The sequence below is a fragment of the Qipengyuania marisflavi genome, from assembly GCF_005884405.1.
Lineage (GTDB): Bacteria > Pseudomonadota > Alphaproteobacteria > Sphingomonadales > Sphingomonadaceae > Qipengyuania > Qipengyuania marisflavi.
In genome coordinates this window covers 57009-114679 of the sequence record NZ_VCAO01000001.1, presented here as the reverse complement: position 1 = coordinate 114679, position 57671 = coordinate 57009, and the positions used below count along the sequence as shown (strand labels likewise).

Annotated in this window: 52 protein-coding genes and 3 tRNA genes (2 of these 55 cut by a window edge); 16 read left to right on the top strand and 39 right to left on the bottom strand. The window is 61.0% G+C overall.

All coding sequences use genetic code 11. The features are described from left to right. On the top strand, positions 1–3288 hold the 3' portion of the coding sequence (gene mfd, locus FEV51_RS00555; protein WP_138615294.1) for a transcription-repair coupling factor. 204 nt of this gene lie to the left of the window's left edge; 3288 of the gene's 3492 nt are visible here — the last part of the coding sequence; the start codon falls outside the window, past its left edge; the stop codon is at positions 3286–3288. Here the strand turns inward: mfd and FEV51_RS00550 are convergent. After that, complete coding sequence (locus FEV51_RS00550) at positions 3285–4604, bottom strand: bifunctional diguanylate cyclase/phosphodiesterase (protein WP_138615293.1); 1320 nt, start codon at positions 4602–4604, stop codon at positions 3285–3287. The two genes, mfd and FEV51_RS00550, sit on opposite strands and share 4 nt — an antisense overlap. Positions 4605–4730: 126 nt before the next feature. On the opposite strand from FEV51_RS00550, the gene FEV51_RS00545 reads away from it, so the two are divergent. Both FEV51_RS00545 and FEV51_RS00540 read left to right on the top strand, forming a co-directional pair. Then, complete coding sequence (locus tag FEV51_RS00545) at positions 4731–5510, top strand: NAD kinase (RefSeq protein WP_138615292.1); 780 nt, start codon at positions 4731–4733, stop codon at positions 5508–5510. Between the two features lie 97 nt (positions 5511–5607). After that, a tRNA-Asn gene (locus FEV51_RS00540) sits at positions 5608–5682 on the top strand. A gap of 14 nt (positions 5683–5696) precedes the next feature. Here FEV51_RS00540 and FEV51_RS00535 read toward each other — a convergent pair. The 4 genes from FEV51_RS00535 to FEV51_RS00520 form a co-directional block, all read right to left on the bottom strand. Next, on the bottom strand, positions 5697–6431 hold the full coding sequence (locus FEV51_RS00535; RefSeq protein ID WP_138615291.1) for a sulfite exporter TauE/SafE family protein: 735 nt from the start codon (positions 6429–6431) through the stop codon (positions 5697–5699). A gap of 37 nt (positions 6432–6468) precedes the next feature. Continuing rightward, positions 6469–9228: a preprotein translocase subunit SecA gene (gene secA, locus FEV51_RS00530; RefSeq protein ID WP_138615290.1), complete on the bottom strand. Its 2760-nt coding sequence runs from the start codon at positions 9226–9228 to the stop codon at positions 6469–6471. Positions 9229–9320: 92 nt separating this feature from the next. Further along, on the bottom strand, positions 9321–9593 hold the full coding sequence (locus FEV51_RS00525) for a hypothetical protein (RefSeq protein WP_138615289.1): 273 nt from the start codon (positions 9591–9593) through the stop codon (positions 9321–9323). A 56-nt stretch (positions 9594–9649) separates the two neighbouring features. Next, positions 9650–10102 carry an energy transducer TonB gene (locus FEV51_RS00520; RefSeq protein ID WP_138615288.1) on the bottom strand — a complete coding sequence of 151 codons (453 nt, stop codon included), beginning with the start codon at positions 10100–10102 and terminating at the stop codon, positions 9650–9652. A 74-nt stretch (positions 10103–10176) separates the two neighbouring features. Here FEV51_RS00520 and argJ point away from each other — a divergent pair, with 74 nt between their 5' ends. Together argJ and FEV51_RS00510 are read left to right on the top strand one after the other, a co-directional pair. Beyond that, on the top strand, positions 10177–11403 hold the full coding sequence (argJ, locus tag FEV51_RS00515) for a bifunctional glutamate N-acetyltransferase/amino-acid acetyltransferase ArgJ (RefSeq protein WP_138616275.1): 1227 nt from the start codon (positions 10177–10179) through the stop codon (positions 11401–11403). A 23-nt stretch (positions 11404–11426) separates the two neighbouring features. Beyond that, positions 11427–12206: an inositol monophosphatase family protein gene (locus FEV51_RS00510; RefSeq protein WP_138616277.1), complete on the top strand. Its 780-nt coding sequence runs from the start codon at positions 11427–11429 to the stop codon at positions 12204–12206. On the opposite strand, the gene trxA is transcribed toward FEV51_RS00510, so the two are convergent. The 8 genes from trxA to ahcY form a co-directional block, all read right to left on the bottom strand. Beyond that, the gene (gene trxA / locus FEV51_RS00505) at positions 12203–12523 is read right to left on the bottom strand and encodes a thioredoxin (RefSeq protein WP_138615287.1); all 321 of its coding nucleotides are present in this window, start codon (positions 12521–12523) and stop codon (positions 12203–12205) included. The two genes, FEV51_RS00510 and trxA, sit on opposite strands and share 4 nt — an antisense overlap. Before the next feature lie 49 nt (positions 12524–12572). Next, entirely contained in the window at positions 12573–16052 is a 3480-nt protein-coding gene (gene addA, locus FEV51_RS00500) for a double-strand break repair helicase AddA (RefSeq protein ID WP_138615286.1), read from the bottom strand. Next, on the bottom strand, positions 16049–19063 hold the full coding sequence (gene addB, locus FEV51_RS00495; protein ID WP_138615285.1) for a double-strand break repair protein AddB: 3015 nt from the start codon (positions 19061–19063) through the stop codon (positions 16049–16051). The genes addA and addB overlap by 4 nt, the downstream gene beginning before the upstream one ends. Next, entirely contained in the window at positions 19056–19778 is a 723-nt protein-coding gene (locus FEV51_RS00490) for a nucleotidyltransferase family protein (protein WP_171032993.1), read from the bottom strand. Before FEV51_RS00490 ends, addB begins: the two co-directional genes overlap by 8 nt. Next, positions 19775–20764 carry an aminoglycoside phosphotransferase family protein gene (locus FEV51_RS00485; RefSeq protein WP_138615284.1) on the bottom strand — a complete coding sequence of 330 codons (990 nt, stop codon included), beginning with the start codon at positions 20762–20764 and terminating at the stop codon, positions 19775–19777. The genes FEV51_RS00490 and FEV51_RS00485 overlap by 4 nt, the downstream gene beginning before the upstream one ends. Continuing rightward, entirely contained in the window at positions 20764–21198 is a 435-nt protein-coding gene (gene tsaE / locus FEV51_RS00480; protein ID WP_138615283.1) for a tRNA (adenosine(37)-N6)-threonylcarbamoyltransferase complex ATPase subunit type 1 TsaE, read from the bottom strand. The genes FEV51_RS00485 and tsaE overlap by 1 nt, the downstream gene beginning before the upstream one ends. Beyond that, a complete protein-coding gene (locus tag FEV51_RS00475) occupies positions 21195–23537 on the bottom strand; it encodes a sensor histidine kinase (RefSeq protein WP_138615282.1) in 2343 nt (780 codons plus the stop codon). The genes tsaE and FEV51_RS00475 overlap by 4 nt, the downstream gene beginning before the upstream one ends. A gap of 94 nt (positions 23538–23631) precedes the next feature. Beyond that, the gene (ahcY, locus tag FEV51_RS00470) at positions 23632–25041 is read right to left on the bottom strand and encodes an adenosylhomocysteinase (protein ID WP_138615281.1); all 1410 of its coding nucleotides are present in this window, start codon (positions 25039–25041) and stop codon (positions 23632–23634) included. Between the two features lie 222 nt (positions 25042–25263). On the opposite strand from ahcY, the gene FEV51_RS00465 reads away from it, so the two are divergent. Beyond that, positions 25264–25743 carry a peroxiredoxin gene (locus FEV51_RS00465; RefSeq protein ID WP_138615280.1) on the top strand — a complete coding sequence of 160 codons (480 nt, stop codon included), beginning with the start codon at positions 25264–25266 and terminating at the stop codon, positions 25741–25743. Positions 25744–25814: 71 nt separating this feature from the next. Further along, a complete protein-coding gene (locus FEV51_RS00460; protein WP_138615279.1) occupies positions 25815–26090 on the top strand; it encodes a hypothetical protein in 276 nt (91 codons plus the stop codon). Positions 26091–26107: 17 nt separating this feature from the next. Here FEV51_RS00460 and folE read toward each other — a convergent pair whose 3' ends face one another. Genes folE through FEV51_RS00445 form a run of 3 tightly spaced genes read right to left on the bottom strand, consistent with a single transcriptional unit; the run spans position 26108 to position 28765 of the window. Continuing rightward, complete coding sequence (folE, locus tag FEV51_RS00455) at positions 26108–26716, bottom strand: GTP cyclohydrolase I FolE (protein WP_138615278.1); 609 nt, start codon at positions 26714–26716, stop codon at positions 26108–26110. Then, the gene (locus FEV51_RS00450) at positions 26713–28221 is read right to left on the bottom strand and encodes a phospholipase D-like domain-containing protein (RefSeq protein ID WP_246034379.1); all 1509 of its coding nucleotides are present in this window, start codon (positions 28219–28221) and stop codon (positions 26713–26715) included. The genes folE and FEV51_RS00450 overlap by 4 nt, the downstream gene beginning before the upstream one ends. 52 nt (positions 28222–28273) lie before the next feature. Continuing rightward, positions 28274–28765 (bottom strand): hemerythrin domain-containing protein, encoded by a 492-nt coding sequence (locus FEV51_RS00445; RefSeq protein ID WP_138615276.1) that lies wholly within the window; start codon positions 28763–28765, stop codon positions 28274–28276. Between the two features lie 133 nt (positions 28766–28898). Between FEV51_RS00445 and FEV51_RS00440 the strand changes: the two genes are divergently transcribed. Next, positions 28899–29252, top strand: coding sequence for a metallopeptidase family protein (locus FEV51_RS00440; protein ID WP_246034378.1), 354 nt, complete (start codon positions 28899–28901; stop codon positions 29250–29252). 92 nt (positions 29253–29344) lie between these two features. On the opposite strand, the gene FEV51_RS00435 is transcribed toward FEV51_RS00440, so the two are convergent. Next, positions 29345–29421 (bottom strand) — tRNA-Arg (locus tag FEV51_RS00435). Positions 29422–29466: 45 nt separating this feature from the next. Further along, on the bottom strand, positions 29467–29889 hold the full coding sequence (locus FEV51_RS00430; protein ID WP_138615274.1) for a (deoxy)nucleoside triphosphate pyrophosphohydrolase: 423 nt from the start codon (positions 29887–29889) through the stop codon (positions 29467–29469). Between the two features lie 85 nt (positions 29890–29974). Between FEV51_RS00430 and FEV51_RS00425 the strand changes: the two genes are divergently transcribed. Next, positions 29975–30157: a Flp family type IVb pilin gene (locus FEV51_RS00425; protein WP_342773715.1), complete on the top strand. Its 183-nt coding sequence runs from the start codon at positions 29975–29977 to the stop codon at positions 30155–30157. Positions 30158–30278: 121 nt separating this feature from the next. Continuing rightward, positions 30279–30458 (top strand): Flp family type IVb pilin, encoded by a 180-nt coding sequence (locus FEV51_RS00420; protein WP_138615273.1) that lies wholly within the window; start codon positions 30279–30281, stop codon positions 30456–30458. Between the two features lie 77 nt (positions 30459–30535). Here FEV51_RS00420 and FEV51_RS00415 read toward each other — a convergent pair whose 3' ends face one another. From FEV51_RS00415 to FEV51_RS13085, 5 genes are all read right to left on the bottom strand, one after another. Beyond that, positions 30536–32011: a M48 family metalloprotease gene (locus FEV51_RS00415; RefSeq protein WP_138615272.1), complete on the bottom strand. Its 1476-nt coding sequence runs from the start codon at positions 32009–32011 to the stop codon at positions 30536–30538. 116 nt (positions 32012–32127) lie between these two features. Then, a complete protein-coding gene (locus FEV51_RS00410) occupies positions 32128–33072 on the bottom strand; it encodes an acetyl-CoA carboxylase carboxyltransferase subunit alpha (protein ID WP_138615271.1) in 945 nt (314 codons plus the stop codon). Between the two features lie 10 nt (positions 33073–33082). Beyond that, a complete protein-coding gene (locus tag FEV51_RS00405) occupies positions 33083–33964 on the bottom strand; it encodes a tyrosine recombinase (protein ID WP_138615270.1) in 882 nt (293 codons plus the stop codon). Then, entirely contained in the window at positions 33961–35853 is a 1893-nt protein-coding gene (locus FEV51_RS00400) for a hypothetical protein (protein ID WP_138615269.1), read from the bottom strand. Before FEV51_RS00400 ends, FEV51_RS00405 begins: the two co-directional genes overlap by 4 nt. Beyond that, positions 35850–35999 carry a hypothetical protein gene (locus tag FEV51_RS13085; protein ID WP_171032992.1) on the bottom strand — a complete coding sequence of 50 codons (150 nt, stop codon included), beginning with the start codon at positions 35997–35999 and terminating at the stop codon, positions 35850–35852. The genes FEV51_RS00400 and FEV51_RS13085 overlap by 4 nt, the downstream gene beginning before the upstream one ends. A 60-nt stretch (positions 36000–36059) precedes the next feature. On the opposite strand from FEV51_RS13085, the gene FEV51_RS00395 reads away from it, so the two are divergent. Then, the gene (locus FEV51_RS00395; protein ID WP_138615268.1) at positions 36060–36629 is read left to right on the top strand and encodes a shikimate kinase; all 570 of its coding nucleotides are present in this window, start codon (positions 36060–36062) and stop codon (positions 36627–36629) included. Beyond that, the gene (gene aroB / locus FEV51_RS00390; RefSeq protein ID WP_138615267.1) at positions 36620–37729 is read left to right on the top strand and encodes a 3-dehydroquinate synthase; all 1110 of its coding nucleotides are present in this window, start codon (positions 36620–36622) and stop codon (positions 37727–37729) included. Before FEV51_RS00395 ends, aroB begins: the two co-directional genes overlap by 10 nt. Positions 37730–37787: 58 nt before the next feature. Here aroB and FEV51_RS00385 read toward each other — a convergent pair whose 3' ends face one another. The 13 genes from FEV51_RS00385 to FEV51_RS00325 form a co-directional block, all read right to left on the bottom strand. After that, positions 37788–38840, bottom strand: coding sequence for a hypothetical protein (locus FEV51_RS00385; protein ID WP_138615266.1), 1053 nt, complete (start codon positions 38838–38840; stop codon positions 37788–37790). Further along, a complete protein-coding gene (locus FEV51_RS00380) occupies positions 38806–40239 on the bottom strand; it encodes an MBOAT family O-acyltransferase (protein WP_138615265.1) in 1434 nt (477 codons plus the stop codon). Before FEV51_RS00380 ends, FEV51_RS00385 begins: the two co-directional genes overlap by 35 nt. A 52-nt stretch (positions 40240–40291) precedes the next feature. Continuing rightward, positions 40292–42313, bottom strand: coding sequence for an acetyl-CoA carboxylase biotin carboxylase subunit (locus tag FEV51_RS00375; RefSeq protein WP_138615264.1), 2022 nt, complete (start codon positions 42311–42313; stop codon positions 40292–40294). Beyond that, positions 42313–42813, bottom strand: coding sequence for a DUF6998 domain-containing protein (locus FEV51_RS00370; protein WP_138615263.1), 501 nt, complete (start codon positions 42811–42813; stop codon positions 42313–42315). Before FEV51_RS00370 ends, FEV51_RS00375 begins: the two co-directional genes overlap by 1 nt. Beyond that, entirely contained in the window at positions 42807–43823 is a 1017-nt protein-coding gene (bioB, locus tag FEV51_RS00365; RefSeq protein ID WP_138615262.1) for a biotin synthase BioB, read from the bottom strand. The genes FEV51_RS00370 and bioB overlap by 7 nt, the downstream gene beginning before the upstream one ends. Position 43824: 1 nt before the next feature. After that, positions 43825–44277: a hypothetical protein gene (locus tag FEV51_RS00360; protein ID WP_138615261.1), complete on the bottom strand. Its 453-nt coding sequence runs from the start codon at positions 44275–44277 to the stop codon at positions 43825–43827. Positions 44278–44372: 95 nt separating this feature from the next. Then, positions 44373–46517, bottom strand: a complete 2145-nt coding sequence (gene scpA / locus FEV51_RS00355) for a methylmalonyl-CoA mutase (protein ID WP_138616269.1) — start codon at positions 46515–46517, stop codon at positions 44373–44375. A 10-nt stretch (positions 46518–46527) separates the two neighbouring features. Further along, complete coding sequence (locus FEV51_RS00350; RefSeq protein WP_138615260.1) at positions 46528–47139, bottom strand: glutathione S-transferase family protein; 612 nt, start codon at positions 47137–47139, stop codon at positions 46528–46530. Continuing rightward, a complete protein-coding gene (locus FEV51_RS00345; RefSeq protein ID WP_138615259.1) occupies positions 47139–47921 on the bottom strand; it encodes an enoyl-CoA hydratase-related protein in 783 nt (260 codons plus the stop codon). The genes FEV51_RS00350 and FEV51_RS00345 overlap by 1 nt, the downstream gene beginning before the upstream one ends. Before the next feature lie 46 nt (positions 47922–47967). Further along, positions 47968–48429, bottom strand: coding sequence for a methylmalonyl-CoA epimerase (mce, locus tag FEV51_RS00340; RefSeq protein ID WP_138615258.1), 462 nt, complete (start codon positions 48427–48429; stop codon positions 47968–47970). Beyond that, complete coding sequence (locus tag FEV51_RS00335) at positions 48429–48686, bottom strand: hypothetical protein (RefSeq protein ID WP_138615257.1); 258 nt, start codon at positions 48684–48686, stop codon at positions 48429–48431. The genes mce and FEV51_RS00335 overlap by 1 nt, the downstream gene beginning before the upstream one ends. After that, positions 48683–50215, bottom strand: a complete 1533-nt coding sequence (locus FEV51_RS00330) for an acyl-CoA carboxylase subunit beta (protein WP_138615256.1) — start codon at positions 50213–50215, stop codon at positions 48683–48685. Before FEV51_RS00330 ends, FEV51_RS00335 begins: the two co-directional genes overlap by 4 nt. A 69-nt stretch (positions 50216–50284) precedes the next feature. Continuing rightward, the gene (locus FEV51_RS00325; RefSeq protein WP_138615255.1) at positions 50285–51022 is read right to left on the bottom strand and encodes a TlyA family RNA methyltransferase; all 738 of its coding nucleotides are present in this window, start codon (positions 51020–51022) and stop codon (positions 50285–50287) included. Positions 51023–51056: 34 nt separating this feature from the next. On the opposite strand from FEV51_RS00325, the gene FEV51_RS00320 reads away from it, so the two are divergent. Both FEV51_RS00320 and FEV51_RS00315 read left to right on the top strand, forming a co-directional pair. Next, a complete protein-coding gene (locus tag FEV51_RS00320) occupies positions 51057–51608 on the top strand; it encodes a hypothetical protein (protein WP_138615254.1) in 552 nt (183 codons plus the stop codon). A 432-nt stretch (positions 51609–52040) separates the two neighbouring features. Next, on the top strand, positions 52041–53138 hold the full coding sequence (locus tag FEV51_RS00315) for a branched-chain amino acid aminotransferase (protein WP_138615253.1): 1098 nt from the start codon (positions 52041–52043) through the stop codon (positions 53136–53138). Here FEV51_RS00315 and FEV51_RS00310 read toward each other — a convergent pair. Beyond that, a complete protein-coding gene (locus tag FEV51_RS00310; protein WP_138615252.1) occupies positions 53135–55195 on the bottom strand; it encodes an NAD(+) synthase in 2061 nt (686 codons plus the stop codon). The two genes, FEV51_RS00315 and FEV51_RS00310, sit on opposite strands and share 4 nt — an antisense overlap. A 272-nt stretch (positions 55196–55467) precedes the next feature. Then, positions 55468–56469 carry a DNA topoisomerase IB gene (locus FEV51_RS00305; RefSeq protein WP_138615251.1) on the bottom strand — a complete coding sequence of 334 codons (1002 nt, stop codon included), beginning with the start codon at positions 56467–56469 and terminating at the stop codon, positions 55468–55470. A gap of 103 nt (positions 56470–56572) precedes the next feature. Between FEV51_RS00305 and yghU the strand changes: the two genes are divergently transcribed. Both yghU and FEV51_RS00295 read left to right on the top strand, forming a co-directional pair. Beyond that, complete coding sequence (gene yghU / locus FEV51_RS00300; protein WP_138615250.1) at positions 56573–57418, top strand: glutathione-dependent disulfide-bond oxidoreductase; 846 nt, start codon at positions 56573–56575, stop codon at positions 57416–57418. A 49-nt stretch (positions 57419–57467) separates the two neighbouring features. Beyond that, positions 57468–57542: transfer RNA gene (locus FEV51_RS00295), tRNA-Gln, on the top strand. 60 nt (positions 57543–57602) lie between these two features. Here FEV51_RS00295 and FEV51_RS00290 read toward each other — a convergent pair. Continuing rightward, positions 57603–57671, bottom strand: partial view of a DUF411 domain-containing protein gene (locus tag FEV51_RS00290; protein ID WP_342773714.1) — the final stretch only. 267 nt of this gene lie beyond the right edge of the window; 69 of the gene's 336 nt are visible here — the last part of the coding sequence; its start codon lies beyond the right edge, outside the window; it ends in the stop codon at positions 57603–57605.

Sequence of the window (57671 nt, the reverse complement as noted above, 5' to 3'; positions counted from 1 at the left end):
CCCGCTTGGGATTCGCTGCCATATGACCGGGCCAGCCCCGCCCTGACGATCAGCGCCCGGCGGCTGGCTGCACTACACCGCCTGCAAACCGGAAAGGCTGGCGCGCAGCTGGTTGTCACCACCGCCAACGCCATTCTCCAGCGCGTGCTGACCCCGTTCCGCATTCGTGAAAGCGTGCGCGAGTTTAAGGTCGGCGCCGAGATTGGGCGCGACAGTCTGGCGGCACTGCTGCAACGGCAGGGCTATGGCCGCACCGATACGGTCATCGATAAGGGCGAGTTTGCGATTCGCGGCTCGATAGTCGATGTCTTTCCCAGCGGGATGGACGAAGCGCTGCGGCTCGATTTCTTTGGTGACGAGCTGGAAAGCCTGCGCAGTTTCGATCCCAATACGCAGATGAGCACGGGGCGGCTGGACAGCCATCTGCTGCTTCCCGCCTCCGAAGCGCTGCTGGACGAAGACAGCATCAAGCGCTTCCGCAGCCGCTACCGCGAAATGTTCGCGGCGCACGCCACGCAGGACCCGCTGTACGAGGCGGTCAGCGAGGGGCGCCGAATGGCGGGCATGGAGCATTGGCTGCCACTGTTCGAAGACAAGATGGCGACTTTCTTCGACCATCTGGGCACCAGTGATCTGGTAGTCATGGACACCGCCGCACTCGCCTCGATTGACGAGCGGATCAAGGATATTGTCGATTATTACGATCAGCGCACTCAGGCGTCGGGTCAGAAAAAGGGCAGTTACCGCCCGCTTGCGCCCGATGCGCTTTATCTCACGGCAAATGAGGTCAAAGCAGCGCTCGCCGCGCTCCCCGCGCACCGCGCCAGCGCCTTTGCCGAGCCCGAGAGTGACAAGGTTGTCGATTTCGGGTTCCGCTCGGGACGCGATTTCGCGCCCGAACGCGCGCGCGGCGACAGTATTTACCCGGTCCTAGCCGAGCATCTGAAAGCGCTGGGCAAAGCAGGCAAGCGACCGCTGGTGGCGACGTACTCAATTGGTAGCCGCTCGCGCATAGCGTCGATCCTCAACGAAGCGAAAATGCCGGTGGCGCTTGCCGACACCTGGCAGGAAGCCCTGGGACTGTCCGCCAAAGGCACGCCGGTTGCGATGGTGCTGCCGCTGGAAGCCAGCTTCGCCAATGACGAGATCGAACTGCTGACCGAGCAGGACATTCTTGGCGACCGGCTGGTCCGCCGCAAGAAAAAGCGCAAGGACGCCGACGCCTTCATGGCCGAACTGTCCGCGCTCTCGCCCGGCGATCTGGTGGTCCACACCGAACACGGCATCGGCAAATATCTCGGCCTTGAACCCATCGCCGTGGGCAAGAGCAAACACGACTGCGTGATGTTGCAATATCATGGCGGCGACAAGCTGTTCATTCCGGTCGAGAATATCGACGTGCTCAGCCGCTATGGTTCGTCTGAACATGCGGTCCAGCTTGACCGGCTGGGCGGCGAAGCATGGCAAAAACGCCGCGCGCGCCTGAAAGAACGCATTCGCGAGATTGCAGGTGAATTGCTCAAGACCGCAGCCGCCCGCGCCTTACGCACTGCGCCCAGGTACGAAGTCGAATCCGGCACCTACAACCAATTCCTCGACCGCTTCCCATGGCAGGAAACTGATGATCAGGAACGCGCGATCGAAGATGTGCTGCGCGATCTGGACAGTGGCCGCCCAATGGATCGGCTAGTCTGCGGCGACGTCGGCTTCGGCAAAACCGAAGTTGCGATGCGTGCCGCTTTTGTAGCGGCGATGAACGGCCAGCAGGTTGCTATCGTCGCGCCCACCACGCTGCTGGCGCGCCAGCATTTCGAAAATTTCTCGACTCGTTTCTCCGGCTTCCCGCTCAATGTCGGACGGTTGAGCCGGTTGGTCCCTGCCAAGGAGATCAAGGAAACCCGTGAGGGCCTCGAAAGCGGATCAATCGACATCGTTGTCGGCACCCACGCAATCCTGTCCAAACAGACCAAGTTCAAGGATCTGGGACTGGTCATCGTCGATGAGGAACAGCGTTTCGGCGTGACGCACAAGGAACGCCTGAAACAGCTGCGCGCCGACGTCCATATGCTGACGCTGACCGCCACGCCCATCCCGCGCACCTTGCAAATGGCAATGACTGGCCTGCGCGAGCTGTCCACCATCCAGACCCCGCCAGTCGACCGTCTGGCAGTCCGCACCTATGTGATGGAATGGGACGATATGGTGATGCGCGAGGCACTGCTCCGCGAACATCATCGCGGCGGGCAGAGCTTCATCGTCGTGCCGCGCATTGCTGATATGGAAGGCGTCGAGGCATGGCTGCGCGAGAACGTGCCCGAAGTAAAAGCCATCTCCGCCCACGGACAAATGGGGGCTGGCGAGATCGAGGAGCGCATGAGCGCTTTTTACGAAGGCAAATACGAAGTCCTGCTGGCGACCACGATCGTCGAAAGCGGGCTGGATTTGCCCTCCGCCAATACCATCATCATCCATCGCGCCGACATTTTCGGCCTTGCCCAATTGTACCAGCTTCGCGGACGCGTGGGCCGCGCGAAATTACGCGCCTACGCCTACCTCACCTACGCCAAGGATACCCAGCTTTCCGAAATCGCAGAGAAACGGCTGAAGGTGCTGGGCGATCTGGACAGTCTGGGTGCAGGTTTCCAGCTTGCCAGTCACGATCTCGATATTCGCGGCGCAGGCAATCTGCTGGGTGACGAGCAATCGGGCCACATTCGTGAGGTCGGGTTCGAACTGTATCAATCCATGCTTGAGGATGCGATTCTGGCTGCCAAGGCGGGCGAGATGGGGCTGGAGGCCAAGCGCGATACGGTCAGCCCGCAGATCACTGTCGATGCGCCGATCATGATCCCGGAAGATTACGTCCCCGATCTGGCGGTTCGCATGGCGCTATACCGCCGTCTCAACGATGCCGCCGACAAGTCCGAAATCGAAGCTATGGCCGCCGAAATGATCGACCGCTTTGGCGAGTTGCCCGCTGCCACTGCCAATCTGGTGCGGCTGATCGAGATCAAACATCAGGCGATTGGTGCCAACATCGCCAAAATCGATGTCGGAGCCGCCGGAACTCTGGTCACCTTCCATCAAGACAATTTCCCTGATCCGGTGGGACTACTCGCTTATGTCGACCGGCTCCAGGGCACTGCAAAGCTGCGGCCTGACATGAAGCTGGTGATCAGCCGCGCGTGGAACAGCCCGGAGAGCAGGCTCAATGGCCTTTACCAGCTGACCAAGGGTCTGTCGGGGATCGTGCAGAAGGCGAAAAAGCGGCAGAAAGTCGCGGCTTAAGTCGCGGCGAGCTTGAGGAATTCCTGCGCGGATAGTGGCTCCGAACGAAGGAAACCTTGATAATCCTGCGCGCCTTCCGCTGCAACGAATTCGCGTTGGGCAGCGGTTTCAATACCTTCGACCACAACTTTCAGATCAAGCGCCTGGGCCATTGCCACAATGGCGCGAAACACCGCCCGGTCGCGGTCGTCATCCAGCACATCGTCGATCATCGACCGGTCGAGCTTGATGTGATCGAGCGGCAGGATCTTCAGATAGCGGAAGTTGCAGAAGCCAGCCCCGAAATCGTCAAGCGCCAGACGGATGCCGTAAATCCGCAACTGCTCCAGAACCACGCCCACACGGTCCAAATCGGCGAGCAGGACCTGCTCGGTAATCTCCAGCGTCAGGCGGTCCAGTGGATAGCCAATGCGTTCGGCAAGCCGCGCAAATTCAGGCGCGAAGCTGTCGGCGGCCAAATCCGCCGGCGTGATGTTCAGCGAGAGGCGTATCGTCTCAGGCCAATGAACCGCCGCTTGCAAGGCACGCTCCGCAATGTGGCGCGATAGATGCGCGATATGGTCTGCCCGCTCGGCAATCTGGAACAGCACCCCGGCACCGATGCGGCCCAGCACCGGATGGTGCCACCGCGCCAGCGCCTCTGCGCCCACCAATTTATCATCGGCCAGCGAGTATTGCGGTTGGAAAAGGATTTCGATCTCATCGCGATCAATCGCGGCGAGCAAATCGGCTTCGAGCTGCTGGTTGGAACGCCCCGACCGGGCAATCGCGCCGGTCGACCAGGCAATCCGGCGGCCATTGTTCTCACGCATCAGCGCCGATGTCTCGGACAAACGATCGAACATGGTGACCGGGCTGTCGGTATCGGTCGCCCGCATCAGCGCGATGCGTGGCCACAGCCTCAGGCTGGCCCCGCCTGCCGGATTGGTAATCGGCATGGCAATGGCATCGGCCAGCGCCTCTGCCAACCATTGCCAGCGTTCACGGCTGCATTCTTCGCGAGCGACCAGCAGGAAAGTCCCGCCGCCCATGCGTGCAGCCAGCCAGACGCTGCTTTCCAGCTCGTCTCCGGCGAAATGCTTGATCCGCTGCGCCACTTCGACCAGCGCGCCGTCGCCCGCACTTTCGCCGAAAGCGACATTGACTGTCTCTATCCGGCCCAGCGAAATCAGCATCGCGTGCATCGGGCACGATATCGTACCCGACGGCCAATCGTTCTGCCATTGGGCAATCACCTTGCGCGCCCGGTCAGGGTCGGCAAGTCCAGTAAGGCTGTCTCGCGACTCGTCTTGCATATCGTGGGGCATCGTGGCCATGTGGCGCCCTTATCGGCGTGGCGGGCAAAGAATGCCAGAAATTACCGTTTGTTGCCAAATGGGACAGTCAGCCATAGATAGGGCCGCGACGTGGGCAACGCTGTGATCAGCGGAGGGGAAAGCCACTTGCCGCAATTCAATCGCCTGGCTCTGGTCGTGTCCGATTCCGAACGGGCGCAGGACGCTGCTGCCATCTTTGCCGAGATTACCGACTGGGTGCCACTGGAGGATGCCGAGGCGGTCGTGGTGATCGGCGGTGACGGGTTCATGCTGCAAAGCCTGCACACCATGCTCGACAGTGGCCGGATCATTCCGGCGTATGGCGTCAATCTTGGCACGGTCGGCTTCCTGATGAACCGCCACCGCGCGCCCGACAAATTGCTCGGCCGGATTGCCCGCAGCCGCTCGCTCAATATCGCACCGATCAAGATGGAAGCGATCACGCAGGATGGTGAATGCCACCGGTTTTGCGCAATCAACGAAATCTCGCTGCTGCGCGAAACCCGGCAGACCGCCAAGATCGAAGTTAGCGTGGACGGCAAGGTGCGCATCCCGGAACTGGTGTGCGACGGCGTTCTGGTGGCCACCCCTGCGGGATCGACCGCTTACAATCTGTCAGCTGATGGGCCCATATTGCCTCTCGATTCACAGCTGCTCGCACTCACACCGATCAGCCCGTTTCGCCCGCGCCGCTGGCACGGTGCCATCCTGCCCGACCGCAGCAAGATCGAATTCCGCGTGCGCGAAGCGGACAAGCGCCCGATCTCGGTCGTGGCGGACCAGAAAGAGCTGCGCAATGTCGCCAGCATCAGTCTGGAAATCGCGCGCGATGCCGAATTGACGCTGCTGTTCGATCCCGGCCATGCGCTGGACGAACGCATCGTCGCTGAACAATTTCTGGTGTGATCACGCCGCGATTGCGCACAGCAGCAAATTTTCGCGATTGCCCGCTTGCCAAACCCGGACACCACCCATATAGGCGCACCCCTGCCGATCTGGCTGCTCCCCGATAGCTCAGCGGTAGAGTAGGTGACTGTTAATCACTTGGTCGTTGGTTCGAATCCAACTCGGGGAGCCACATTTCCTTAGCTTTCAGATCAATAGCCGCAGGCCGACCCACAGGGTCAGCGCTGCGGTGAGCCAGCGGATGCCCCGCTGCGGCAGATAGTGCAGCGCGATCAGGCTGCCGATCTGCCCGCCAATCGCAACCGCCACCAGCAGCGGCAGCCCCAAGTCGATCGCAGCTGACAAGCGCCCGGTCCCGCCCTTGAGGATCTGTCCGACGAGGCCGAACAGCGAATTCACCAGAATAAACACGCTCGCCGTTGCCGCAATTGCGCGAGGCGAATTCCAGCGTGTAAGATGCAGCAGCGGCGCCAGAAATATCCCGCCGCCAATGCCCACCAGTCCGGCAAGATAGCCCAGCGGGGCTGCGGCCAGCGGCATCCACTTCGCGCTGGGCGATGGCCCGCCCTCCTCCGATTGCCGCACTGGAATAAACAGTGTCAGCCCGGTCAGGACCAGACTGGCCCCCAGGATCATCAGGAAACGGCTTTCACCAATCGGTGTCAGGCCTCCGAGAAGCGCCGCTGGTGCACCAACCGCAGTCAGCGCAATTGCACCGCGCCACGGGGTGATGCCTGCGCGGGCGAAGCGCAGTGTGCTCCCCGCGACCACCACGATATTGCAGGCCAGTGCCAACAGCGGCAGTATCCGATAATCGACCCCGGAAAGCGCCAGCAGCGCACTGTATGTCGATCCGCCGCCGAATCCGACACTGGCGTACAGCAGCGCGGTCACAAAAAAGGCGGCGACGAGCCAAATCATGCCCGCGCCGCCTTTTGCATTATCTCAAAGCCGCCTGTCAGGCGCCAGCGCCGATGGCACCGTGGCAATGCTTGTACTTGCTGCCCGAACCGCATGGGCACGGGGCATTGCGGCTGACTTCCTTGTCGGCATAGGGGTTCTCACTCACCGAGCCGCCGGGGCCTGCCGCAGCACGCGGGCTGCCGGCCAGCGAGCCGAACAGCGCCGCCTGCGATGCCGATCCGTCGCCATCATTGGAATTGTCGAGGCCGGTAAGCGGATCAATATGGCCGGTGAGGAAATCGGGCAATTCTGGCAGGTCGATCTGCGGCATTGGCTCCGGCTCACGCAGGTCCAGCCGCATCAGCTTGTTGGTCACTGTAACACGCAGCGCATCGAGCATTTTTTCAAACAGGCCGAACGCTTCCTGCTTGTACTCATTGATCGGCTGCTTCTGCGCATGGGCGCGCAGCCACACCACCTGACGCAATGCATCGAGCGTGGACAAATGCTCTTTCCATTCGAAATCAAGCTCCTGCAACAGCAGGCTCTTTTCAATCCGGCGCCACATCTCCGGGTCAGCCCTGGCGATTTTTTCTTCCATGATCGTATCGGCCTGAAGGCGGATGCGTTCTTCGAGCAGTTCCGGCTCGACATGGTCCTCATCCAGCCAATCCTCGATCGGCGGGGTGAAGCCGAACACGTCGGTCACCTTTTCCTTCAGCCCGTCGACATCCCACTGCTCGGGATAGGAGCCGGGAGGGCACGCCTCGCCAACGATGGCGTTGATCGCATCGTGGCGCATATCGACCACCACATCATCGACCGACTCGCTGTCCATGATCTCGGCGCGCTGCTCGTAGATCACCTTGCGCTGGTCATTCATCACGTCATCATATTGGACGACCTGCTTGCGCTGCTCATAATTGCGCGCCTCGACCTTTTTCTGCGCGGTTTCGATGGCCTTTGAAAGCCATTTGGAGCCAATCGCTTCACCGTCATCAAGGTTGGAATTCATCATCCGCGAGAACAGCGTGTCGGGGCCGAAAATCCGCAGCAAATCATCTTCAAGGCATAGGTAGAACCGGCTCAGACCCGGATCGCCCTGGCGGCCAGAACGGCCGCGCAGCTGGTTATCGATGCGGCGGCTTTCGTGGCGTTCAGTGCCCAACACAAACAGGCCGCCAGCGTCGAGCACCTTCTGGCGCTCGGCGGCGACCACGGCCCTGATGCGTTCGATTGCCGCGTCACGATCCGGCCCTTCCGGGATCTCGCTCAATTCGTCATTGATCCGGAAATCGACATTGCCGCCCAGCTGAATATCGGTGCCGCGGCCCGCCATATTGGTGGCGATTGTGACCGCATTCAGGCGGCCCGCCTGCGCAACGATATGCGCTTCACGTTCATGGAAACGCGCATTAAGCACCTCGTGCTTGACGCCTTCCTTCTCGAGGAACTCGCTCAGCAATTCCGATTTCTCGATCGACACGGTGCCAACCAGCACCGGCTGACCGATTTCGTATTTGTCCTTGATCGCGCTGGCGATGGCGGCAAATTTGTCGAGGGTGTTCTTGTAAAACTCGTCGTCCTCGTCGATCCGCAGCACGTCGACATTCGTCGGAATTTCGACGACGCCCATCTTGTAAATGTCCCAGAATTCCGAGGCTTCTGTGGCCGCCGTGCCGGTCATGCCCGACAGCTTGGGATACATCCGGAAATAGTTCTGGAAGGTAATTGAAGCCAGAGTCTGGTTCTCAGGCTCGATCTTGACGCCTTCCTTGGCCTCAACCGCCTGATGCAAGCCATTAGACCAGCGGCGACCGTCCATCATACGTCCGGTGAACTCGTCGATGATGACGATCTTGCCGTCTTTGACGATGTAATCCGTGTCCAGCTTGAACATGTGCACCGCACGCAGCGCCTGATCCAGATGATGGACCACCTGCGTGTTCTCGACGTCATAGAGATTGTCGGTCGCCAGCAGGCCCTCTTCGACCAGACGCTTTTCCATCTCTTCCGTACCGTCTTCGGTCAGCTGGATATTGCGGGCCTTCTCGTCCTTTTCGTACCATTCTTCAGGGATGGTTTTCACCACCGCATTAATCGACAGATAAAGTTCCTGCTTGTCTTCGGTTGGACCGGAAATGATCAGCGGCGTACGCGCTTCATCGATCAGGATTGAATCGACTTCATCCACAATTGCGAAATTGAAGGGGCGCTGCACCATCTGGCTGCGCTCGTGCTTCATATTGTCGCGCAGATAATCGAAGCCGAGTTCGTTATTGGTCGAATAGGTGATGTCGGAATTATAGGCGTCGCGGCGGTCATACTCGCTCATGTCCGGGACGATGACACCGATGGTCAGGCCCAGAAACTGGTGCAGACGGCCCATCCATTCCGCATCGCGGCGGGCCAGATAATCGTTCACGGTAACAACGTGGACGCCCTTGCCCTCGATCGCGTTCAGATAGGATGCCAGCGTAGCGACCAGCGTCTTGCCCTCACCCGTGCGCATCTCGGCGATTTCGCCGCGATGCAGCACGATGCCGCCAACCATCTGCACGTCGAAGTGCCGCATGCCGAGCACACGAACCGATGCCTCACGCACCGTGGCGAAGGCTTCAGGAAGAATGTCGTCCAGCTTCTTGCCATCGGCCAATTGTGCACGGAATTTGTCGGTCTGCGCCGCCAGTTCCTCGTCGCTCAGCGCCTGGATTTGCGGTTCGAGCGCGTTGATTTTTTCAACAACCTTGCCGATCGATTTTACGTAACGGTCGTTTGAAGAACCGAAGACGGCCTTCATCAGCGAATTCATCATGGGGCGTGGGCCTTGCGTGGATTTATGTGAGAAATGCCCGCGCACACGATTGGTGCCGGGCCAGGACCGGGGTCAGAAAATCGAAACGCGCTCTACTCGAAAGCGCGGTCGGCTCCGAATTGGACGGTCGGAATGATAATCGTAATGGGCGCCGAGGGCTGGCACGGCTTGGCCCGCTCACCCTTGAGGCGCTGCTGACGCTGACGTTCAGCGCATAGCTGTTCATCACTTTTCTGCGTCTCGTCACGCTTCTGCGTCATTTCAAGCCGAGCGTTCAGCGCTTCGGTAAATCCAGCGTGCGCAGGTGCGCCAGCAGCGGCGAGGCCGGTGATGAGCACGAGGCAGGCGAGAATACGGCGAAACATTACAATCAGCGCCCTAGCCCAAAATTCAGAACATATCCAGTAAGCACAGTAAAAAATCAGCGCAACGCATACGGCTGAGTCATTTCGGTAGTGCTCTCGATTGTATTGCCATTCTCATCGGTTGCTGGCCTGAACACGGCGTATTTGAGCATGCTCTGACATGCGGAACTGTCGAGAATGGCATGCCCGCTGGATTGGAGCACCGTGCATTGTTTAACTCTTCCATCACAGCCCACAACCAACTGCATCTTCACTTTTCCGGTCATTCTGCGACTTTCGGCCGCGCGCGGGTAATCAACTCTCATGCGGCCGGTTGGCCGCGCTTCTTCACTTGCACCAGCCGAGGATACAAGCGCGCCGCCGCTTGGGCATCGCATCGTGTCCGACATCGCTGGCTCCGACGCTGTAATCGGCGCCTCGGATAAAACCGTGTCTTCGGCTTCCTGCGCAGATGCTGCCGTTGGATTGCTGCAGAGGGCCAATACGCTCAAGATTACGACATAACGCATTGGCAATTCATAATCGCTTATGTCCTTACAGGCAAGGCGTTGCCGCCATGACCACGAGGCTCTAATTGCCACGGATGGACATCACCCGCTCGCCCCTCGCCCGGCCCTTCCCGCACTTGCCACAGATCGCTGGCGTCACCCTGCGAACGGCCCGCGCTAGTTATAAGGACTGGGATCGCTGCGATCTGACATTTGCCGAACTGACAGACGGAACAGCAGTTGGCGGGGTGTTCACCAAGAGCGCCTGTGCGTCGAGCGAAGTCGAGCTTGGACGCGAGCAGGTCATACTGGGCAGTGCGCGGGCGCTGGTCGTCAATGCCGGCAATTCCAACGCCTTTACCGGCCACCGCGGGCGTGAGGCGGTCGAGCAGATCATGGCGCAAGTAGCCGAGGGGCTGCGTTGCCAGCCGAGCGATGTGTTCGTCTCTTCCACCGGCGTCATCGGTGTGCCGCTGCCCAAGGACAAGGCACGCGCCGGGGTCGCCGCTGTGCTGACCGCTGAGCCGTGCAACTGGGAAGCGGCAGCCGACGCGATTGCCACCACCGACACCTTTGCAAAGGGCGCAGGCGCGTCTGCCATGCTGGGCGCAACGCGTGCCGAACTGGCGGGCATTATCAAGGGCAGCGGCATGATCGCGCCAGATATGGCCACCATGCTGGGCTATATCTTCACTGATGCCACCATCGCGCCAGCCTTCCTGCAAGAGATGCTGGAGGCGGCAAACCGCGCGACATTTTCGTGCATTACTGTGGATGGCGATACCTCGACCAGCGACACCGTGCTGGCCTTTGCGACTGGCAAGGCAAGCAATGATCTGTTGTCCGGATGGGACGATGCCGGTGCGGATGCGTTCTATGCCGCGCTACTGGAAGTGTGCCGCGAACTTGCGCAGCTGGTGGTGCGCGATGGCGAAGGTGCGCAGAAATTCATCGCCGTGAGCGTCTCTGGCGCTGCGGACGACGACAGCGCGCGGCGTGTAGGCCTCTCGATTGCCAATTCGCCGCTGGTCAAAACCGCCATTGCCGGGGGTGATGCCAATTGGGGGCGCGTGGTCATGGCGGTGGGCAAGGCCGGGGAACCTGCCGACCGTGACCGGCTGTCCATCGGCTTTGGCGGCATTTGGGCCGCGCGTGACGGACAGCCGCTGGCCGATTATGACGAAGCCCCGGTCGCACGGCATCTGGAGGGGCAGGAGATAACGGTCGAGGTGGATCTGGGCATCGGCGATGGCCGCGCCACTGTGTGGACCTGCGATCTGACGCATGGCTACATCGCGATCAACGCGGACTACCGCTCGTGACCCCCACCCGCCTGCACACCGAGATGGAGGCGCTGCTGCGCCGGGTCACGCAGAGCGTGATCATGCCGCGTTACCAGACACTCGCTGCCGATGAGATTATTCAGAAGGGCGAGGATGATCTGGTGACGATTGCCGACCGAGAGGCTGAGGTGATGCTGGCCGAAGGGCTCACCGCATTGGTTCCCGGCCTGCCGATTGTCGGTGAGGAGGCGGCGGATGCCGATCCGACTGTACTGGACCGCCTGAAGTCAGATTGCTGGATCATCGATCCCATCGACGGAACGCACAATTTCGCGTCTGGCAAACCGCCGTTCGGGATCCTGATTGCGATGGTCAGTGGCGGTATTGCCCATACAGGCTGGATATTTGACTGCCTGACCGGACGGCTGTGCATAGCCCATCAGGGCAAGGGCGCCTATATCAACGGCGAGCAGATCCAGGCGCAAACCACCGGCGCGACGCCGCCAGTCGCCGCCATCTCCGTCATTTTCATGGACCCGGAGCAGCGCACACAGGTCAAGGCGCACATCGCCCCGCACTATACGCTTGTCGACACCCCGCGCTGTGCTGCGGAGCAATATCCGCGGCTGGTGCTGGGCCAGAACGACGTGTCGATTTTCGAGCGCACGCTGGCTTGGGATCATGCCGCTGGCGTGCTGTTTCTCAACGAAGCGGGCGGCAAGGTCGCACGGATGGACGGATCAGCTTACCGGGTTGATGAGCAGGACAGCACAGGCCTGATCGGGGCAGCCAGCCCGGCCCTGTGGAACGCGCTGGCCACCCGATATCAGTCTTTGTCTTAAAGGACGCTTTCAAGCCACTGTTTCAGCTGACCTTTGGGGGCAGCACCGCGCATTTCGGCAACGGCCTCACCACCTTTGAACACCACCAGATAAGGTATCGACTGAACCCCCATCTCTCCCGGAACACCGGGATTTCCCATGATGTCCATCTTGGCAATGGTGACGCTGTCCGCCATCTCGTCGCTCAATTCCTCAAGCGCAGGGGCAATCATCTTGCATGGCCCGCACCATTCGGCCCAGAAATCAACCAGCACAGGCTTGTCGGATTCCAGCACATCGGCTTTGAAGCCTGCGTCGGTTACAGCGATCGTGGACATCGATAGTTCTCCTGAAATTCTATGCCGCCAATGTAGGCAGCGTGATGCGCTACTCAACGGGTGGCAGGGCAAAGCTTTCCTGCCGCGCAGCAAATGAGGCCTTGTAGCGATCGATAATCGCCTGCGGCAAGGCGATCAGCTGCGGTGTCTGGGTATAGAGCACAGCCGCACTCACCGCGCGCTCTGGGTAGATCACTTCAAGCGCCGCGATATAGGCGGCCATCTGCCGCAATGTGCTCTCGGGAATACCGTCGGCATCAGCTGGCGGGCGCCTTGCGGTCTTGAAATCCACCACGGTGACACTGTCCGCTGTGACCAAAAGTCGGTCGGCGGTGCCGGCAACGACATGGCCGTCAAAACTGGCGGCCAGCGGGACTTCCGCAAGCGCCTCGGGTCCAAAGATCGCAGCAAAGTCAGGGTCCGATAACACCGCCAAAGCGCGCTCCGCCATTTCGCTGCGCGTAGACTCATCGAGATCGCCAGCCTGCCGCGCCAGCCAATCCTTGGCACGCGCAGCACGGTCGCCGGTCGGCACCGCTGGCAATCGCTCCAACAGCGCATGGATCAACACCCCGCGCCTCGCCGCAATGGCTGCCTGATCGGATGGTAATGGCGGATCGCTACCCTCGGCCTCGCCCAGACCGGACGGAGCCAGCGGGCGCGGTGGCCGTGGTTCCGGGCCGATTGGCGTCGTTGCCCAGTCGGGCAGGTCCGGCAAAGTGCCAGAGGATGCCATCGTCTGAACCGGCACCGGATCGGCCCGCTCGCCCCATTCCCAGCGCGATCCCCACAGCGGGTCCTCCAGCGCATCTTCATCGAACACCGGCTTCAGCCGCGCATACCAGCTGTCTTCGGGCGGCCCCTTCTTGGCATCGCGCGGCCCCAGAGAGCCGCCGACAAACAGCGCCTCTTCAGCACGTGTCATCGCGACGTAGAGCAGTCGCCAATGCTCCTCCAGCGCGGCCTGCGCCGCAATCGCCTCGGCATCGCGGACCGGTCCGACCCGCTCTTGTTTGCTTAACCCCGGCAATGGAACCGCACGCCCGCGCAGCGCGCCGGGCGGTGTGTCCTCCAAAGTCAGCTCACCCGCGCCGTCTGGCCCGATTGCCGCATCGGCCAGAATGACAATCGGCGCCTGCAAGCCTTTGGAACCATGCACGGTCATCACCCGCACCTGATCAGCGGCCGCTCCTGCATCGCGTTTCAGCTCGCCCTCACCCGCATCGAACCAGCGGATAAAGCCCTGCAGACTGGCGACATGGGTGCTGGCGAAGGCGTTGGCGGCATTGAGCAGCTCGTCGATAGGATCATTGGCTTCGCGCCCCAGCCGGGCAACCAGCCGCCGCCTGCCATCCATCGGGCCGACCAGGATCCAGTGCAGCAATTGCTGTGGGCTGTCGTAATCCGCGCGGCGCAGGATTTCGCGCAAGATATCGAGCGTGGCCACGACATCAGGGTGTGCGCTCTTGCGCAAATGCTCCCACAGCCGCACGCCCTTGTCGCGATAACCGTGCTGGAGCAATTGCTCCTGCGTCCAGCCGATCAAAGGCGAGACGAGCACATTGGCGAACGTCAGATCATCCAGCGGCTGCGCAGCAAAGCGGATCGCTGCCATCAGATCACGAACCGCCAGTGGATTGCCCAGCCGCAGCCGGTCCACCCCGGCCACCGGCACGCCGTGTTTGTGCAGCCGCGCGACGATCAGCGCCGCCAGCTCGCGGCGTTTGCGCACCAGCACCATGATATCGCCGGGCGCGGCGTTGCGCGGGGTGTCACCCTTTGCCAGCGTGAACCCTTCGTCCATCCAGGCCTTTACCTGCCGCGCGATATTGTCCGCCATCTTGCGATCGTGGCGGGCGAGCCAGCCCTCTTCCTGTTCGCCCTCACCGCCGTCGTCATCGGCATCGCTGGCGGCGTGGACCGTATTCCACAGCGTGACCAGACCGGGCCGGGCTTGCCCGACATGCTGCGCATAGGGGTCTTCCAGCCCCAGATTTTCCGGCCCGACCTCCGCCACCGCACGGTCAACAAAATCGAGGACGCTTTCAGCAGTGCGATAGCTGCGGTCGAGGCCGTGTACCTGCAATTTGCGGGGCTTTGGTCCGCCGCGCAATTCGCCTGCGGCATCGGCAGTCTGGCGCATTTTCTCGCGCACCCGCTCGCGCGCATCGCGGAAATTTTCCGGGCTGGTGCCTTGGAAGCCGAATATTGCCTGCTTGAAATCACCAACCGTGAAGATGGTGCGGACCGTGTCACCGCGCGCGCCTTCGCCGCTGAAGAAATCATCGATCAGCGCCTCGATAATATCCCATTGCGCGCGGTTTGTGTCTTGCGCCTCATCGACCAGAATATGGTCGAAACTGCGGTCCAATTTGTAGCGGATCCACGCCGCCATGTCCGAATTGGCCAGCAGCTTCGCCGCGCGGGCAATCTGGTCATCGAAATCGACCAGCCCTTCGCGCTCCTTCGCCTCGTCCCATTTCAGCGCAAAGGCACGTCCGGCTTCGAGCAGTGGGGCGAGGAAACCAGCCAGATCAAGCAGAGCCAAACGCTCGGCAATTTGCGCAACGGCTTCGGCAATTTCTTCCTGCTTGGCGGGGAAATCAGGATCGTTCTTTTCCGCACCCTTCATCACGCGCGGGGTGCCGTCTTTCTTAAGCAGCGTGTCGAAAAAGCCGCCCAGTGCCGCCAGCCGCGCTGCGGGATCTAGAGTGAGCCAGTGCGGCACGAATTCGCGCACTTTGTCAGCGTTCTGCGCTTTCCAGCCATCGAGCGCAGGCATTAAAGCGCGCAGGGTAGCGACTGGAAAATCTCTGTCCGAACACGCCTGCGCAACCCAATCCTGGTTAGCATCCGCCGGAATTCCGAGCAATTGGTGAACACGCTGGCGCATTGGCGGCTGCCACGCCGCCGGGCCTTGCCACAGGTCCATGTACCCGGCGCAGCGCATCAGCCAGTCGCGCACCGCATCGGGGCCTTTGCTGCGGCTGAGTTCTGACACAGCGGCCAGAATGCCGGGATCGCCCTGCGCCAACAGATTGGCCAGCACATCGCGGCTCAGCAGGTCCCGTTCGCGGTCCTCCATTGGCCGCGCGCCGGGCAGGATGTCCGCTTCTGTCGGGAAAGCTGCCAGCAAATATTGCGCAAAGGCGTGGATGGTGTCGATCCTCAGCCCGCCGCCGGGACAGTCGAGCACCCTTGCGAACAGGGATCGGGCACGCGCGCGCGTTTCCGGATCGGTCGGTGCGCCCAGATGATCAAGCTCACGCGCCAGATCGGCATCGCCCATCCGCACCCAGCGGGCGAGCACTTCATTGACGCGCACCGCCATCTCTGCCGCACCGGCCTTGGTAAAGGTCAGGCACAGGATCTGCGACGGATCGCCAGCGGGTTCCAGCAGCAGCCGCAGCACCCGCGCGGACAGAACTTGCGTTTTGCCAGTCCCTGCGCTGGCCGACAGCCACACGCTTTCCTGCGGATCGACCGCGTCGCGCTGGGCGCCTTGCAGCGGATAGACCTGCCCGCTCATGCGCTCCGCTCCTCTTCCTCGTCCATCCGCGGCAACCATTCGTCCAGCCGCATCAGTTGGTCATAGGTGTCATATCCGGGATAATCGGGGTTGAGCCGCGCGGTGAATGGCTCCTCCCCCGTGATCCAGGCAGCAATCGCACCTTTGAGAAACCCATCGGTAATCGGGAGGAATTCCTCCGGTTCGATACCGCTACGTTTGGGCGGGATTTTAAGCGGGGTTTCGACATAGCCAAAGCCAAACGGATTGCTGTCCGCCTTGGCCTTGCCCAAGGACCAATATTCAAACGCGGTCGGTTCGCCCTGCACATCCTTGAACCCGCCATCGCGCGCCATCATGCCCAGCAGGCCAAGCTGCAACGCATAGCCCTGGCTGACCATCGCACCGGAAGGCGGGCGGCCGGTCTTGTAATCGACAATCGACAGTCCGCCGTCTGGCAAGCGGTCGATCCGGTCGGCGCGGCCATGGATTCGCACACCCTCGACGTGCATATCGCCCCACGCCTCGACCGCCGCAATTTCGCGGTCCGGGTTGCTGTCGACCTGATCCTCGATCCATTCGAGCGCGGCCTGCAATCGCGGCTGCCACAGGGCACGCATCAGTGGGTGGACGTTCTCCTCATCCATCACCGCATCCATGATAGGTGCGAGCGTTGCAGTGGCAACGCTGCGCCGCGCGATGTGCCAGCGTTCAAGAATGGTGTGCGCAATCTGCCCCTGCCACGCGGGCGAGGGATCGGCGTCCAGCGCATCGAGATCGGACAGGCGCAGGATATTGGACGCGTAAAACTGGTATGGATCACCGCGCAGCCGGTCGAGCGCGGTGGCGCTGATATCGACACGGCGCTGCTCAGCGCTCGGCATCGGATGCGGCCGGGGATAGGGCGCAGCTTCGGGCGCACGGATCATTGCGCGGGCCAATGCGATCGCGCGCGTCTCCTCATGGCGCGGCAACAGCTCACCCAGCAGAGCCTGCACGCGCAGCAGGAAGCGCGAAGGGATGGCCGGTCCGCTTTCATCGCGCGCCGCCCGGCTCAACACCACTTCGGGAGCGCCCAATGCGCCCGCCAGATCGTGTGCCGACAAGCCGATGCGGAAATCCGACCCCGGCACGCCCAGCGTCCGCAAGACCGGCGCGGCCAGCAAGGCATCGACGCTGCCGCGTGCGGGCCAAATGCCCTCGTTCAAACCTGCACAGATCACCAGCTCAGCGCGGGTCATGCGCGATTCGAGCAGGCCAAGGATCTGCATCCGCGCATGGCCGCCATAGGGCGGGCGCACCGCGATGCTGTCCATCGCCTCCGCCAATGCATTGGCGATGTCTGCTGGCGGCAATGCAAACCCGGCCTCGCGGGCGTGCAGGCGCATATCCTCGATAAATTGCGCCAGCGCGCGGCCATCCTCGCGCGCCCACAATTTTTCGCCGCACAGCGCCTCTCCCGCTGCGGCCAATGCATCCAATTGGTCGGCAAGCGGGGCGCTGTCTGCCGCTCCGAGCGCAATGAGCGGTGCCAGCACATTCTCGGTAATCGTCCACCACTCACCAACTTTGCTGTTATTCTGCGAGAGTTTAGCAGCGATTTCTGCCACAGGTTCTAGGCCAGGCTTAACCCGATGTCCGCGCAATTCACGCTCAACCCTGCGCAATTGCCGCAGCCATTGCCCGCGCTCCATCCCGCCATCAACCAACGGGTGTGCCAGCAGCGCCATCAATGGTACGGGCGCAGCATCCTCTCCCATAATCTCGGCCAGCAGCAGGAAAGCCCGGCCCGCAGCGGTTTGCGACAAGGGCCGCCCCGCCGAATCGTCGGCCAGAATATTCCAGCGGTCGAGGTGATGGACAACACGCCGCGCCAAGGCCCGGTCGGGCGTCACCACCGCAACACGGCGTTCGGGTTCCTCCAGCGCCTGACGAACCAGCAGCGCTATCGCCTGCGCCTCTTCCTCGGGGTTTGCCGCCTGCATGATTCGTACTTTGGAGAAGCGGCGCTTTTCAGGAGGCAATTCCACCCAGATCTTGCTTGCCTCAGGCGGCAGGAACAGCGATCCGATGGCATGGCTGCGCTCTGGCGGAGCGGCGGTCAGGCCCTTGCGGTGCCACGGCAGCACTTCTGCTCGCGCCACGCCCATGCGGTTGAGCAGCAGCTTGAGATGGTATTGCGGATGCGTAACCGCGTCATCACGCGCGAATGGTGTGTCGGCGGGGGTTGGCCGATTGCCCGCCCGCCCCAACTCATCCCACACCGCGTCCGGGATCGTCAGATCGAAGTCGGGAAGAATAACCGCCCCCTGCGGCAATTCGCTCACCACGCGCAGCAACCGCGCCAGTGCCGGGGCGGCACTGGTAACGCCAGCTGCCACAATCGGAGCGTCTGGCGGAGCAGCCTCCCACCGCCGTGCCGCATGATCGAACAGACGGTTGCGCCTGGCAGCAGCGTCCAGCGCGCCCCATTCCTGCAATTGCGCCAGCCACCGTGCCTGCACCCGCGCGAACAGCCGCAACGCGCTTTGCCAGTGACCCGACAAATCGCCGACCAGTTCGAGCACGCTGTCGCCGTAGAGTTCTTCAGGCGCGACATCTTCGACAAGCAGACGGTCCATCGTCGCGCCGATTTCCCGCGCAAGCCGCAGCAGGGTCGCCCCCTTGGGCGCATCGACGCCCAGTTCTTCTGAAATCAGCCGGGCGAGCGCAAACCAGCGCCGCTGCGGATCAACTGCGGGCGGGATGTCGGTCGCGCCCAGCGGGTCAAGCAGCGGCCCAAGCGCTTCATCCAGATCCAGATCGCCAACCACCACCATACGCGGCATCAACATCCCGGCGCGCCCCGCTGCGCCCATGTGGCGAATAAAGGCTTCACTGATCGCGCGTCGGGCGCGGCTGCTGGGGAGCAGCAGAGTGAGGCGGGCCAATCCAAGCTCGCCATCACCGTAACGCGGGACCAGCCCGGCTACCAGCGCATCGGCGAATCCGCGGTGCGCGGCGATGGAATAGACCCGCGGAGCGTTAGCCACCCCGCAGCGCCTCCTCGGTCGGGCCAATATGTGCCGGAGTGCCAACTTCGTACCATTGCCCGGTGAAGGCGACGCCGTAGAGCCGCCCTTCTGCAATTGCGCGGTCCCACAGCACATTGGTGGAAAATTTGCCCTCCGGCGCATCGCGCAAAAGGCGGTGCGATACCAACTGGATGCCGGTGTAGATAAATGGTGCGATGCGTCCGGGCAATTTGCGGGTCAGCTGGCCTGCCGGGTCCATATAGAAATCGCCTGTGCCGTCGAAATTGAACGCCTGCACATGGCTGACCACCAGCAGCAGCGCGTCCATCTTGCCCACATCCCACTGCGAGGAGAGATCGGCAAAGGCATTGCGCGGACCATCCAGCCAGATACTGTCCGCATTGCAGGCGAACACGGGGTCGGGAAGCAGCCCGGCACCCTGCGCCTTGACCATCCCGCCGCCGGTTTCCAGCAGCAGCTCACGCTCGTCAGAGAATGTCACCTTTGGCGCTTTGCGCGGGCCGATGTGCGCTTCGATCGCATCGGCGAGATAATGGACATTGACCACTGCCCGCGCGATCCCGGCGTCTTCCAACCGGTCAAGCGCCCGGTCGATCAGCGGCTGCCCCGCCACCCGTACCAACGGCTTGGGCTGGCTGGCGGTCAACGGGCGCATCCGCTTGCCCAGCCCCGCCGCCATCAGCATCGCGGTATCGGAAGCGAGCTTGCTCACTGGATTTTTCCTCCATGTGCAGCGCGCAATTCCTGCGGGATATTGGCCGCAAACCAGTCTGCAACCGGTGCCATCGCCGCATGCGCCAGATCGCGCTCCATCGCCTGCCACACACGCGGGATCATGCCGAGATAACGGGCCTTGCCGTCGCGCTTCCACAGGCGGGTGAAGATGCCAACAATCTTGGCATTCCGCTGGGCACCAAGGCGGGCATAATCAGCCTCGAAATGCTCACCCGGCTGCGCAGCGGCGCGGTAACGGCAAAGCATATCATGCTCCAATTGCTGCGACACTTCGCGCCGCGCATCCTGCAACAGGCTCACCAGATCATAGGCGGGGTGCCCAACCAGCGCGTCCTGAAAATCGATCAGCCCCTGCTGCCCCGCCAGCCTGCCCGGTTCGAGCAGCATGATATTCTCGGCATGGTAATCGCGCAGCACGGTAACGCCCGGCTGCTGGCGCACCATCATTGGCCCCAGCGCGGCTTCCCACGCAGTGTGCCAGCCATCATTATCGACGGTGAGCCCCATTGCCGGGCAATACCATTCGGTGAACAGCGCCGCCTCGCGCTGGTAAACCGCCATATCGTAAGGCTCAAATGGCCCCGGCGGCAGGCGGTGCAGGCGCACCAGCGCATCTATCGCCTGCGCGTAGGTATCGTGCTCGTCATGCGGGTGCGCATCGACCCATTCGCGCATCCGCTGATCGCCGAAATCTTCGATCAGTGCCCAGCCCGTGGCGGCGTCTTCGGCAAGGATATGCGGCGCCCGCATTCCATTGCTGTCCAGCCAATGCGCCACATACAGGAACGGCTTTGGATCTTCGTGCGGCGGCGGCGCATGCATCAGCATCGCGGTTTTCCCGCCCATTTTCAGGCGAAAATACCGGCGGAACGAGGCATCGCCGACCAGAGGCGCGATTTCTGCGCCCTCCCACTCGGTGTCACCAAGGAAATCGTGAATGTCGTTTGGAAGCGCGTCTGTCATCACCAGCGGCTTTGCCAATCCGGACCGGCTTCGACAATGGCCTGCCGCCCATCGCCCACCGTTTCCAGCGCAATTGAAAGGCAGGCTGGCTCATCTGCGAAGCCGCCCGCATGATCGGGCCATTCGGCGATCAAGGCCGCACCCTCGCGATAATCGTCGAGGCCCAGCTCAGCCGCCTCATTTGGCGATTTCAAGCGATAGAAATCGGCGTGCACAACTGGCGGACTTAGCGCATCGTAAGTTTCGACGATGGTGAATGTGGGAGAAGGCACCTCACCCTGATGCCCCAGCGCGGCCAGAATAGCGCGGGCCAGCGTTGTCTTCCCGGCGCCCAATCCGCCAGTCAAAGCAACCACATCGCCACCTCTCAGCACGCGTGCGATCCGCTCGCCAAAGGCCGTCATCGCTGCGAGGTCCGGCAGCGCGATGGTCACGGCAAGGTGACAGTCGCAGTGGTGCCGGCATTCTTGCGGCTGACGATTTCAAGCGTCCCGCCATGTGCCTCGACCAATTGCCGCGCGAGCGGGATGCCAAGGCCCTGACGGCGCTCAATCCCCTTGCCGTCGGCGCTCATGCGGATACCTTCCACCGCGCGGGCCAGTTCATGTTTGCTCATACCCTGACCGTTATCGGACACCACGATGCGTGTCGTATCCCGCTTGCGGCCGATGTCGATCAGGATCTTCCCACCGCGCGGGGTGGCGGCAATGGCATTGTCCAACAAATGGCCCAGCGCCCGGCGCAATTGCTGCTTGTCGGCCTGAACGATTTTGCCAGCATCGCCTTTCAGGTCCAGCGACAGGCCAGCTTCCAGAATAACCGCCTCACGATTACGGACGATCTCGGTGACGAAGGGCATCAGCTCCAGCTTGACCTTCGATAGTGGCATCAACCCAGCTTCGGATTGCGAGAGATCGAGCACATTTTCGACCTGTTCGGTCAGCTTGCCGACCGACAGCGAAATCGCCTGCACATATTCGCGCGCCTGCGGGCCAAGGTCGCCCGCCACGCCGCTGCTGAGCAATTCCGCAAAGCCGCCAATTGAGGTGAGCGGGGTGCGGAATTCATAGCTCATGCTGGCGAGGAAGCGGGTCATCACCGCGTCGGCCTCCTCAAGTGCGCGATTGCGTTCGCGCAGGGCCTCTTCGGCCTGCCGTGAGGCGGTCACATCGAGCACGGTCAGCAAGCCATTACCATCGGGCAGCGGCACGCCCGCAAAATCGAGAGTGCGGCCATCGGCAAGCTCGACACTGCCTTCGCGTTTCTTGCGATCCAGCGTGGCAGAGCGGATGACGTGATTGACCCCGGTGATCGCCTTTGGATCGGCAAGGTTTCCGGCAATCGCTTCAAGCAGATCCTCGGCCTGTGGATGTCCGTCGAGAACTTCTGGATCAATGCCCCAAGCCCCTGCAAAACCGCGGTTCCATAGTTCAAGATGACCATCTGGCGCAAATACGGCCAAAGCTTCGAACAAACTGTCAAACGACGCTGTGCGCGTGCGCAGCAGCGTGTCGCGTGTGGCGGAAAGCGCGAGTTGTTCGGTCCGGTCCTCGGCAATCAGCACCAGCCCGCCATCGGGCAGCGGCTGCGCGACAATGCGAAGATGTGTGCCGTCGGATAGCGGCCAGGCCTCTTCATGCGGCTCGTCCGCCAGAAACCACTCGCCCAGCTCCTTGCGCCACGCCGGGAAGTCGCGAAGCTCGGGAATGCGCCCGTTTTCACGTGCGACCATCAGCATCTGTTCGAATGTGGTGCGATCATTGACCATGCCCGGCGGCAACGAAAACACCCGGTGGAACGGCTGATTGGCAAAGGTCATGCGGTGCTGCGAATCGAATTGCGCGACACCAATGGAAAGTTGATCGAGCATTGAGCGCTGCGCTTCGCGGAAGGCCCGGAATTCGCGCGCCTGTTCTTCCATTTCCTCGATATCGACCGCGTATCCGGCGATCCCCTCGCCCACCAATGGCAGATCAGTAACGCGAACAGTGCGCCGAGCATTGTCGATAGTGGCGCTCAGGATGCGCTCGATCGGTTGGCGGCGGTCTGCGGCTTGTTGGGCGACTTGCGCAGCGGTCTTGCCGCCGACGGTTTCGACCAGCTCAATCTGGTCGGCGACCACCTTGTCGGCGCTTTCCGCACCTACCGCTTCGACATAGGCGCGGTTCACCAGCCGCAAGTGCATATCCGCGCCGCGAAACCACATCGGCATCGGCGCGGCTTCGATCAGGCCCACCAGCGCCCCGAAATCATCGCGCGACCGGGCGGCTTCTTCGCGCAGCTTCGACAGCTCGCCTTCGCTTTCGGTGAAATCGAACACCCACACCAGTGCCGCACCAGAAGGTGAGACTGAAGGATCGGCGAGCGTGCCCTGCAAGGCGAGCGCCCGGCTCGAACCTGGAGGGACCACTGCCATACGGAACGGTTTGGCGGTCTTTTGCGTGCGGCGCACCTGCCGGGTCAGCTCGTCGGTCTGCTCTTCGCTCAGGCCGCTCTCGTCATTACCGGCCAGTTCGCTGAGATATTCGGGCACTTTTTCCAGCCCGAACCAGCGGGCCAGCCGATCCGGCGCCTCGATCCGTCCGTCGCTGCGGACCAGCAGCGGGATCGCAGGCGCTTCCTCGATCATGCGGGACAGGCGGACCACCGCCTTGCGGCTGCCCTCTGCCTTCTGCGTGCGGTTGCTGGCGCGCAGCATCGCCCACACGGCACCGGCGGTCCACAGCGCCAGCAGCAGTCCAATGGTCGCAAGCAGGGCGGGTGAGTTTTCCATCACTTGCCAGCTATGCGGCAAGCGGCGGCGATGCAATGCCTCGCCGCCGCTTTCGACTGTTCAATTGCTCGCCAGAGTACCGGCAAGCTCCGGATCAATACCGGTAATGTTCAGGCTTGTAGGGGCCTTCGACCGGCACACCGATGTAATCGGCCTGCACCTTGTTCAGCTTGGTCAGCTTAACGCCCAGCTTGTCGAGATGCAGCGCCGCGACCTTTTCGTCGAGGTGCTTGGGAAGGACGTAAACGTCGTTCTTGTACTCTTCGCCCTTGGTCCACAGCTCGATCTGAGCCAGCGTCTGGTTGGTGAAGCTGAAGCTCATCACAAAGCTGGGATGGCCGGTGGCACACGCCAGATTGACCAGGCGGCCCATGCCCAGCACGATAACCTGCTTGCCGTCGGGGAACTTGACCAGATCGGTGCCCGGCTTGAGTTCATTCCATTCGTAATTGTCGAGCGCCGAAATCTGAATTTCGCTGTCGAAATGGCCGATGTTGCAGACGATGGCCATGTTCTTCATCGCCTTCATGTGCTCGGCGGTGATGACGTGTTCATTGCCGGTGGCGGTGCAGAAGATGTCGGCAATGCCGACCGCTTCTTCCATCGTCACAACTTCAAAGCCGTCCATTGCGGCCTGAAGCGCGCAAATCGGATCGATTTCGGTCACCAGCACGCGGGCGCCGCCGTTGCGGAGGCTCTGCGCGCTGCCCTTGCCGACATCGCCGAAACCGGCGACGCAGGCGACCTTGCCCGAAAGCATCACGTCGGTCGCGCGGCGGATCGCGTCGACCAGTGATTCGCGGCAGCCGTAAAGATTGTCGAACTTCGACTTGGTCACGCTGTCGTTCACATTGATCGCGGGGAAAGGCAGCTTGCCCTGCTTGGCCAGCTGGTAAAGGCGATGGACGCCGGTGGTGGTTTCTTCCGAAACGCCAACAATGTTTTCAACCGACTTGGTCAGATAGCCCGGCTTGGCCTTGATGAACGCCTTGAGCGCGCGCTGGAATTCCACTTCCTCGGCATTGGCCGGCTCGGGCATTTCTTCGCCCGCTTCGATGCGTGCGCCCCACAGCGCGAACATGGTCGCATCGCCGCCATCATCCAGAATGATGTTGCTGGTGCGATCGGCGTCGTCTTCGGTCGACCAGTCGAAAATCTTGCCGACATAGTCCCAATAATCGGCCAGGCTTTCACCCTTGATAGCAAATACGGGAATGTCGCTGGCCGCGATGGCCGCAGCAGCGTGATCCTGGGTCGAGAAGATGTTGCAGGTTGCCCAGCGCACTTCGGCGCCCAGCGCCGTCAGTGTTTCGATCAGCACTGCGGTCTGGATCGTCATGTGCAGCGAACCGGTGATCCGCGCACCCTTGAGCGGCTGTGCAGCGCCATATTCCTCGCGCAGAGCCATCAGGCCCGGCATTTCGATTTCGGCAATATCAATTTCGGCGCGGCCAAAATCGGCAAGCGCAATGTCTTTGACGACGTAGTCGGTAAATTCGGTCACGGGGTAGTCCTTGTCCGGGGGGAGATAAACAGGCGCGGCGCGCGCGCGAAATAAGGCGACGCCGTATTCGGCGCCGCCCCTAGCGTTTCATGGGTGAGAAGGCAACTGCCACACCCGTACCACCGGAAGCGGTTTTCCTGCTTGCGAAACGCCCACGGCTTGCGTTGTGCCTGCTGCCCCTTACATCGGGGGCACAGGACGGGATCATTCAGGAGTTTCAAGATGACAATTTCGGTGGGCGACACACTACCCGACGTTAAGCTGGTCAAAGTGACCGAGGGCGGACCAGAACAGGTCCAGTCCAGCGAATATTTCAAGGACAAGACCGTTGCGCTGTTCTCTGTACCCGGGGCATTTACGCCCACGTGCTCCGCCCGCCACCTGCCCGGCTATGTCGACAAGGCTGCCGAGCTTAAAGGCAAGGGCGTGGACGAAATTGTCGCCACATCGGTCAATGACGCATTCGTGATGGGCGCGTGGAAAGAAGCCGCCGGATCCGATGATGTCACCATGCTCGCAGACGGCAATGCCGATTTTGCCGAGGCAGTGGGATTGGCTGCCGACTTTTCGGGTTTTGGAATGGGCAAGCGTGCGCAACGTTATTCGATGATTGTCGAAAACGGTGTCGTGAAAGAGCTGAACGTCGAAGAACCAGGCGGCTTCTCGGTGTCCAGCGCAGAGCATCTGCTCGGCCAACTTTAAACGCACATAACTGCGGAAAAACCAGCGCCCCGCCTTGCCCGACTCGCAATGCGGGGCGCAGTCTTTTGGATATGGCACGCAGCGATCCAGAACCGCGCACTCCCGGCGCCGCAGACCAGGATTTCGGTATCCTGCTGGGGTGGACTGCCGATCCTGCGGGCGAACGTGTCGCGCTTAAACTGCAAAGTGCCAGCAAACGCCCCGACGATGCCGAAGATGTCCGCGAATATCGCTATTTCCTGAGCAAGGAGCAGGCGGTGCTGCTGGGCAATTATCTCTATACGCTGGCCGGTGAAACCGCACCCCGGCGCAAGCGGCCCGGCTTTTTCGAAAGATTGTTTGGTTAAGCGGCGTCAGGCCCGCTTCAATATCCCATCAGCTTGAGAACTTCTTCACGGCTGCGGGAGTCTTCCAGAAATGTCCCCATCATCCGGCTGGTGGTCATGGCCACACCAGGCGTGCGGACGCCGCGCGCGGTCATGCAGGCGTGTGATGCCTCGATAACCACCGCGACGCCTTGCGGTTTGAGATGGTCCCAAATGCAATCCGCGACCTCTGCGGTCAGGCGTTCCTGAACCTGTAACCGCCGCGCAAAGCCGTGCAATACGCGGGCCAGCTTGGAAATCCCCACGACGCGGTCGGTCGGCAGATAGGCAATCGCAGCCTTGCCGATGATCGGCGCCATATGATGCTCGCAATGCGACTGGAACGGAATATCCTTGAGCAGGACGATCTCGTTATAGCCGCCAACCTCCTCGAAAATACGGCTGAGGTGATGCGCCGGGTCTTCTTTATAACCGAGGCAATATTCCTTCCACGCACGCGCAACGCGGGCCGGCGTATCGAGCAGGCCCTCACGTTCCGGATCATCGCCAGTCCAGCGGATCAGCGTGCGAATTGCATCCTGCACTTCCTCGGGCACCGGCGGTTTGCCGCGGGGATCGTCTTCGTCTGGTCCTGCCAGGCTGCTCATCCTTGCGAATTCCTCGTCATGCGTCTGCGGATATTGTCCAGACGCGATCCTTTGCGGAATAGACCGCCTTTGGCAAATGGCTCGAACATCTCGTCGGGGCTTTCGGGGTCGAGAAACTGCGACTCCGCCAGATTCTCTTCCGCGTCGTTGAGGTCTGGCGGGTGGTAGCGGACCAGCCGCCGGGACTGATCCTCCTGCGAATGGTCGATCATCGTCGCCATCGAACCAAACCGTTCGAGCATCTCCGGCACGTCATCGTAATCCAACCCGCAATGCTCGCCCAGCAGCGAATGGCGCAGCTTGCCGATTTCCTCCGCCGCGTGTCCATTGCCCTCACGCGCAGCATCAATGAACACGTCGCATTCGCTGTCGAGGCCCATTGAACGGTTGTTGAGATTGGCCGACCCGATGCGCAATATCTCGTCATCGACGATCATGATCTTGGCGTGGACATAGATTGCTGTCTCGCCGGTAAACGGGTTCCAGATGCTAAACCGTCCCTTGTGATCAGCCTCTTCGATGCACCGGACCAGTTCGGCACGAGCATGGTCCATGGCCTGCATCTCCAGCCAGCCATCGGCATGGGCGGGATGGACCACCACGATTTCGGGCGGATCGTCTTCTTGCACACGCGAGAGGATGGCTTCGGCCACCACACGTGATGCGAAATACTGGCTTTCGGCATAGATCAGCCGCTTGGCGCGCTTGATATGCTGGACATAGAGCTGTTCGATTTCATCGACGCCGTCCCACTCGCGGAACTTCGCGCGGGTCCGGGCAATCCCGATTTCGACATTCTTGAAATGCGCTTCCAGCCCTTCAGGCCACGGGCTTTCCTCGGGCGGCTCAATTTGCTCCAGCGGCTCGCCACCTGCCCGGATCCAGCGATCCTGGCACAGTTCGGACAAGGCCAATGCAATATCGCCCTCCATCATCATCGAGGCATCGTGCCACGGGCCATAGGCAATTCCCCAGGGGCTCTTGCGCTTGGGGTCGTCTTCTACATGCTCACGCGTATCCCAGCGGCCATCGGTCATGTCGATGCCGCCGCACACTGCCATGCGGTCATCCAGCACTACGATTTTTTGATGGTGGCTGCAGGCAACCGGATGCGCTGTATCGAATTTGAACGTTATGCGGCTGTGGATCATCCAGCGGATCACATCGATCCACATGGCGCCGCGTTTGAAAAACGTCAGCAGGCCATAGCTCCATTTGAGGATGCGGATATCCAGCCCCGGACGATGCCGCACCAGCCACGCGAAGAAGCTGCCCAGCCGCGCAGGATGATCATTGCGGTAACTGCGCTGCCACCACTTGCGGCCTTGCCCCAGATGGATGCGGGTATCGAAATCCCAGCCGACCAGTAAGATCCGCTTCTGGGTACGCAGCATGGCCTGCTGCATACAAGCGAAATAATCCTCGCCATCGATGACCACGCGCGCCCGCGTGGCCCGGGCAAAGCGCCATACGCCTGGCTCTTCACTCGGGTCGAGACGCGACACGCATCGCGGGTCTTCATTGTCACTCAAGTCTTAATTCCCCCTCGGCAGCAAGCTACTCCTTGGCTGCCTCTTTCTTCTCTGGCGTCACCTCGGCGGCGGCCTTCTCGGCCTTCTTACGCTTTTCGAAGACGCTCCGCATATGCTCCATATCCGCTTCGTCCAGATGTTTGGCAAATTCGGGGAAGTGGTCCTGCTCTTCCTCGTCGATGTGGTGCCGATAGTCATGGTCGAATGTCTTGAACTTGGTCAACCATCCGCCGGTTGCCATATCGGTGGCGGCAAGATCGTTGAGCGCTTCTTCGATTTCGTGATGCTCAGCCACCGAATGGCGCGTGTCATCGGTGGTCGGGGGTTTGCGCAGCATGGTTGAATACAGCGCCTGCTCTTCGGCCGACGCGTGCCCCTTGAGCTCCTTCGTCAGCTGGACAAACAGCTTTTCTCGCTCGTCGCTCTCGCCGCTGGTGGCAAGGATCTGGTCGAGCAGTTCGCGGTGGCGATCATGATCTTTCTTCAAACGAGCGAAAATTTCCTGTGTTTCGGCCATAGTTTTCTCCTTTGTCAGATGAACAGGTGACAGCGGGCGTAGTTCCAATGACTTGCCCCGTGCTGGCAGCCTTCCCATATCCGGCGGGATGCTCCGGTCCGCCCACCCGCCAACTCTGGAAACGATGCAAGCCATGGCAGAAGCCTCGCTTGCCGCCCTTCCCGCCGAGTTCCGCACCAAGCTGGGCGAAGTCGTTCTGAGGGTCGAAGAGTTTGCAACTGCGGAACAGCTGGCGGCTGTAGATTTGACGGACCGCTGGCAATTGAGCGGTCTGTATGAAGGCGAGGCGCTCCCGGATCGCTCGATCTGGGCAAGCGGAAGGATGCCCGCGCAGATATGGCTGTTTCGCCAGCCATTGATTGCCGAGTGGCGAGAGACCGGAGTTCGCATGGACGATCTTGTCCGCCATGTCGTTGTGCATGAAGCGGGGCATCATTTCGGCTTCAGCGATGACGATATGCACCGGCTTGAGGATGATGCCGAGTAGCAGCGTGCTGGGGAAAATCGACCGACGCAGCGAATAATGTCGGACCCCCAAACGCAAACAGGCCCCTCCTGATCAAGGAGAGGCCTGTTTAGTGGTGCGCCCGGAAGGATTCGAACCTCCGGCCCCCTGATTCGTAGTCAGGTACTCTATCCAGCTGAGCTACGGGCGCACTTGGAGGGCGCCACATAGGTAGGTCCCGCCAGCTTGGCAATCCCTAAGTCGCGCTTTCACCGAACAGCTTTTCACACAGCGCGATATCAAGCGGCGGACGGGCCAGTTCGGCAATCTGCAACGGCGTGTACCAGTCCACTGCCCCGCCCTCTCTGGACAGCGGTGTGCCGCTCCAGATGCGCGAAGTGTAAAGCAGGATGACAATCGGGTTTGGCACGGCGTCCGCTTCCTCCTGAGCGAAGGCGAGTGGAGCAAGCTCACTGGGCGCCAATACGATCCCCAGCTCCTCTTCGCTCTCTCGAACCAACGCATTTGCAGGGGTTTCGCCTGGTTCGACCTTGCCGCCAGGAAATTCCCACAAGCCGCCGTGATGTTTGCTGATGGGGCGCTGGTGCATCAACCAGCGCCCCTGATTATCGGCCAAAGCCAGCGCGACGACACAGCGCCATGTCGGAATTTTTTCCAATTCTTTCGCTCCCTTCAACACTTTCTTAACTGGCTCGCCGGTATCTCTGCATCGTCAGCTTTGACTTCGACAAACAGGGCAACACATGATGATCGATTTCCTCAAAAAACTGGGGCGCGACACACGCGGTGCAACGGCTGTTGAATACGGGCTGATTCTTGCTCTTATATTCCTTGCGATGGTGGGAGCTGTTCAGGCCCTCGGGACTGAATCGATCGCTATGTGGACGGAAGTTTCGTCCAAGGTCACCACCGCTACAGGCGCGTAATGAGACAAGAAACTGGGGTTGCGAGTTAGGGATTTCTCAACCTCTCGAAGACACAATGCGAATTGCTCGGTCCGGCTCTACGGGACGAGCCGGGTACCGAAAACCAACCAGGAGACGAAACATGAAATTCTTCAACAAGCTTGCTCGCGACGAACAGGGCGCCACTGCCATTGAATATGGTCTGATCGCTGCCCTCATCGCAGTTGCTGCAATCACTGCAATGCAGAGCCTCGGCACCGAGCTGTCGACGACCTTCGACACGGTCAAGACCACGATGAGCGCCACTAATTCTGGCGCATAATTCAAGCGTTAAGTAATTGATTAAGGCGGCGGGGCTATCCCCGCCGCCTTTTTCTTTGCCCGAACTTTACACCGTGATTAGCGTCCGCGAACGACGATCTTGACCTTCTGGCCGCGGGACACATTTTCATTGCCGCTCAGACCATTGAGCACACGGAACCGTTCCAGCTGATTGTCGGTGTACGCCATCCGGCTCGCGAGCGACTGGGTGGAATCATTCGCGCCCACCGTCACCACGTCGATAACGCGCGGGATTACGTTCGCCGCTTCCTGTGCGCTGATCTTGCGCATCGATCCAAACATGGAATTGAACGCGCTCGCCTGGCCTGCGGGTGAGATTGCCAGGAAATGGTACGCCTGATTATTGGCGAACTCATAAGCAAACACCGTCACATCCACCTGACCATTGCCCGAATTCACGCGCGCCGTACCGTAAGCTGCTGGGATGCCGTTGACTGTGGTACGCTGGATGCCCTGCGGCTGAACCTGCTGTTCCTTGCTCAATCCGGCAAAAACGGTCCCAACGTAATTGTTGAGGTTGCCATTATACGGCGCCAGGGTCAGCTGCGCACGACCAGACTGGCCGCTGATTGTTACGGCCCGTGTGCCATTGACCATGTAAAAACCCTGCGGTGCAGTGAAGGACAAGCGCATATCGGGATGGATGAACTGGCGTCCCTCGATGACGCCCTGTTTGGGATCATCGCCATACAACAGGCCGTCGATACGCGTAAGGAAGGTGTCACGATTGGTGACGCCTGTGCCGCCTTGCGCCTTCGCCAGCGCGCTTTGGACCCGGCTCGCCGGATCGGGGTGAGTCGAAGCCCACGCTGGAATGCGTGCGTCATCGCGGCCCTGCACACGGGCGTCTAGCGAGTTTTGCATCGCCAGACTGCGCAGCACGGTGCCCATGGCATGGGGATCGTAACCCGCCTGATTGAGATAACGGATACCCAGATCATCAGCTTCAAGCTCCTGCGAACGCGAAAATTTCAGCGTCAACAACTGCGAACCCTGCATCAGGGTCTGGCCGATCTGCTGACCAATCCCCGAATTGCCGAGCAGCACACCTGAAAGAATCGCACCAGCGGCGCCGAGCAGCGAGTTTTGTTGTGCTTTGGCCTGGCGCCGCTGCGAATGGCGGGCGGCAACATGGCCGACCTCATGCCCCAGCACACCGGCAAGTTCGGCTTCATTGTTCATCAGGCCGACCAACTGGCGCGTGGTATAAATATATCCGCCGGGAATCGCGAAAGCATTGTTCACCGGGCTGTTGAGCAGCGACACGGTGAAGGATTCGCGCGCATTGCCGAGGCCCGACTGGACCGCGATATTCTTGCCAACCTGTTCGACATATTGCGCCTGCGAGCCGGTCATCGCGCCGCCAAATTCATTCAGCAGCTGCGGATGTGCCTGCGCACCCTGCTGTGCTTCAGTCTGGGTAATCGGCGCGGAGGCGCTGGGAATATTTGCCCCGCCCAATGGTCCGCACCCGGCAAGGGTGAGCGAAAGCAGAGCGGTGGTGGAAATTGCGGCTGTTTTGATCGGTGTCATGTGCGGGCTCCCAAATCTCGGCGCGCAACCACATACCGAGGCGCGCGACCAAGCTCATGTACATGAGGAGAAACAGGGGGACCGCAGGCTTTGTTCCCGCGTGCGTGTGCTGGCCGTCAGCCAGCCATTGTCAAAAACCGCTCTTCACGCATCCGTCGCAGCTCAGTTGCGGAGCGATTCGATAGCATGTCGAGCTCCTCTCCGATTGCCACGCCAAGCATCTCTGCCGCACCGCGAGGATCACGGTGTGCGCCGCCGACCGGTTCGGTGACAATGCGATCGATCACTCCGATTGCCGCAAGATTTTGTGCGGTGATCTTCATCGCCTCGGCTGCCTCAGGCGCCTTTTCCGCAGTGCGCCACAGGATCGAGGCGCACCCTTCGGGGCTGATCACTGAATAGACCGCGTGCTCCATCATCAGGACACGTTCGGCACTGGCCAGCGCGACCGCGCCGCCTGACCCGCCCTCGCCCACAATTGTGGACACCATTGGTACAGGCAGCGCCAGACACGCCTCGGTCGAACGGGCAATCGCTTCGGCCTGGCCGCGTTCTTCAGCTTCGATCCCCGGAAACGCGCCCGAAGTATCGACCAGAGTAACCACCGGCAGGCCAAAACGTCCCGCCAGTTCCATCAGCCGGATCGCCTTGCGATAACCCTCGGGCTTGCCCATGCCGAAATTATGCCGGATGCGGCTGGCAGTGTCATTGCCCTTCTCATGACCGATCAGCACCAGCTTGCGACCGTTCAGGCTGGCAAAGCCGCCCAGAATGGCCTCGTCATCGCCATAACAACGATCACCGCCCAGCGGGACGAACTCATCGAAAGCAAATTCGACATAATCACGAAAATGCGGGCGCGAAGGATGCCGGGCGACCTGCGTCTTTTGCCACGGCGACAGCGCGGCATAAGTGCTGGCAAGCAATTCGGCGCTCTTGAGCTCAAGCCGCTGCAACTCGTTGGCAATATCGACCTCGTCCCCTTCGGACGCAGCGCGCAGGTCTGCGATGCGCTGCTCGAGCTGGGCGACAGGTTTCTCGAATTCGAGGTAAGAAATCATCGCGAAGTCGCTAGTCCGAAGCGCGTCCGCGCGCAAGCGGGTGACGTTCATTAACCAGTTTCACCAGCCGCGCCGCATCGACGTGGGTATAGATCTGCGTGGTCGCGATATCGGCATGACCAAGCAGTGTTTGCAGCGCGCGCAAATCAGCCCCGCCCTCCAGCAGATGCGTGGCAAAGGCGTGCCGCAGGACGTGCGGACTGAGCTTTTCAGGCGGTAAATCCGCGCGCAGAGCCAATTCCTTGAGCATTTGATAGAGCCGGATGCGTGTAAGATGCGCCTGACGAGACGGGAACAGCCATGCGCTGGCGCCCACCCGCAGTGGCAGCCACCGCGCGATGGCGGTTTTGGCACGACCACTGACCGGTACCATCCGGGCCTGCCCACCCTTCCCCGTGACTGTCAAAAACGGAGCATCGCGCGGCACGGCGGAAAGCGGCAGGGAAACCAGCTCGGTCGCGCGCAGGCCGGAGCCATAGAGAAGTTCGAGTAGAGTAAGCAGCCGCACTGCCGCAGGTGCGTCACCTGCCGCATCGCGCTCCGCTTGCTGGAACAACGCCTCCACTTCGCCATGCGAGAGGATCTTGGGCAGTGGCCGCCGCGCGGCTGGGCGCGGCAAGGCTTGCGACGGATCATCTTCACGCAGGCCTTCGTCGATCAGGAAGCCATAGAACTGCCGCAGAGCCGACGCCTTGCGTGACACTGTGGACGGCGCGAGTGCGGACCAGCTTTGCCCTAGTTTGGCGAGTTGTGCAGGCGTCGCCGTGGCCAGATCGCCAAGCAATTCCTCGGCTTGTGCAAGGTCACGGCCATATGCCAGCAAGGTATTGCGCGCTGCCCCGCGTTCCGAGGCGAGCATGGCGAGGAAATCCTCGGCCGCGCTTGCCGTCACGCGCGTGCGACCGCCTCGGCGGCGATCATCCGCGCCTCGGCTTTCAGGCCCACTTCATTGAGCGCAGAAACAATGTGGAAAAGGTGGCGCGCGGTCATCCGATCCCAGCTGTCGCCCTGCATCCCCAGCCCGGCCAGCAGCGCAACCAGCGCCGGATTGCCAAATTCTGCCGCCTGTCCGATAGTCCGCGTCCAGCGCGTTGGAGAGGAGAAATCCACGCCCAACCGGCTGCTGTAACTCGCGATATCGCCGCGCCCGACGCGGCCCAGTCCTGCCAGGCCCGCCAGCAGCATCCGCGATTTGCGCTGTCCCGCCGATTCGTCATCATCAATAAAGCTGTCGATGTCGCCGCCCGAAGCGCTATTTTCGCCCGTCGCAGCCAGTGTCAGCAAGGCCCAGCCAAGGCTGCCATCATCGACCACGCCAGCCCAGCGCATAGCATCGCGGTCCAGCCCAGCGGTCAGCATCGAAGCGATAAGCTGTCCCGCATCATCGGAAAATTCGTTGCTGGGCGTCACCCGCGCCGCCGCATAGGCAGTCAGGACCATTCGGCCATAACGATATTTTTTATCGCCGCTCCACACATCGCGGATCGCTTCGACCCGCTGCGCCGCTGCCGGAGCGACATAAGCTTCCCGCAGGCGCGAGGCGGTTAACATCGCGGCACCATCATCGGCCTGATCGGCAAATATCTGCGAGTAGAGATCGACCATCGCAGCGGCTGACAGAATACCGCCCTGTGCAGCCAGATCGGCCCCGCGAACACGTTTCGGCAACGGCAGCATCGCGGCATTGGCCGATGCGCTCAGATAGGATGGCGCCAGATTGCTCAGCAGTGCTTCAGGCACATCCTCGCCTACCGCATTCGCCAGCGCGAACCGCCACGGCGTGAGCGCTTCGACTCCGTCCCATTCGATCGTGACGCCGCGCCGCCCGCGTCCCGCTGCGCCAGCGAGCCGCTGCGCCAGAAGGACATCGATACGTTCGCCCTCACCGCGGGTCTGCAAACGCCTCAGGTCGGTCTGCGCCCGTGCGGTTTCGCCGGCATAGGCGTTGCAAATTCCGGCAAGCATTTTCCATTCGGGATCGTCGCGCTTGCTCTTGCCAAGCTGCACCGCCGGGCACGCCCCGAGGACGTCCGCTGTGCCCACATAAGCGGTCAGCGCGGCATCGGTCAGCGCGGGCGAGTAATTGCCAGTGTCGACATCCTGCACCAGCGCGCGGGCTGGTCCAAATTCGCCCATTGCATTGAGCGCGCCTGCCCGCAGCGCAGCAAACTCTGCCGGGTCCATAGCCTGCGGGGCTTCGAGCCGGCTGGCAAGCGCCCGGCGCATGAGGATATGTCCCCAGCGCGATATCACCGGCCCGGTCGCGCCTTTCAGGGCGGCGCGGACCAAAGATGCAGGCTGTTTAGCCAAAGATCCGACGGGCAGGCCGCCTTCCGCTGGCGCAATCACTCCCACCTGGGCCATTGACCGTTGGGCACCAGCGGGGATATCGATTTTGGGCTTCAGCCCCAAGAATTCGTCAAGTTCGTCGGTGCTCATTGCCTCCAGCTCGCGCAACGTTGGCAGCCGCGACAGATCAGGCTGTGCAGGCGCGGCGGCAGGCGTCCTTTGCGGGCCTTGATACGAACCCGGCAGTTGCTGGACCACCTCGCCAGAATTGGTCGGCACCGGAGGCGACGGAGTGCCGGGCGCGGATGTCGCACTTGGAGCAGGTGCGCGGCTGGGGCGCGGAGCCGGTGTGCTGGACGTGGGCCGCGGTGTCGGCGTGGGTGCGGGATCGCTGAAACCTGGCGGCAACAGATCCACCGGCGCTTCCTGCGCCAGCACCAGCGTCGATGACAGCGCCAGAACGGCGGCACCAATCAGCCATGATGTTTTCATTGTGCGCTCTCCGGCATTGCGACAGGTTCTTCGATCGGGCGCAGCGGCTCTTCGCCGCCATCGACCCATGCGGCGACCAGCGCCGCCAGCAGCACAATCACCAGAATGCATCCGATCCGCGTGCCCTTTATTGCCAACTTTTTCACGTCCCACTGCAAATCGTCATATCTTGCCCAGCCACTAGCCCATCTATAGGCCGGGCGGCAATGACCCAGACCACCCCTTCGCTGTCCGATATGGAGATTGCGACAATCGCGTTGCGCATTGATCGCCCGATTGTGCTGGTGGGTCTGATGGGCGTGGGCAAGACCACCGTGGGGCGAAAAGTCGCTGCGCTGCTGGGCCGCAAGTTCGTCGATGCCGACGAGGAGATCGAACGCGCCGCCAATCGCAAGGTTGCGGAAATCTTTGCCGCGCATGGCGAGGTCTATTTTCGTGATGGCGAAAGGCGCGTGCTGGCCCGGCTGATCGGCGAGGAATCCGGCGTGATCGCCACCGGCGGCGGGGCCTTTGTCGATGACCAGACACGCACGCTGGTGCTCGAAAAAGGGATCGCCGTGTGGCTGGACTGCGACATCGCCACACTGGTCGAACGCACATCGCGCCGCGACACCCGCCCGCTGCTGCGCGATGGCGATCCTGAAGCGATCCTGTCAGAGCTGAAAGAAGCCCGCAACGAAGCCTATGCAGAGGCGCCAATCCGCGTCGTCACCAATAATGGACCGCAGCATGACACCGCGCTGCGCATTATCGAGGCAATCGGCAAATGGCTGTAATACCTGTCGATTTGTCTGGCCGCAGGTATGAAGTCCATGTCGGCCGTGGCTTACTGGAAAATTCCGCTACGCTGGCATCACGTTTCATCCGCAAGGACCGTGTGGCGGTGGTGGCCGACGAAAATGCACGCCAATTGCATGGTGAGAGGCTGGCGCAATCCTTCGCTGCGCAAGACTGCACAATCGCCTGGTACGATGTCGCGCCGGGCGAAGGATCGAAGAGCTGGGCCGAGCTGGCAAGACTGACCGACTGGTTGCTGGAAAAGGGCACAGAACGCGGCGATCATGTCTTCGCGCTGGGCGGCGGCGTGGTCGGGGATCTGACCGGTTTTGCCTGCGCCATTCTCAAACGCGGGTGCGGCTTCGTGCAGCTGCCCACCACCTTGCTGGCCCAAGTGGACAGCTCGGTTGGCGGCAAGACTGCCATCAACACATCTGCTGGCAAGAATTTGGTTGGTGCCTTCCATCAACCGGCGCTGGTGCTGGCCGATCTCGACACGCTCGCCACATTGCCCGCGCGCGAAATGCGGGCCGGCTATGCCGAGGTCCTGAAATACGGGGTGCTTGGCGACCGTGTATTTTTCGACTGGCTGACTGAAAACGGAACATCAGTGCTTGCCTTGGAAACCGCTGCTCTGGAACACGCCGTGGCCACCAGCGTGTCGATGAAGGCGCGGATCGTGGCCGAGGACGAACGCGAAACCAGCGGCACGCGCGCCCTGCTCAATCTGGGCCATACATTCGGCCACGCGCTGGAAGCAGAGACCGGCTTCTCGAACCGCTTGCTGCACGGCGAAGGCGTGGCACTGGGTATGGTGTTGGCTGCGCGCTATTCCGCGCGCCGTGGACACATGGGGCCGGACGAAGCCGAACAGGTCGCTGAGGCAGTCAGTGCTGTAGGCTTACCAGCGGATATCGGCTCGCTCAAACTGGGCTGCGATGGCAAGACATTGGTCGCGCATATGCTGCACGACAAGAAGATGGATGCAGGCACCCTGCCCTTCGTTTTGCTGCGCAGCATTGGTGCAGCATTTCTGGCCAAGGATGTGGCGCTGAACGATGTCGCAGCGTTTCTGGAGAAAGAGCTTCGGAGCGCTTGAATCGTGTTTTCTATCGTGGCGAGTTCGATTTGAAGCGATTACGTTCGCGCTTCTGATATCACTGGTCAGAATCTGGCTTGAGCGATGGACATTCCAGATTCGGGATGACTCCTGCCTCAGTCAATCTCTCACCCAGATCGCGAGAATACCGCAGTCCTCCAGAACGGTTGAAATGCACTGCGTCACGGAATTCACCATGCGCCCGCTCTGATTGCGCATCGGTCAGATCATTGATGATCACAGCTCCATCTGCAGTGAGGCGTTGCTCGATCATATCCATGCCTGTCACGGCTACAGACTCGTCGGATTTAAAATAAGCCGTAGTGGCAGGCGACACTGGCATCACCACAATCACCAGACGCGCACCGCTGTCGTTTAGCAATCGATTAAGCCGCAGCAAGCTTGCCAGTGATCGGTCTGCAATTGTATTGTCGTAAGCAGCTATACCAGAGGCGGCTGCGGAATATGTAGCCACCCACTCGGTAGCCATTCTCTGGTCCTCTGCCTCATTGGCAATTGCTTTCTGCGAAACCGTGACGTCTGGCCTTGCCCATCCCACACCGCGCATTTGCTGCTCCATCATTCTCAGGCGCAATCGCCATTCCTGATGCCCAAGTGCCGGAAAAATTAGCGAGCGAAGCGCCGAGCGGACATCGTCGCCAATCAATCGAGGATCGCCCAGCGATTGCAGCGTGCGGTAAGTCAGCAATCGCCTGCCAAGCGTGCTTGACCCTTTGCTGCCGTTATCCGCCAATTGGAAGCTTGGGATCACACCCATAATCCACACCGGCGGAACTTCGCCGCGTGCCACAAGATGGCGCGCCAAAGCCTCAGCTTCGAATACATCCATTGCAGATTCGGCGATATTCGCCCCTTTCAGACACATGGCGGCCGGGACAAGGTGCTTGGCCACAGACGGGCCAAGGACGACTGCCTCTGATCCAGGTACTCCGCCGAGCTTGGCGCGCATTTCACCAATATAATTTGGCGGCTCGGCAAGCCGGGCTACGACGTTCAGCACCAGAACGACCATAACGACCGCCGCCATATAGCCCAGCGCGCTGCGCCAGCCGATCCTAGAACTGGAAGTAGAGGAAGCTTGGGTTGTCATAGCTGCCAAACATGATGATCGCTGCAATCAGCGCAAGATAGAAGCCCCAGGAAATCCAGCGGGGCCGGGTGATCAGCCGCTCATGGACGGAAGCCCGTGCATCGAGCCACTGATAGATTTCCAGCAACATGATCGCTCCGAGCAGATACATGGGTATGAACGGAAACACCTCTCGCGGAGCCAGAAAGATTTCTGCCGGTGCCTGAGGCAGTCTGGCCAGCGCCGCGAGGGCCGGATCCACTTCACGAAAGGCTACCAGCGTCCCAAACACCAATATCGCAGCCCACAACAACACCCGATCAATGTGGTCAAATGATCTGCGCAATAGAGGTGAATTGGAAGTGTGTGAAACGAGGATTTTCCTGCCGCGATTTGAGAAAGCTATCAGAAAGCCCGAAATAATCCCGATCGCAATCCAGTTGGCCGTCGCACCATGCCAGATCCCAACCAGGATCATCGTCAACATGATCGCGGCAAAGCGTGCACCCGGCACCGCTGGCATTTTTTTGACCAAAGGGACGTAAACATAATCCCTGAACCAGTTCGATACTGTCGTGTGCCAGCGCTGCCAAAACTGAGCCACCGACTTGGCCGCGAACGGACGCCGGAAATTCTGCGTAAGCTTGATCCCCATCAGCAATGCCGAACCAATCGCCATATCGGCATATCCCGAAAGATCGGCGTAATAGCGGTACATGGTCCCGCCCGCGATCGTGAGTACATAGGCCCCGCCATTGGTCTGCGCACCCGCAACCCAGACCGTCAACAAGGGGCCCAGACCGTCGGCAATCACCAGCTTTTTGTACAACCCAATCAGGAAGAGACCCCCGCCCGCTGCGGAGCGGTTCCAGTCCCAAACCTGTTCACGCTTTAGCTGCGGCATCAGCGTTCCAAACCGCTCGATCGGGCCGGCAATCAGCTGCGGGAAGAACATCACATAGGCTGCAAAATGGCCAAGGTGCCGTTCCGGCAGGCGCTTCCCGCGATAGACGTCGATGGTGTAGCTGAGCGTCTGGAAGGTGTAGAACGAGATACCCAGAGGCAGCAAGAACAGCATCGGCGTCGAACTGGACTGATCAGGCATCAAAGCCGCGCTGAACCAGTCGTTGGCAATCTGGGTAAAGAATTTGAATGCAATCAGCAGGCCGATATTTCCTGCCATGCTCAGCCCCATCAGGGCCATTTTCCACGGCCTGCGCGCATGCGGCATCAACCGCGCGGCGCCATAATCCAGCGTGGTTGAGAACAACAGCAGCGACAGGAATTCAACGCGCCAACTGGCGTAGAAAAGCATACTCAGGACGACCAGCACCAGCCAGCGCCAATGATGCGGTGTGAAGAAAAACACCGCAACCGCCAGCGGCAGGAACAGCAGATATTCTATGCTGTGAAAGCTCACTTTGAGCTGGCCCTGTGCCCGGTATCAGTCGTCATAGCGCCCCCACAGCCCGCTATTCCATTTCGAGAATAACCGCATCCACCGCCAGGCTGTCACCTTCCACTGCATTGAGCTTCGCCACAACCGCCTGCTTTTCGGCGCGCAGGATGTTTTCCATCTTCATTGCTTCGACAGTGGCGAGCGGCTGGCCCGGCTGGACCTCCTCGCCTTCGGCGACATGCAGTTTCACCAGCAGACCGGGCATTGGGCAGATCAGGAATTTCGAAAGATCCGGCGGTATCTTCTCGATCATGTGATCGGCCAGATGCGCAACCCGCGTCTGGAGAATACGCAGATCGTGCGTCGCGCCGCGCGTTGTGATGGCGTAGCCCGCGCGAGTGGGGCGCAATTGCAGGGTCAGCGTGTCATCCCCCAGAGCAATCTCAGCCATCGGCTCGCCCGGCGTGTATTCCATTTCCAGATCGACGGAGGCACCATCGACGGTGATGTCATCTTCCTCCAGCGCGACGCGGTAATCCACGCCGCCGATCCGCACTGTCCAGTCACCGGGGGCATAGAAAGTGTCGTCCAGTTTCTGGTCGATCCGCCGCGCGCGGTCGGCATCGACGGTGGCGATCACGCCGCCCACCGCAGCCAGTCCGCGCAGCAATTCATCCGGTGCCGCCGCACCTGCAAAACCGTCAGGGTATTCCTCGGCAATGAAGCCCGTCGTCAATTCGCCCGAGCGGAACCGGGGATGCTGCATGATAGCACTGAGAAAATCGACATTGTGGCCCAGCCCATTGATGCGAAAGGCGTCGAGCGCCTGAACTTGCAGGTCAGCAGCTTCGTCACGCGTTTCGCCCCAAGTTATCAGCTTGGCGATCATCGGATCGTAGAACATCGACACTTCGCCGCCTTCGTACACACCATCATCAACGCGCACGCCTCCAATACCGCGCCGGCCGTTTGCGTCACCGTCATCGGCCCAGGGTTCAACCGGGGGTTGGTAATGGACGAGCCGTCCGGTGCTGGGCAGGAACCCGCGATAGGGGTCTTCGGCATAGACGCGGTTCTCGATGGCCCAGCCGTCGATTGTCACATCATCCTGCGTCATGGCGAGCTTCTCGCCAGCGGCCACACGGATCATTTGCTCCACCAGATCGACGCCGGTGATCGCTTCGGTGACCGGGTGCTCCACCTGAAGCCTTGTGTTCATTTCGAGGAAGTAGAAACTCTCCCCCGTCTCATCCGCGCCGCTGACGATCAGTTCGACAGTACCGGCGCTGTGATAATCCACCGCACGGGCCAGCGCGACGCATTGCTCGCCCATCGCCTTGCGCATCTTGGGCGTGACGAAAGGTGACGGCGCTTCCTCGACCACCTTCTGGTGGCGGCGCTGAATGCTGCATTCGCGTTCGTTGAGGTAGAGGATGTTGCCGTGCTTATCGCCCAGGATCTGGATTTCGATATGGCGCGGATTGAGGATGAATTTCTCGATGAACACGCGGTCATCGCCAAAGCTGTTCAGTCCTTCGCGCTTGGTCGCTTCGAACCCTTCGCGCACGTCCTGTTCGTTATAGGCGAGCCGCATCCCCTTGCCGCCGCCGCCAGCGCTGGCCTTCATCATCACCGGATATGTGACTTCGTTGGCGATGCGCACTGCGTGCTCGGTATCCTCGATCTCGCCCACGAAGCCGGGGACGACGTTGACGCCCGCTTCCTTGGCCAGCTTCTTGGACTCGATCTTGTCGCCCATCGCCGCGATCGCGTTCACCGGCGGGCCGATAAAGGCGATGTTCTCGGCGGCCAGCGCCTCGGCGAAGCTGGTGCGTTCGGAGAGGAAGCCGTAACCCGGATGCACCGCCTCAGCCCCGGTCTGCTTGGCCGCCGCGATGATCTTGTCCGCGACCAGGTAGCTCTCCGCCGCAGGCGCCGGGCCGATGTGCACGGCTTCATCGGCCATCCGCACGAACGGCGCACGCGCATCGGCATCCGAATAGACCGCGACGGTCGCAATACCCATCCGGCGCGCGGTCTTGATGACCCGGCAAGCGATTTCGCCACGGTTGGCGATGAGGATTTTGGAGAACATTAGATCTTTCGATATTTTGCTATAAAATCTTGATTTGCTGGAAGCGGATTAATTGCGACACCGCTTCGCTTCAGCAAAGATGAGACGGTTAATGACTTTTGACCGCTTTGCCCTTCAAGATACTTGGGACGGACTAGCTCCTCTCGGTCGTTATAAGCAACGCTGAACGTGCATTCATCCCAGCAAAATATCAGGGCGATCAAATGAATTTCCGAAGCAGATTCGTAAGCGCAAGGTCGAAAAAGAAATGATCCGTTTGCCCGCCCTGTCGCTTTGATCTGAACTGGGCGCCTGTCGTGTCGAGCATATCCGTCGATGTAATTTTGTTGGACAATGTCAATATCGAACATCTGGGCAGCGACTGCCTCCCCCAGATCACCAACTAGCTTTCCGTCTGGCGTGAATTTCAATCCACTATCTGAATAATGATCGATTAAGTCGTTCCTAGCACGCGCGATTTGACCGACCGCATCAGGCAGGTAAAATTTCTCTCTCAACATTCCGGCGTCTCCAGTGCGCCACACTTCGCCGCTCGCAGCGGTTCTTCACCCTTCAGCGCTGTCAGGCCCAGCTTGGCGAACAGCGCGGCGTCGCTGTCGTCGCCCGCATTGGGGGCGGTCAGCAGTTTGTCACCGGTGAAGATCGAGTTCGCGCCGGCGAGGAAGCACAGCGCCTGCGTGGCTTCGCTCATGCTTTCGCGGCCTGCGGAAAGCCTCACCATGCTCAGCGGCATCGTGATGCGCGCCGCCGCGACGGTGCGGACAAATTCAATGTCGTCGATTTTGGCCAGCGGAGTGTCGGCCAGCATGTCGCCCAGCACCGTGCCCTTGACCGGCACCAGCGCGTTGACCGGAACGCTTTCGGGATGCTGCGGTAGCGTGGCGAGGGTGTGGACGAAGCCCACCCGGTCGGCGCGCGTTTCGCCCATTCCGACGATCCCGCCGCTGCAAACATTGATGCCCGAATCGCGGACGTGTCGCAGCGTATCGAGCCGGTCCTGATAATTGCGGGTGGTGATCACGCGCTCGTAATATTCGGGGCCGGTGTCCACATTATGGTTGTAATAATCCAGCCCCGCCTCGGCCAGCATATCGGCCTGATGCGGTTCGAGCATGCCCAGTGTCATGCAGGTTTCCAGCCCCATGCTGCGCACGCCTTTCACGATCTCGACGATGGCGGGCATGTCGCGGTCCTTGGGGTTGCGCCATGCGGCACCCATGCAAAACCGCTGCGAGCCCGCATCCTTGGCCTGCGCCGCGCGCTGGAGCACCTGCTGAACATCCATCAGCTTGGTCGCCTCGACGCCAGAGTTCGCCTTCACCGATTGCGAGCAATAGCCACAGTCCTCCGGGCACCCGCCGGTCTTGATCGACAGCAAGGTGCAGAGCTGGATTTGCTCGGGCGGATGGAACTCGCGGTGGATGGTGGCGGCTTGGAAGAGCAGCTCGGTGAAGGGAAGGTCGAAAAGAGCCGCGATTTCTGCGCGGGTCCAGTCGGTGCGGACTTGCATTCTACCTCACCTCGTCGAAAAATATGAACGCGCTCCAACCGGCCGCCGAGTTCAATTGCACCGGATAGTCAACATATTGTGCAAACTCAATAAGTTCCTCCTCCAAATCGTCAGGAAAAACAGGCGCAATCACGCCGCCAAAAACGCGATCTTGTTCGTCAGGCAGTGTTTTTGCGGCCAGTTTTGCCAAGTGCATTTGACCGCCTAAGTCCCTGTTGTTGGGTTTGTGAGCGCAGTATTGTTTGAACTCGAACCCATATCCCCGACCCTTATCAAGCAACCACAAGTCAGCTTTCTGACCAGCCTTTGGAGCGCAATCCTCCTCAGAAACACGTTCAATACTGTATTCACACACACCAAACATTCCAGCTTTGACTGCACCGGCAAGCAGCACGCTTACGCCACAATTCTCCGTATCGTGCATTGGTTGGAACTCGACTGCATAGTCAGCCAACTCTTTGCAGACATGTCCAACTCCACCCACCAACCGATCCAAAAACTGAAAATCTCGACCAGAAGGGATGCGTCGACCACTGAGCCATAAGTGTCTCATCCCACCACCTCCAGATCCTCACCCACAGGCGGCATGTTGTGGCCGAGCAGGCGCAGAACGTCTGCCGCGCATTCCACCACATTGCTGCCCGGTCCATAGATCCCCTGCACCCCGGCATCGCGCAGGAAATCGTAATCCTGCGGCGGGATTACGCCGCCCGCCACGACCTTGATATCACTCCGCCCGGATTCTCGCAGCAAGCCGATCAGTTCGGGGATCAGCGTCTTGTGACCTGCCGCAAGCGAACTCGCGCCGATGGCGTCCACGTCATTCGCCAGCGCCATATCGCGGGTTTCCTGCGGCGTCTGGAACAGCGGGCCGCTGACCACTTGGAAGCCCATGTCGGCAAAAGCGCTGGCGATGACATTGGCGCCGCGGTCGTGGCCGTCCTGGCCCATCTTGGCGACCATCAGCCTGGGCGCGCGGCCCAGTCTGCGGCTCACCGCTTCCACCCCGCGCATCACCTGAGCATAGCGGGCATCATCGGCATAGGCCGCCGTAAACACCCCGCGCACCGGTGTCGGCACCGTGTCATAGCGGCCAAACACATCCTCCATCGCGGAGGATATCTCGCCCAGAGTGGCATCGTGGCGCGCCGCATCCCCGGCCAGCGCCAGCGTGTTACCGCCCTCCTTGCAGCCATCCGATAAAGCCTTGAGCGCAGCCTGACAGGCCGCCTCATCACGCCCGGCGCGGACCTTTTCAAGCCGCGCAATCTGGCTTTTACGAACCGCGTGATTGTCGATATCCAGCGTATCCATCGCGTCTTCGGTTTCGCGGCGATACTTGTTCACGCCAACTATCACCGTTTCGGCCTTGTCGACGCTGGCCTGCTTGGCGGCGGCGGCCTGTTCGATTGCCGCCTTGGGCTTGCCGCTGGCGACATAGGCGGTCATCCCGCCAACTGCGTCAACATCGGCCATCAGTGCTTCGGCTTCCTCGACCAGCTTGGCGGTCAGCGCCTCGATATAATAGCTGCCGCCCAGCGGATCGACGACATCGGTGATGCCGGTTTCTTCCTGCAACACCAGCTGCGTATTGCGGGCAATGCGGGCGGAGAAATCGGTGGGCAGCGCAATCGCTTCGTCCAGCGCATTGGTGTGCAGGCTTTGTGTGCCGCCAAGCACCGCCGCCATCGCTTCCACCGTGGTGCGGATCACATTGTTGTACGGGTCCTGCTCCTGCAAGGACACGCCGCTGGTCTGGCAATGCGTGCGCAGCATCTTGGACTTGGGCGTTTGCGCGCCCAGCCCGGCCATCACATCATGCCACAGCTTGCGCGCCGCGCGCAGCTTGGCAACTTCCATGAAGAAGTTCATCCCGATGCCGAAAAAGAACGACAGGCGCGGCGCAAAGGCATCCAGGTCCAGCCCGGTCGCCATCGCGCGCTTGGCGTATTCCTTGCCATCGGCAATCGTGAATGCCAGTTCCTGAACCGCCGTCGCCCCGGCTTCGTGCATGTGATAGCCGCTGATCGAAATGCTGTTGAATTTCGGCATGTTGGCAGAGGTATAGGCGATAATGTCCGAGACAATCCGCATGCTGGGTTCGGGAGGATAGATGTAGGTGTTGCGGACCATGAACTCTTTGAGAATATCGTTCTGGATGGTCCCCGACAGCGCGCTTGCCGGCACCCCCTGCCGCTCTGCCGCGACGATATAAAACGCCAAAATCGGAATCACCGCGCCGTTCATCGTCATGCTGACGCTCATGGTATCGAGCGGGATCTGGTCGAACAGAATTTCCATGTCGCGCACGGTATCGATGGCGACGCCCGCCTTGCCGACATCGCCCACCACGCGGGCATGGTCGGAATCATAACCACGGTGCGTTGCCAGATCGAACGCGACCGAAAGACCCTTCTGTCCCGCCGCCAGATTGCGGCGATAGAAGGCGTTGGATTCCTCAGCGGTTGAAAAACCCGCATATTGCCGGATCGTCCACGGACGCCCCGCATACATTGTGGCCTTCACACCGCGAGTGAACGGGGCAAAGCCGGGCAGTCCGGGATCGCCCGCATCATCGGCAGTATAGAGCGGCTTGATCGCGAAGCCTTCGGGCATTTCGCGGGTCAAATCGCGTCCGCGCGATTCCTTGTCGGCAAGGGCCTGCCAGTCGGCGGTGCTGGGCTTATCGATCATCATCAATCCTTCAGGCGGCCGTGCTGGGCCGCGCGGTAACGCGGGTGTGCCATGCCGCCAGCGCTGCACAATCGTCGGGCGCGGGGCAATTTGCAAATCCGGCGAAGTCCATCGTGGTCAGCAGGATGATGTCCGCCATCGAATAATTATCGGCGGCAAGAAATTCGCGGTCTTTCAGCGCGCTGTCGAAAAAGCGAAACGCCTCTGCAACACGCGGGCGATTGGCCTCGCCATAGTCGCTGTTGCGGCCCGGAATGGCGGCTGTGAAGGGATGCGTGTGCACCCACACTGCGCCCACGGGGGCCATCAGGATCATCTCCACCCGGCGGCTCCACATTTCGATCTGGGCGCTTTCCAGCGGGCTGCTGCCGAACAGCGGAGGCTGCGGGTGCAGACCCTCCAGATAGCGGCAGATCGCAACGCTTTCGGTGATGACCGTGCCATCGTCCAGTTCCAGCGCCGGGGTTTGCCCGCGCGGATTGATGGCGAGGAATTCTTCGGACTTCTGCTCGCGCTTGGGGATCGAGATTTCGCGGGCGGGCAGTTCCACACCCTTCTCAGCGGCGAAGATACGCACGCGGCGCGGGTTGGGGGCCGGGTTGGGGCTATCGTAGAACAGCATCACTCGCCCTTGAATTCGGGTTTGCGCTTCATCAGGAAGGCCATGCCGCCCTCTACCGCATCCTTGCTCTCGCCCGCGCGGCGCTGGCCCAGGGCCTCCTGATGCAGCGCGGCGGAGTAATTGATTTCCAGCGCCTTGAAGATGTTTTCGCGCATTGCGCCCAGCGCCAATGTTGGGCCGCCGGCCAGCCGCTGCGCCACCGCCTTGGCCTCTTGCATCAGCACCGCATCCTCGACGCATTTGTAGATCATGCCCCAATCCTCGGCCTTTTCGGCGCCGATTTTCTCGCCCAGCATCATCATTTCAGTGGCGCGTGCCTTGCCGATCAGGCGCGGCAGCATCCAGCTGGCACCGCCATCGGGGACCAGCCCGATATTGACGAAGGCCTGAAGGAAATAGGCGCTCTTGCCTGCCAGCACGAAATCCGCCGCCAGCGCAATCGAACAGCCGATGCCCGCCGCCGGACCGTTGACCGCCGCCACTATCGGCACCGCGCATTGCGCCATGTGCATCATCAGCGGGTTGTAGCTCATCGACAGCGCATCATAGGCCCCGCGCCCGCCGCCCACGCTGCGCTCGCCGCGCGCCGACAAATCCGCACCAGAACAGAACGCGCGCCCTGACCCGGTGATGACAAAGCACCGCACCGCGCCCGGATCGGCCAGCACATCGCGGATTTCCACCGCCATATCTGGCGCGCAGGCATTGAGCCGCTCGGGCCGGTTCAGCGTGATGGTGGTCACTGCACCATCGGTTTCGGTGAGGATATGCTGGTAGCTCATTCGTTCTCCCTTGGCCCTTTCCCCGTGCGGGGAGAGGGCGGTTTGGTCAATGCCCCGCCTTCGGGGTTTCCATGATCTCGGTCAGCTGGCCCATCATGTCCTTCGGATGCAGGAAAAAGATCGGCGTGCCGTGCGCTCCGATCCGCGTGGAGCCAAGGATGCGCTTGCCCAGCCCCTCGAACCACGCGCGGGCCGCAGCGATGTCGGGAACCTCGTAGCACAGATGGTGCTGCCCCCCCGCCGGGTTCTTGGCGAGAAAACCTGCGATGGGCGATTCACTGTTCAGCGGCTCGATCAGCTCGATCTGCGTTCCGTTCAGCGCCGAATGAAGCGCTTCATTGACACCTGTTTCGCCGGGCGTCGACACGAAGCAGACCTTCACACCCTGCTCTGGCAGGTCGAACGGTTCGGTAATTTCGGTGGCGCCCATCACCTCGCGGTAATAGCGGATGCTGTCAGCAATGGATGGCGTTGCGACGCCGATATGGTTGAGACGGCCGAGTTTCATCAGAGATTTCCTGTCAATTCAAAGCCAATCGAGAGGACGAAGAGCCCAGCGAAGAACCATGCCATGAGTGCCATTAGCTTTTGCCAAGCGACAACTTTCCCAAAGTGAGTATCATCGCGGGCCACTGGCTGCGGATCGATTGATTTCACCCATTCTTTCGGGATTTCTCCGTCCATCGACCACCTATTCGCCATTCTCCAAAGCCAGAGGCCAATCAGCGCGAAAACGGCAGCTAGGAACAGCTTAACGAAGATCATAGCGGAATGTTATCATGCTTCTTCCACGGGTTCTCCAACACCTTCCCGCGTAACTTCCTCAGCCCCAGAGCAATCCGCCGCCGCGTCGAATGCGGGTAAATGACCTCGTCGATATAGCCCCTGCTCGCCGCCACGAATGGGTTGGCGAAGCGGTCTTCGTATTCCTTGGTTTTCTCAGCAATTTTATCGGCATCGCCGCGATCTGACCGGAAGATGATCTCCACCGCGCCCTTTGCGCCCATCACGGCGATTTCGGCGGTCGGCCAGGCGTAGTTGAGATCGCCGCGCAGGTGCTTGGACGCCATCACGTCATAGGCGCCGCCGTAAGCCTTGCGGGTGATAACGGTGATCTTGGGCACGGTCGCTTCGGCATAGGCGAACAGCAGCTTGGCGCCGTGCTTGATGATGCCATTATGCTCCTGTGCGGTGCCGGGCAGGAAGCCGGGCACATCGACCAGCGTCAAGATTGGAATGTCGAAGGCATCGCAGAACCGCACAAAGCGCGCAGCCTTCTTGGAGGAATTGATGTCGAGCACGCCGGCCAGCACCATCGGCTGGTTCGCCACCACGCCCACGGTGCGACCCTCAATCCGGCCAAATCCGCACAGGATATTGCCTGCGTGCGCTGGCTGGACTTCAAAGAAATCCCCTTCGTCCAGTACCTTGGCGATCACTTCGTGCATGTCATAGGGCTGGTTGGCGTTATCGGGGATTACGGTATCAAGGCTGGCCTCCTCGCGGTCCCACGGGTCGCTGGTGGGGCGTTCCGGCACGCTCTCGCGGTTGGAAAGCGGCAGAAAGTCGAAGAAGTTGCGCGTCGCGAGCAGCGTCTCGATATCGTTCTCGAACGCCAGATCGGCCACGCTGGTCTTGGTGGTGTGCGTGACCGCGCCGCCCAGTTCCTCTTGCGTAACGACTTCATTGGTGACGGTCTTGACTACATCTGGCCCGGTGACGAACATGTAAGAACTGTCCTTCACCATGAAGATGAAGTCGGTCATCGCGGGCGAATACACCGCCCCGCCCGCACATGGCCCCATGATCAGGCTGATCTGCGGGACCACGCCGCTGGCCAGCACATTGCGCTGGAACACCTCGGCATAGCCGCCAAGGCTGGCGACGCCTTCCTGAATACGCGCGCCGCCGCTGTCGTTCAGGCCGATCACCGGCGCGCCGACCTTCAGCGCGCTGTCCATCACCTTGCAGATTTTCTCCGCGTGACGTTTCGACAGGCTGCCACCGAAGACGGTGAAGTCCTGGCTGAAAACGAAAACCAGCCGCCCGTTGATCGTGCCCGATCCGGTGACCACGCCATCACCCGTGATCTTCTGGTCCTGCATCCCGAAATCGGTGCAGTCGTGCTCGACATAGGTATCGACCTCTTCAAAGCTGCCTTCGTCCAGCAGCACTTCGAGCCGTTCGCGCGCGGTCAGCTTGCCCTTGGCGTGCTGCGCATCGATGCGTTTCTGCCCGCCGCCCATCCGGGCAGCCTCACGGCGACGTTCCATTTCGGCGATATTGGCGGACATACTCTCTCCAAAGAAGTCTCTCGCCAATGCGCCTAGCCAGCGGGTTGCGGCAGCGTCAATGTCGCGGCGTCATTCTCTCTGCGCAGACATCAGGAATTCCACATTGCCTTCAGGCCCGGTAATCGGGCTGCGGTTGATGCCCTGGACGGTAAAGCCCAGCCCCTCGGCCCAGCTGCGCACTTCCTCGCAGACGCGCTGATGCAGCGCCGGATCGCGGACCACACCGCCTTTGCCGACCTCCTCGCGCCCAACCTCGAATTGCGGTTTGATCAGCGCGACCAATCGGCATTGCGGTGCCGCCAGTTCCAGCGGGCGGGCGAGGACTTTGGCCAGCCCGATAAAGCTGGCGTCGCACACCACCCAGTTGCAGGGCCGGTCGATCATCTCGGGCGTCAGAATGCGCGCGCTGGTCTGTTCGAGCACCGTGACGCGCTCATCCTGCCGCAGTTTCCATGCCAGCTGGTTGGTGCCGCTATCCACTGCAAAGACATGATCCGCCCCGCCTTGCAGCAAAACGTCGGTAAACCCGCCGGTTGAGCTGCCCACATCCATCGCGGTGACGCCCGACGGATCCAGTCCGAAATGTTCGATAGCATGCGCCAGTTTGATACCGCCGCGCGACACCCAGGGGTGATCGCGGCCGCGCACATCCAGCGGCGCATCCTCGGGGAGCTGCTGCCCCGGCTTGGCCAATTTGGTTTCGCCAGAGAACACCAGCCCCGCCATTACCAGCGCCTGCGCCCGCGTGCGGCTCTCTACGAGCCCGCGGTCTACCAGCATTTGATCGAGGCGGCGTTTGATAGGCATTGGAAACAAGTGCGTTAGCGATCATTGGTGGGACATGAAACCGATCTATGTCCATCTCGGCGGCGCGCTGGCGCTATCCTTCACCATCGCGGCCTGTGTGCCGGCACCCGAGCCGACGCCGGTCCCGGAGACAGCCGCTGTGCCTGCACCGCGCCCCGCCCCGCCTCCGCCGCCCGTACCTGTGCCGACCATGTCGAGCTGGCTTGATGCCCCGCAAAGCGTGGGCAACTGGACCTATGGCGCCGTGAATGGTGGGACAATGGCACGATTCGGCTCCAGCAATGACACGCCGCTGTTCGCGCTGGGGTGCACCAGCAATTCGCGCCAGATCGCCATGATTCGCTATCTGCCTGACCAGCGCAGCGACAGCAGCGTAATCATCAGAACCGAAACCACCACCCGCGCGCTTGCTGCCAAGGCCGCAAATGGCGGCGGCGCTGTCAGCGCTTCTGTTACGGCAGCAGATCCGCTGCTGGATGCGATGGCGCTGACGATTGGGCGATTTGCGGTGGAAGTACCCGGCCAGCCAGCGCTGTACATCCCGGCCTGGGCCGAAGTGACCCGCGTGATCGAGGATTGCCGCTGAAGCTCGCAAAAAAGGCCCAGCAAGTCTGCCAGGCCACAAAGGACAATTCTGACATGGGAAAACTTTTTTACAAGACTTGTTTTAACGCGCCCGGCGCAACAAATTGAAGGCAGGATCAGCGGCACACGCGGATCCCGGGCCCCGGTGAAGCGCGGGCTCCAGCTCACAAGCTTGAAAGGAGGTGATCCGATGTCTCATGGTTCAGTAGCGAGGTCGGTGAAGATCCCTACGGAGCATATTCGGTAACATTCCTTGCCGAGTAAGGCTTTGTGAGCGGCACTTCCGGCCGCTGACCATGTGAAAGGCGGTTCTCGTTTCGGCGGGGCCGCCTTTCTCATATCTGAGCGCAATTTTCCTGAGCCGCCGGGCATCCGCACCCTTGCCCTCGCGGCTTCGCGCTAATATCGGCTTGGCGAGCAGGAGAGATGCCAGATGGCCGATGCGCCGACACCCGATTTCGAACATGTGCCCCACCCCGCCCCCACTCCTGACGCTGCGCGCGACGAGGCGCTGAAAGATCCCGGGTTCGGGACGCTGTTCACCGATCACATGGTGGTGGTGGATTATGACGCGGACAAAGGCGGCTGGCATCAGGCCGTGCTCGGCCCGCGCGGCCCCATCACGCTCGATCCCGCTGCGGCGGTGCTGCATTATGCGCAGGAAATATTCGAGGGCATGAAGGCCTATCAGCAGGAAGACGGTGCGATTGCGCTGTTCCGGCCCGATGCCAATGCGCGCCGCTTCAATGACAGCGCGCGGCGCATGGCGATGCCTGAACTGCCCGAAGCTCTGTTCCTTGATTCGATCCGCCAGCTGGTCGCGGTGGACCGCAAGTGGGTGCCAACCATTCCCGGCGGGGCACTGTACCTGCGCCCCTTCATGTTCGCATCCGAGGCATTTTTGGGCGTGCGTCCGGCGCGGCAGTACAAATACATCCTTATCGCCAGCCCGGTCGGTGGCTATTTCAAATCAGGCGCGCCCGCTGTGAAAATCTGGGTCGCCCGCGACTACGTTCGCGCCGCAAAGGGCGGCACCGGTGCTGCTAAGACCGGCGGCAATTACGCTGCCAGCCTGGTGCCGCAGGCACAGGCGACAGCCAAAGGGTGCGATCAGGTCGTGTTTCTCGACGCGGTAGAGCGCAAATGGGTCGAGGAACTGGGGGGCATGAATTTGTTCTTCGTATTCGATGACGGCAGCGTGGTGACCCCGCCGCTGACCGGCACAATCCTGCCCGGTATCACCCGCGACAGCCTGATCCAGCTGCTGTGCGAAGAAGGGCTGACCGTTCGCGAAGAGCCCTACAGCATCGAACAATGGCGCGATGATGCGCAGAGCGGGCGACTGCTGGAAACGATGGCCTGTGGCACTGCCGCTGTGGTCACGCCTGTCGGCACCGTGTTGGACGGCGACACGGAATTTACCATCGGCTCAGGCGGTCCCGGTCAGCTGGCGACCAAGATCCGTAACCGGTTGGTTGGCGTGCAAAAGGGCACCATTGCGGACACGCATGGCTGGGTTACGCACATCTAGTCAGGCACATTCTCACGCAATTCCTTCAGCCACACATCGGCAACCGCATCGCTGGGTGCGCGCCAGTCCCCCCGCGGGCTTAGCGCTCCGCCGGAGCTGACCTTGGGGCCATTGGGCAAGGCGCTGCGCTTGAACTGACTGAACCCGAAGAAGCGTTTCAAAAAGTTTTCCAGCCATTTGGAAATGGTCGCAAGGTCGTAAGCGTTTTTGCGCTCTTCCGGGAAATCGATGGGCCACACCCCGGTCTGTGCGTCCTGCCATGCGTGCCATGCCAGAAACGCCACATGGCTGGGTTTCTGCCCCCAGCGAATGATGTGGTGGAGGAAAAAATCATTGAGCTCGTAAGGCCCGATGATGCTTTCCGTCGACTGGATCTGGCCATCCTCACCCGCAGGGACCAGCTCAGGGCTGATTTCTGTGGCTACGATATCTTCCAGCACTGCGCCGGTATCCGCGTCAAATTCGCCGGTCTGCGCGCTCCAGCGGATCAGATACTGGATCAGCGTCTTGGGAATGCCCGAATTGACGCCGTAATGGCTCATCTGGTCGCCGACGCCATAGGTGCACCAGCCCAGCGCCAGCTCGCTCAGATCGCCAGTGCCAAGCACGAATCCGCCATGCTGCCCCGCCAGCCGGAATAGATAATCGGTGCGTAGGCCCGCCTGCACGTTTTCGAAGGTCGTGTCATAAACCGGCTCGCCATCGGCAAAGGCATGGCCGATATTTTCCAGCATCAGGCGCGCGGTGGGGCGGATATCGATTTCATCAGCAGTGATGCCCACCGCCTTCATCAGCCGCCACGCATTGGACTTTGTGTCATCGGAGGTGGCGAAACCGGGCATGGTGTAACCACGAATGTCGCTGCGCGGCCGGCCCAGCCGGTCCATCGCTTTGGCCGCCACGAGCAGCGCGTGGGTGCTGTCCAACCCGCCCGAAATGCCGATGGTGAGGCACTTGGCGTGCGTCGCCTCGATCCGCCGCATCAGCGCATCGACCTGGATGTTGAACGCTTCGTAGCAATCCTCGTCCAGCTTTTCACGCCGGTTAGGCACAAAGGGGAAGCGGCGGATGGCGCGTTTCAGGCCGTGATCACCCGGCGACGGCTGGTGATCAAAGGTGATGCGGCGAAAGCTGTCTTCGGGACGCCCCTCGGCCTCTGCGGCATCGTTGAAAGTGCCCATGCGCAACCGTTCGGCCAGAATGCGCTGCGTATCAATATCGACGACGCACAGCTCCGGCTCGCGGTCGAAGCGAGTACTTTCGGCCATCAGATCACCCAGCTCGTAAATCATCCCCTGCCCGTCCCACGCAAGATCGGTGGTGCTCTCGCCATAACCCGACGCTGAATAGGCATAGGCGCAAACCGAGCGGCTGGAGCTGGCGCGGCTGAGCATATGGCGCTCGTCAGATTTGCCGATGGTAATGTTGGATGCGGAAAGGTTCAGCAGGATCGTCGCACCGGCAAGCGCAGCCATAGTCCCCGGAGGGTTAGGCGACCAGTAATCCTCGCAGATTTCGATGCCGAAGGTAAAACCCGGACGGTCCTGAGCGGCAAAGATCAGATCGGTGCCGAAAGGCACATTTTCCCCGCCCAAATTGATGGTCAGCCCGGTGCAATCACGACCATGCGCGAACCAGCGCTTCTCATAAAATTCACGGTAATTGGGCAGAAAGCTTTTGGGCACCGCACCCAGAATGCGCCCCCGCGCAATCGCCAGAGCGCAATTGTAGATGCGGCCATTGCGGCGCAGCGGCGCACCAATCACCAGCACAGTGGCCAGATCGCGGGTCGCGGCGACAATCGCCTCCAGCTCTGCCTCCACGGCATCCAGCAAGGCAGTCTGCAAATGCAGATCGTCGATGGCATAGGATGACAGGCACAGTTCGGGATACAGCAACAGATCGACCGCCTGATCCTGCGCGCTGCGCGCCTGTTCCAGAATGGCCTCGGCATTGTATGCAACATCGGCGGTCCGTACTCGCGGGGTCGCGGTGGCGGCGCGGACAAAACCATGCGTGTGTCGATCATAAAACGCGTGGGTGCTGCTGGCGCTCATTCGGGCGCTCCTTTTGGACGGGGATATAATGGGTGGTTCGAGCCAGTCGGCAGGTTCACAGATGCCGAGTTGGGAAAGGCGTTTCTGCACTGCAGCACGGGCGATCCGGCCCTTGGCTTCCCAGCCATAGACCGTCCGGCTTGGCCATGCTGCAGGTGATCCATATTGCGCGCCAAAGTCCTCCGCTGACAGAGGCGGAATGTGCGCTTCACGCCATTCCCTGATTTTCTGGCCTGCGCAGTGCATGACCATAAGAGTATCCCGAAAGGATACTAAGCTGCAAGGATTTCCTTCGCCGCTGGGCTGACTTTCAGGAATTCCAGCAAACCCCGCTCCTCGCGGGTCAGCCATTTTGTAGCGCGCGGGAGTTGCAAGTCGGCTCGCCATTGTTCCTGGTGGTCAACACAGTCAATCACTGCCGGATGGATATAGCTGCGGCGCGTCACTGCTGGCGTGTTGCCAAGATGGCCGGACACCACGTCTAGTAGCGCCTTGATCGTCAGCTGCCCCTCGGCCTCCGCCAAATGACCGAATGCCAGCACGCTGGCGTGCCAGGTGCGGAAATTCTTGGCGGTAAAATCCTCACCCATGGTTTCACGCAAATATTCGTTCACGTCGGACGAGCTGACGGCATGACGCTCCCCATCATCGTCGACATATTTGAACAAATTCTGGCCAGGCAAATCCTGCATCTTGCGCACAACCCGCGCCAGACTGCCATCAGTCAGCGTCACTTCACGCAGCAGCCCATGCTTGCCCTTGTACCGCAGCTTCAACGTCTTGCCGGTCAGTTCCGCATGACGCCGCCGCAGGGTCGTCGCCCCAAAGCTCTTGTTACGCTGCGCATACCCTTCATTTCCGATCCGCACCGCGCCCAAATCGAGCAGGCGCACCACGCTGGAAATCGCTCGTTCGCGGGTCAGTGTGCGGTCGGCAAGATCGCTCTCGACCCGCTTACGCACCAGCGGCAGCAAATTGCCAAATGTCTGGCAGCCATCGAACTTCTCGGCCTCGCGCATCGCGCGGAATTCCGGGTGATAGCGATATTGCTTGCGCCCCTTGGCGTCATAGCCGGTGGCCAGAATATGGCCGTTGCCGCCGGGGCAGAACCACGCATCGACATAGGCCGGCGGCAGCGCCACTGCGTTCAGCCGCTTTTTCTCCTGCCGATCAGTGATCAGATCACCTGATGGATCGTAATAAGCCCAGCCCTTGCCCGCACGCTTTCGCGTGACCCCCGGCAAATCATCGTCGATGTAGATGAGCTTGTTCATGGCGTAGGCAATACTCTTGGCGCGGCCATCGGGTTCCACTTGCCTGCCAACCCGCGCTTCCCCACCTAGCCATGCAACCGCTTGTCAGCTCAGGAGAACACGCATGGCCGATGCCGCTTACACCCCGCCCGAAGTCTGGACCAATACGGATACCAGCAGCAAATTCTCCAATATCAACCGCCCGACCGCTGGCGCGCGTGATAATCGCGAACTGCCCGTGGGCGAGCATTCGCTGCAGCTCTATTCGCTCGCCACGCCCAATGGGGTGAAGGCCTCTGTCATGTTGGAAGAGTTGATCGAAGCCGGCCACGATGCAGAATACGATGCCTGGACCATCGACATCAGCGAAGGCGATCAGTTCACCAGCGGATTTGTCGGCGTAAATCCCAATTCCAAGATACCCGCCCTGCTCGACCGCAGCGGTGCAGAGCCGGTGCGCCTGTTCGAAAGCGGCGCGATCCTGATCCATCTGGCCGAGAAGTTCGGCGCATTCCTGCCCACCGACACCAGCCGCGCCGAAGTGCTGAGTTGGCTGTTCTGGCAAGTCGGTAGCGCCCCCTTTATCGGCGGCGGTTTCGGCCATTTCTACGCATATGCGCCCGAAAAACTGGAATATCCGATCAACCGTTTTGCCATGGAAACCAAGCGGCTGTTCGATGTTGCTGATCAGCGGCTGGCGCAAAGCGAATATCTGGGCGGACCGGAATACACCGTCGCGGATATCGCCACCTTCCCATGGTTGGCCCCCTTTGTTGACGGAAAAATCTACGGCGAGGCCAAGACCTTTCTGGCCATTGACGATTACAAAAACGTCGCACGCTGGGCCAGGCAAATAGGCGAGCGACCCGCCGTGCGGCGAGGCCGGATCGTCAACAAGGCATGGGGCGATGAGGGCGAGCAATTGCTCGAACGCCACTCCCCCGCCGACTTTGCAGGCAAGAAAGTCTGATCCGGCCCTTCACACCCGCCCCAGAGGCGTTATAGGGACCACCGCCTGCTGGGGTGTAGCCAAGCGGTAAGGCACCGGTTTTTGGTATCGGCATGCGCAGGTTCGAATCCTGCCACCCCAGCCAGCATTTCCTGGCCATCACCACCTTACGCCAAGCGGCATCGCCGCTGGGCCTGTGGTGTGGTCATGGATAGCTTGCGAACACCGCAAAGCCTTTGGGTCCGAAAGCGATCACTTGATATGGCTGGACGCG

Coding starts and splice junctions, on each gene's coding strand:
- FEV51_RS00550 (WP_138615293.1), bottom strand. CDS start 4,604: ATGGCCACGATGCCCCACGATATGCAAGACGAGTCGCGAGACAGCCTT.
- FEV51_RS00535 (WP_138615291.1), bottom strand. CDS start 6,431: ATGATTTGGCTCGTCGCCGCCTTTTTTGTGACCGCGCTGCTGTACGCC.
- secA (WP_138615290.1), bottom strand. CDS start 9,228: ATGATGAATTCGCTGATGAAGGCCGTCTTCGGTTCTTCAAACGACCGT.
- FEV51_RS00525 (WP_138615289.1), bottom strand. CDS start 9,593: ATGTTTCGCCGTATTCTCGCCTGCCTCGTGCTCATCACCGGCCTCGCC.
- FEV51_RS00520 (WP_138615288.1), bottom strand. CDS start 10,102: ATGCGTTATGTCGTAATCTTGAGCGTATTGGCCCTCTGCAGCAATCCA.
- argJ (WP_138616275.1), top strand. CDS start 10,177: ATGGACATCACCCGCTCGCCCCTCGCCCGGCCCTTCCCGCACTTGCCA.
- FEV51_RS00510 (WP_138616277.1), top strand. CDS start 11,427: ATGGAGGCGCTGCTGCGCCGGGTCACGCAGAGCGTGATCATGCCGCGT.
- trxA (WP_138615287.1), bottom strand. CDS start 12,523: ATGTCCACGATCGCTGTAACCGACGCAGGCTTCAAAGCCGATGTGCTG.
- addA (WP_138615286.1), bottom strand. CDS start 16,052: ATGAGCGGGCAGGTCTATCCGCTGCAAGGCGCCCAGCGCGACGCGGTC.
- FEV51_RS00485 (WP_138615284.1), bottom strand. CDS start 20,764: ATGACAGACGCGCTTCCAAACGACATTCACGATTTCCTTGGTGACACC.
- FEV51_RS00475 (WP_138615282.1), bottom strand. CDS start 23,537: ATGGAAAACTCACCCGCCCTGCTTGCGACCATTGGACTGCTGCTGGCG.
- FEV51_RS00465 (WP_138615280.1), top strand. CDS start 25,264: ATGACAATTTCGGTGGGCGACACACTACCCGACGTTAAGCTGGTCAAA.
- FEV51_RS00460 (WP_138615279.1), top strand. CDS start 25,815: ATGGCACGCAGCGATCCAGAACCGCGCACTCCCGGCGCCGCAGACCAG.
- folE (WP_138615278.1), bottom strand. CDS start 26,716: ATGAGCAGCCTGGCAGGACCAGACGAAGACGATCCCCGCGGCAAACCG.
- FEV51_RS00445 (WP_138615276.1), bottom strand. CDS start 28,765: ATGGCCGAAACACAGGAAATTTTCGCTCGTTTGAAGAAAGATCATGAT.
- FEV51_RS00440 (WP_246034378.1), top strand. CDS start 28,899: ATGGCAGAAGCCTCGCTTGCCGCCCTTCCCGCCGAGTTCCGCACCAAG.
- FEV51_RS00425 (WP_342773715.1), top strand. CDS start 29,975: ATGATGATCGATTTCCTCAAAAAACTGGGGCGCGACACACGCGGTGCA.
- FEV51_RS00420 (WP_138615273.1), top strand. CDS start 30,279: ATGAAATTCTTCAACAAGCTTGCTCGCGACGAACAGGGCGCCACTGCC.
- FEV51_RS00415 (WP_138615272.1), bottom strand. CDS start 32,011: ATGACACCGATCAAAACAGCCGCAATTTCCACCACCGCTCTGCTTTCG.
- FEV51_RS00410 (WP_138615271.1), bottom strand. CDS start 33,072: ATGATTTCTTACCTCGAATTCGAGAAACCTGTCGCCCAGCTCGAGCAG.
- FEV51_RS00400 (WP_138615269.1), bottom strand. CDS start 35,853: ATGAAAACATCATGGCTGATTGGTGCCGCCGTTCTGGCGCTGTCATCG.
- FEV51_RS00395 (WP_138615268.1), top strand. CDS start 36,060: ATGACCCAGACCACCCCTTCGCTGTCCGATATGGAGATTGCGACAATC.
- aroB (WP_138615267.1), top strand. CDS start 36,620: ATGGCTGTAATACCTGTCGATTTGTCTGGCCGCAGGTATGAAGTCCAT.
- FEV51_RS00385 (WP_138615266.1), bottom strand. CDS start 38,840: ATGACAACCCAAGCTTCCTCTACTTCCAGTTCTAGGATCGGCTGGCGC.
- FEV51_RS00375 (WP_138615264.1), bottom strand. CDS start 42,313: ATGTTCTCCAAAATCCTCATCGCCAACCGTGGCGAAATCGCTTGCCGG.
- FEV51_RS00370 (WP_138615263.1), bottom strand. CDS start 42,813: ATGTTGAGAGAGAAATTTTACCTGCCTGATGCGGTCGGTCAAATCGCG.
- bioB (WP_138615262.1), bottom strand. CDS start 43,823: ATGCAAGTCCGCACCGACTGGACCCGCGCAGAAATCGCGGCTCTTTTC.
- scpA (WP_138616269.1), bottom strand. CDS start 46,517: ATGATCGATAAGCCCAGCACCGCCGACTGGCAGGCCCTTGCCGACAAG.
- FEV51_RS00350 (WP_138615260.1), bottom strand. CDS start 47,139: ATGCTGTTCTACGATAGCCCCAACCCGGCCCCCAACCCGCGCCGCGTG.
- FEV51_RS00345 (WP_138615259.1), bottom strand. CDS start 47,921: ATGAGCTACCAGCATATCCTCACCGAAACCGATGGTGCAGTGACCACC.
- mce (WP_138615258.1), bottom strand. CDS start 48,429: ATGAAACTCGGCCGTCTCAACCATATCGGCGTCGCAACGCCATCCATT.
- FEV51_RS00335 (WP_138615257.1), bottom strand. CDS start 48,686: ATGATCTTCGTTAAGCTGTTCCTAGCTGCCGTTTTCGCGCTGATTGGC.
- FEV51_RS00330 (WP_138615256.1), bottom strand. CDS start 50,215: ATGTCCGCCAATATCGCCGAAATGGAACGTCGCCGTGAGGCTGCCCGG.
- FEV51_RS00325 (WP_138615255.1), bottom strand. CDS start 51,022: ATGCCTATCAAACGCCGCCTCGATCAAATGCTGGTAGACCGCGGGCTC.
- FEV51_RS00320 (WP_138615254.1), top strand. CDS start 51,057: ATGAAACCGATCTATGTCCATCTCGGCGGCGCGCTGGCGCTATCCTTC.
- FEV51_RS00315 (WP_138615253.1), top strand. CDS start 52,041: ATGGCCGATGCGCCGACACCCGATTTCGAACATGTGCCCCACCCCGCC.
- FEV51_RS00310 (WP_138615252.1), bottom strand. CDS start 55,195: ATGAGCGCCAGCAGCACCCACGCGTTTTATGATCGACACACGCATGGT.
- FEV51_RS00305 (WP_138615251.1), bottom strand. CDS start 56,469: ATGAACAAGCTCATCTACATCGACGATGATTTGCCGGGGGTCACGCGA.
- yghU (WP_138615250.1), top strand. CDS start 56,573: ATGGCCGATGCCGCTTACACCCCGCCCGAAGTCTGGACCAATACGGAT.